At 72.3% G+C, this 55,555-nt stretch carries 51 protein-coding genes and 1 pseudogene; 17 read left to right on the plus strand and 35 right to left on the minus strand.

Features of this window, described 5'->3' with window-relative positions:
* Positions 1-217: 217 nt before the first annotated feature.
* Positions 218-1,222: pseudogene (locus AB0E07_RS22780) on the minus strand (DUF4139 domain-containing protein); the annotation flags it as partial.
* 286 nt (positions 1,223-1,508) lie between these two features.
* Between AB0E07_RS22780 and AB0E07_RS22785 the strand changes: the two are divergent.
* The gene (locus tag AB0E07_RS22785; RefSeq protein ID WP_362254998.1) at positions 1,509-2,846 is read left to right on the plus strand and encodes a ferredoxin reductase family protein; all 1,338 of its coding nucleotides are present in this window, start codon (positions 1,509-1,511) and stop codon (positions 2,844-2,846) included.
* Between the two features lie 40 nt (positions 2,847-2,886).
* Here AB0E07_RS22785 and AB0E07_RS22790 read toward each other — a convergent pair whose 3' ends face one another.
* Genes AB0E07_RS22790 through AB0E07_RS22825 form a run of 8 tightly spaced genes read right to left on the minus strand, consistent with a single transcriptional unit; the run spans position 2,887 to position 6,603 of the window.
* Positions 2,887-3,306, minus strand: a complete 420-nt coding sequence (locus tag AB0E07_RS22790; RefSeq protein WP_362255001.1) for a gas vesicle protein K — start codon at positions 3,304-3,306, stop codon at positions 2,887-2,889.
* The gene (gene gvpJ, locus AB0E07_RS22795) at positions 3,303-3,536 is read right to left on the minus strand and encodes a gas vesicle protein GvpJ (protein ID WP_362255003.1); all 234 of its coding nucleotides are present in this window, start codon (positions 3,534-3,536) and stop codon (positions 3,303-3,305) included. Before gvpJ ends, AB0E07_RS22790 begins: the two co-directional genes overlap by 4 nt.
* On the minus strand, positions 3,533-4,372 hold the full coding sequence (locus tag AB0E07_RS22800) for a GvpL/GvpF family gas vesicle protein (protein WP_362255006.1): 840 nt from the start codon (positions 4,370-4,372) through the stop codon (positions 3,533-3,535). The genes gvpJ and AB0E07_RS22800 overlap by 4 nt, the downstream gene beginning before the upstream one ends.
* A complete protein-coding gene (locus AB0E07_RS22805; protein ID WP_362255008.1) occupies positions 4,365-4,796 on the minus strand; it encodes a gas vesicle protein in 432 nt (143 codons plus the stop codon). Before AB0E07_RS22805 ends, AB0E07_RS22800 begins: the two co-directional genes overlap by 8 nt.
* Before the next feature lie 21 nt (positions 4,797-4,817).
* Entirely contained in the window at positions 4,818-5,072 is a 255-nt protein-coding gene (locus AB0E07_RS22810; RefSeq protein ID WP_362255011.1) for a gas vesicle protein GvpG, read from the minus strand.
* A gap of 12 nt (positions 5,073-5,084) precedes the next feature.
* A complete protein-coding gene (locus AB0E07_RS22815) occupies positions 5,085-5,798 on the minus strand; it encodes a GvpL/GvpF family gas vesicle protein (protein ID WP_362255014.1) in 714 nt (237 codons plus the stop codon).
* 2 nt (positions 5,799-5,800) lie between these two features.
* Entirely contained in the window at positions 5,801-6,271 is a 471-nt protein-coding gene (locus AB0E07_RS22820; protein WP_362255017.1) for a gas vesicle structural protein GvpA, read from the minus strand.
* 32 nt (positions 6,272-6,303) lie between these two features.
* A complete protein-coding gene (locus tag AB0E07_RS22825; RefSeq protein ID WP_362255019.1) occupies positions 6,304-6,603 on the minus strand; it encodes a gas vesicle protein in 300 nt (99 codons plus the stop codon).
* Between the two features lie 147 nt (positions 6,604-6,750).
* On the opposite strand from AB0E07_RS22825, the gene AB0E07_RS22830 reads away from it, so the two are divergent.
* Together AB0E07_RS22830 and AB0E07_RS22835 are read left to right on the plus strand one after the other, a co-directional pair.
* Positions 6,751-7,599 (plus strand): histone protein, encoded by an 849-nt coding sequence (locus AB0E07_RS22830; protein WP_362255022.1) that lies wholly within the window; start codon positions 6,751-6,753, stop codon positions 7,597-7,599.
* Between the two features lie 3 nt (positions 7,600-7,602).
* Positions 7,603-8,556: an SRPBCC family protein gene (locus AB0E07_RS22835; protein ID WP_362255025.1), complete on the plus strand. Its 954-nt coding sequence runs from the start codon at positions 7,603-7,605 to the stop codon at positions 8,554-8,556.
* A gap of 64 nt (positions 8,557-8,620) precedes the next feature.
* Here AB0E07_RS22835 and AB0E07_RS22840 read toward each other — a convergent pair whose 3' ends face one another.
* Positions 8,621-9,028 (minus strand): hypothetical protein, encoded by a 408-nt coding sequence (locus AB0E07_RS22840; RefSeq protein WP_362255028.1) that lies wholly within the window; start codon positions 9,026-9,028, stop codon positions 8,621-8,623.
* 145 nt (positions 9,029-9,173) lie between these two features.
* Positions 9,174-9,905 (minus strand): hypothetical protein, encoded by a 732-nt coding sequence (locus AB0E07_RS22845; RefSeq protein ID WP_362255031.1) that lies wholly within the window; start codon positions 9,903-9,905, stop codon positions 9,174-9,176.
* 179 nt (positions 9,906-10,084) lie between these two features.
* Here AB0E07_RS22845 and AB0E07_RS22850 point away from each other — a divergent pair, with 179 nt between their 5' ends.
* Positions 10,085-11,284 carry an RNA-guided endonuclease TnpB family protein gene (locus tag AB0E07_RS22850; protein ID WP_362255034.1) on the plus strand — a complete coding sequence of 400 codons (1,200 nt, stop codon included), beginning with the start codon at positions 10,085-10,087 and terminating at the stop codon, positions 11,282-11,284.
* A gap of 31 nt (positions 11,285-11,315) precedes the next feature.
* On the opposite strand, the gene AB0E07_RS22855 is transcribed toward AB0E07_RS22850, so the two are convergent.
* On the minus strand, positions 11,316-12,968 hold the full coding sequence (locus AB0E07_RS22855; protein WP_362255037.1) for a serine/threonine-protein kinase: 1,653 nt from the start codon (positions 12,966-12,968) through the stop codon (positions 11,316-11,318).
* A 252-nt stretch (positions 12,969-13,220) separates the two neighbouring features.
* Positions 13,221-13,889, minus strand: coding sequence for a DUF4232 domain-containing protein (locus AB0E07_RS22860; RefSeq protein ID WP_362255040.1), 669 nt, complete (start codon positions 13,887-13,889; stop codon positions 13,221-13,223).
* A 213-nt stretch (positions 13,890-14,102) separates the two neighbouring features.
* On the opposite strand from AB0E07_RS22860, the gene AB0E07_RS22865 reads away from it, so the two are divergent.
* The 3 genes from AB0E07_RS22865 (at position 14,103) to AB0E07_RS22875 (ending at position 16,246) form a co-directional block, all read left to right on the plus strand.
* On the plus strand, positions 14,103-14,522 hold the full coding sequence (locus tag AB0E07_RS22865) for a VOC family protein (protein WP_362255043.1): 420 nt from the start codon (positions 14,103-14,105) through the stop codon (positions 14,520-14,522).
* A 94-nt stretch (positions 14,523-14,616) separates the two neighbouring features.
* Complete coding sequence (locus tag AB0E07_RS22870) at positions 14,617-14,859, plus strand: hypothetical protein (RefSeq protein ID WP_362255046.1); 243 nt, start codon at positions 14,617-14,619, stop codon at positions 14,857-14,859.
* 91 nt (positions 14,860-14,950) lie between these two features.
* Entirely contained in the window at positions 14,951-16,246 is a 1,296-nt protein-coding gene (locus tag AB0E07_RS22875; protein WP_362255049.1) for a CehA/McbA family metallohydrolase, read from the plus strand.
* Positions 16,247-16,262: 16 nt separating this feature from the next.
* Here AB0E07_RS22875 and AB0E07_RS22880 read toward each other — a convergent pair whose 3' ends face one another.
* Positions 16,263-17,141 carry a GNAT family N-acetyltransferase gene (locus AB0E07_RS22880; RefSeq protein ID WP_362255051.1) on the minus strand — a complete coding sequence of 293 codons (879 nt, stop codon included), beginning with the start codon at positions 17,139-17,141 and terminating at the stop codon, positions 16,263-16,265.
* Positions 17,142-17,242: 101 nt separating this feature from the next.
* Between AB0E07_RS22880 and AB0E07_RS22885 the strand changes: the two genes are divergently transcribed.
* Together AB0E07_RS22885 and AB0E07_RS22890 are read left to right on the plus strand one after the other, a co-directional pair.
* Positions 17,243-17,959 carry a 2-phosphosulfolactate phosphatase gene (locus AB0E07_RS22885; RefSeq protein ID WP_362255054.1) on the plus strand — a complete coding sequence of 239 codons (717 nt, stop codon included), beginning with the start codon at positions 17,243-17,245 and terminating at the stop codon, positions 17,957-17,959.
* A gap of 58 nt (positions 17,960-18,017) precedes the next feature.
* Complete coding sequence (locus AB0E07_RS22890) at positions 18,018-19,244, plus strand: cytochrome P450 (RefSeq protein ID WP_362255057.1); 1,227 nt, start codon at positions 18,018-18,020, stop codon at positions 19,242-19,244.
* 61 nt (positions 19,245-19,305) lie between these two features.
* On the opposite strand, the gene AB0E07_RS22895 is transcribed toward AB0E07_RS22890, so the two are convergent.
* From AB0E07_RS22895 to AB0E07_RS22915, 5 genes are all read right to left on the minus strand, one after another.
* The gene (locus AB0E07_RS22895; protein ID WP_362255060.1) at positions 19,306-20,571 is read right to left on the minus strand and encodes a cytochrome P450; all 1,266 of its coding nucleotides are present in this window, start codon (positions 20,569-20,571) and stop codon (positions 19,306-19,308) included.
* On the minus strand, positions 20,568-21,185 hold the full coding sequence (locus AB0E07_RS22900) for an ATP/GTP-binding protein (protein WP_362255063.1): 618 nt from the start codon (positions 21,183-21,185) through the stop codon (positions 20,568-20,570). Before AB0E07_RS22900 ends, AB0E07_RS22895 begins: the two co-directional genes overlap by 4 nt.
* Positions 21,166-21,522 (minus strand): DUF742 domain-containing protein, encoded by a 357-nt coding sequence (locus AB0E07_RS22905; RefSeq protein ID WP_351928397.1) that lies wholly within the window; start codon positions 21,520-21,522, stop codon positions 21,166-21,168. Before AB0E07_RS22905 ends, AB0E07_RS22900 begins: the two co-directional genes overlap by 20 nt.
* Positions 21,519-21,938, minus strand: coding sequence for a roadblock/LC7 domain-containing protein (locus AB0E07_RS22910; RefSeq protein ID WP_362255066.1), 420 nt, complete (start codon positions 21,936-21,938; stop codon positions 21,519-21,521). The genes AB0E07_RS22905 and AB0E07_RS22910 overlap by 4 nt, the downstream gene beginning before the upstream one ends.
* A gap of 120 nt (positions 21,939-22,058) precedes the next feature.
* Positions 22,059-23,780 carry an ATP-binding protein gene (locus tag AB0E07_RS22915; protein WP_362255069.1) on the minus strand — a complete coding sequence of 574 codons (1,722 nt, stop codon included), beginning with the start codon at positions 23,778-23,780 and terminating at the stop codon, positions 22,059-22,061.
* 651 nt (positions 23,781-24,431) lie between these two features.
* Here AB0E07_RS22915 and AB0E07_RS22920 point away from each other — a divergent pair.
* Positions 24,432-25,547, plus strand: coding sequence for an ATP-binding protein (locus AB0E07_RS22920; protein ID WP_362255072.1), 1,116 nt, complete (start codon positions 24,432-24,434; stop codon positions 25,545-25,547).
* A 51-nt stretch (positions 25,548-25,598) separates the two neighbouring features.
* Here the strand turns inward: AB0E07_RS22920 and AB0E07_RS22925 are convergent, their stop codons facing one another.
* Entirely contained in the window at positions 25,599-26,000 is a 402-nt protein-coding gene (locus AB0E07_RS22925) for a RidA family protein (RefSeq protein ID WP_362255075.1), read from the minus strand.
* A 99-nt stretch (positions 26,001-26,099) separates the two neighbouring features.
* Here AB0E07_RS22925 and AB0E07_RS22930 point away from each other — a divergent pair, with 99 nt between their 5' ends.
* Positions 26,100-27,152: a WYL domain-containing protein gene (locus AB0E07_RS22930; protein ID WP_362255078.1), complete on the plus strand. Its 1,053-nt coding sequence runs from the start codon at positions 26,100-26,102 to the stop codon at positions 27,150-27,152.
* On the opposite strand, the gene atzF is transcribed toward AB0E07_RS22930, so the two are convergent.
* The 4 genes from atzF to AB0E07_RS22950 are packed head-to-tail and all read right to left on the minus strand — an operon-like array spanning position 27,082 to position 33,738.
* Positions 27,082-28,752 (minus strand): allophanate hydrolase, encoded by a 1,671-nt coding sequence (gene atzF, locus AB0E07_RS22935; RefSeq protein ID WP_362255081.1) that lies wholly within the window; start codon positions 28,750-28,752, stop codon positions 27,082-27,084. The two genes, AB0E07_RS22930 and atzF, sit on opposite strands and share 71 nt — an antisense overlap.
* Entirely contained in the window at positions 28,749-32,336 is a 3,588-nt protein-coding gene (uca, locus tag AB0E07_RS22940) for an urea carboxylase (protein ID WP_362255084.1), read from the minus strand. The genes atzF and uca overlap by 4 nt, the downstream gene beginning before the upstream one ends.
* Positions 32,333-32,980, minus strand: a complete 648-nt coding sequence (locus AB0E07_RS22945; RefSeq protein WP_362255088.1) for an urea amidolyase associated protein UAAP2 — start codon at positions 32,978-32,980, stop codon at positions 32,333-32,335. The genes uca and AB0E07_RS22945 overlap by 4 nt, the downstream gene beginning before the upstream one ends.
* Complete coding sequence (locus AB0E07_RS22950; protein WP_362255091.1) at positions 32,977-33,738, minus strand: urea amidolyase associated protein UAAP1; 762 nt, start codon at positions 33,736-33,738, stop codon at positions 32,977-32,979. The genes AB0E07_RS22945 and AB0E07_RS22950 overlap by 4 nt, the downstream gene beginning before the upstream one ends.
* Before the next feature lie 238 nt (positions 33,739-33,976).
* On the opposite strand from AB0E07_RS22950, the gene AB0E07_RS22955 reads away from it, so the two are divergent.
* Positions 33,977-34,681 (plus strand): helix-turn-helix domain-containing protein, encoded by a 705-nt coding sequence (locus tag AB0E07_RS22955; RefSeq protein WP_362255094.1) that lies wholly within the window; start codon positions 33,977-33,979, stop codon positions 34,679-34,681.
* A gap of 16 nt (positions 34,682-34,697) precedes the next feature.
* On the opposite strand, the gene AB0E07_RS22960 is transcribed toward AB0E07_RS22955, so the two are convergent.
* Entirely contained in the window at positions 34,698-36,260 is a 1,563-nt protein-coding gene (locus tag AB0E07_RS22960; protein WP_362255097.1) for an amino acid permease, read from the minus strand.
* 226 nt (positions 36,261-36,486) lie between these two features.
* On the opposite strand from AB0E07_RS22960, the gene AB0E07_RS22965 reads away from it, so the two are divergent.
* Genes AB0E07_RS22965 through AB0E07_RS22975 form a run of 3 tightly spaced genes read left to right on the plus strand, consistent with a single transcriptional unit; the run spans position 36,487 to position 41,902 of the window.
* Entirely contained in the window at positions 36,487-37,524 is a 1,038-nt protein-coding gene (locus tag AB0E07_RS22965) for a hypothetical protein (RefSeq protein ID WP_362255100.1), read from the plus strand.
* Positions 37,524-39,650, plus strand: coding sequence for a bifunctional serine/threonine-protein kinase/ABC transporter substrate-binding protein (locus tag AB0E07_RS22970; RefSeq protein WP_362255103.1), 2,127 nt, complete (start codon positions 37,524-37,526; stop codon positions 39,648-39,650). The genes AB0E07_RS22965 and AB0E07_RS22970 overlap by 1 nt, the downstream gene beginning before the upstream one ends.
* Positions 39,651-39,658: 8 nt before the next feature.
* Positions 39,659-41,902 (plus strand): bifunctional serine/threonine-protein kinase/ABC transporter substrate-binding protein, encoded by a 2,244-nt coding sequence (locus AB0E07_RS22975; RefSeq protein ID WP_362255106.1) that lies wholly within the window; start codon positions 39,659-39,661, stop codon positions 41,900-41,902.
* 5 nt (positions 41,903-41,907) lie between these two features.
* On the opposite strand, the gene AB0E07_RS22980 is transcribed toward AB0E07_RS22975, so the two are convergent.
* From AB0E07_RS22980 to AB0E07_RS22995, 4 genes are all read right to left on the minus strand, one after another.
* Positions 41,908-44,289, minus strand: coding sequence for an endonuclease/exonuclease/phosphatase family protein (locus tag AB0E07_RS22980; RefSeq protein WP_362255367.1), 2,382 nt, complete (start codon positions 44,287-44,289; stop codon positions 41,908-41,910).
* Between the two features lie 291 nt (positions 44,290-44,580).
* Positions 44,581-46,029 (minus strand): hypothetical protein, encoded by a 1,449-nt coding sequence (locus tag AB0E07_RS22985; protein ID WP_362255109.1) that lies wholly within the window; start codon positions 46,027-46,029, stop codon positions 44,581-44,583.
* A 289-nt stretch (positions 46,030-46,318) separates the two neighbouring features.
* A complete protein-coding gene (locus AB0E07_RS22990) occupies positions 46,319-47,278 on the minus strand; it encodes an SDR family oxidoreductase (RefSeq protein WP_362255111.1) in 960 nt (319 codons plus the stop codon).
* A complete protein-coding gene (locus AB0E07_RS22995) occupies positions 47,275-48,921 on the minus strand; it encodes a bifunctional 3-(3-hydroxy-phenyl)propionate/3-hydroxycinnamic acid hydroxylase (RefSeq protein ID WP_362255113.1) in 1,647 nt (548 codons plus the stop codon). The genes AB0E07_RS22990 and AB0E07_RS22995 overlap by 4 nt, the downstream gene beginning before the upstream one ends.
* A 187-nt stretch (positions 48,922-49,108) precedes the next feature.
* On the opposite strand from AB0E07_RS22995, the gene AB0E07_RS23000 reads away from it, so the two are divergent.
* A complete protein-coding gene (locus tag AB0E07_RS23000) occupies positions 49,109-50,215 on the plus strand; it encodes a right-handed parallel beta-helix repeat-containing protein (protein WP_362255116.1) in 1,107 nt (368 codons plus the stop codon).
* Between the two features lie 42 nt (positions 50,216-50,257).
* Positions 50,258-51,304 (plus strand): methyltransferase, encoded by a 1,047-nt coding sequence (locus AB0E07_RS23005; RefSeq protein ID WP_362255119.1) that lies wholly within the window; start codon positions 50,258-50,260, stop codon positions 51,302-51,304.
* A gap of 88 nt (positions 51,305-51,392) precedes the next feature.
* Here AB0E07_RS23005 and AB0E07_RS23010 read toward each other — a convergent pair whose 3' ends face one another.
* From AB0E07_RS23010 to AB0E07_RS23035, 6 genes are read right to left on the minus strand one after another with little or no spacing between them, the layout of a single operon-like run.
* Positions 51,393-51,725, minus strand: a complete 333-nt coding sequence (locus AB0E07_RS23010) for a TcmI family type II polyketide cyclase (protein WP_362255370.1) — start codon at positions 51,723-51,725, stop codon at positions 51,393-51,395.
* 20 nt (positions 51,726-51,745) lie between these two features.
* Complete coding sequence (locus tag AB0E07_RS23015; RefSeq protein WP_362255122.1) at positions 51,746-52,225, minus strand: SRPBCC family protein; 480 nt, start codon at positions 52,223-52,225, stop codon at positions 51,746-51,748.
* 1 nt (position 52,226) lies between these two features.
* Positions 52,227-52,484 (minus strand): acyl carrier protein, encoded by a 258-nt coding sequence (locus AB0E07_RS23020; RefSeq protein WP_362255125.1) that lies wholly within the window; start codon positions 52,482-52,484, stop codon positions 52,227-52,229.
* A 40-nt stretch (positions 52,485-52,524) separates the two neighbouring features.
* A complete protein-coding gene (locus tag AB0E07_RS23025) occupies positions 52,525-53,775 on the minus strand; it encodes a beta-ketoacyl synthase N-terminal-like domain-containing protein (protein ID WP_362255127.1) in 1,251 nt (416 codons plus the stop codon).
* Positions 53,772-55,040, minus strand: coding sequence for a beta-ketoacyl-[acyl-carrier-protein] synthase family protein (locus AB0E07_RS23030; protein WP_362255130.1), 1,269 nt, complete (start codon positions 55,038-55,040; stop codon positions 53,772-53,774). The genes AB0E07_RS23025 and AB0E07_RS23030 overlap by 4 nt, the downstream gene beginning before the upstream one ends.
* Positions 55,037-55,498, minus strand: coding sequence for a cupin domain-containing protein (locus AB0E07_RS23035; RefSeq protein ID WP_362255133.1), 462 nt, complete (start codon positions 55,496-55,498; stop codon positions 55,037-55,039). The genes AB0E07_RS23030 and AB0E07_RS23035 overlap by 4 nt, the downstream gene beginning before the upstream one ends.
* Positions 55,499-55,555: the final 57 nt, after the last annotated feature.

Below are 55,555 nucleotides of genomic sequence, written 5' to 3' on the forward strand. Positions count from 1 at the left end.
ACCCCCACCCCCCCCCCCCGCCCCGAGTTTTCAAGCTGTATAGTGCTTACTCGATTTCATGGATTGTGTCTGGAGTTCAGTCGTGTGCTTTTCCGATCTCACCCTCGTTCAGCGGCGCGCCGAAGGCGGGCATCGCGCGGTCCACGGACTCCGGGTGCGGCGGCAGACCGCCCGGTTCCGCGGGGCGTGGCGGCGCGCCGCTGTACGAGGGTGCCACCGGGGGCATCGGGACAGGCGGGGGAACCGGCGGCGCCGCGCCGACGGCCGCGGGAATCGGCGCCGCCCCGCCGGCGGACGTGCGGGGCCGCGGGCCGACCGAGTCGTACCCCGTGAACAGGTCGGCGAGGCCGGCCGGGGGCTCCCGCCACCCGGACGGCGCGGGGACGGGCTGGCGGCGGCCGATCCGCAGCGAGCGCAGCTTCGGCAGATCGGTGCGGCGCCGCAGATCGGCGGTGGCCAGCGCGATCCGCACCCCGGTCCAGTCCTCACCGGTGCGCTGGGCGACCGAGGCCCGCAGGACGAGACCGCCCGAGTCGGCGCTCTGCCGGTAGGCGAGCCGGTACGCCGGAACCCAGACGGCGCCGGGAACCCCGTACTCCAGCTCCAGTTCGACCTCACCCGAACCGTCGAGCGTCAGCACGGCGCACACCGTGGTCTCGACGTGCGCGGCGGGGGTGTCGGTCGAGCTGCGGGCCAACCGGTCCGCGGCGACGGTCAGTTCGTGCTCGGCCTGGCGCAGCTCCGCCTCCAGCACGGTGAGACGGCCGTGCAGCACCGTCAGCCGTTCGTCGACGAAATCCCCGAGCGTCAGCCACGCGTCGGCCGGAGTGCGGCGGTGCGGGTCGTCCCGCTTGCGCGGCGGGGGCACCGGACGCAGCTCCGCGACCTCCTTGATCCGGGCGAGCATCCGGTCGCGGCGGCCCTGTACCGCGTCGTGCGCGTCGCGCAGCCGCTCCACCTCCTCGCGCGTGGCGTCGGAGGAACCGGTGGCCGAGGGTTCGGCGTCCACCTCCACCCGCACCTCGGTGACGCGTACACCGGTCTCGCCGACCACGCGGGCCCGCAGGGAACCCGGGTCCATCGACCGGGGCAGTCCAGCGACCCGGACCCGTCCCCGCGCCGGTACGGTGCCGTGCGCCAGCCGGGTGCACATCGCGCCCTGCGCGTACACCACGACCCCGTCAAGAACCGAGGTCCAGCGTGGTGTCTCCTCGGAATTCATACGTTCAGCCCCCCGTCATGTCCGTACCGGGCGAAGCCTAGCGCCCACGGCGTTGGCCGAAAGCGTCCCCCGCGCAACCCGCGGGCGCGTGCCCGCGCGACCCGCTCCGGTGAACGCTCCGACCCGCGGTCAGATGGGGCGGTTCCGGGATGAACGAACGGGGCCCACCGGCCGTATCCTTACGCGATCGAGGTGTGTATTCGGACGAATTCCTCGATCTTCATGGGTTTTGTGCACAGGGTCCGTGCGCGCTGCGTGCGGCCGGGAGGATCGGGGGAGAGCCATTATGGCGGCGAGCGGCACGGTGCGGACGAGCACGGTGGTTCCGGTGGACGCGGCACGTTGGGTGATGTGGGCCTTCGTCCTCGCCAATGTGATCGTCGTGGAGTCGCTGTTCCTCAGCGCGGGCGAGGGCAAGAACAGTGTGCTCACCGTCGCCAAGTTCTTCGGACTCCAGGCGGCGCTGCTGATCATGTTCCAACTACTGCTGGTGGCCCGGCTGCCGTGGCTGGACCGGCGCATCGGGATGGACCGGCTCACGGTCTGGCACCGCTGGAACGGCTTCCTCCTGCTGTGGACGATCCTCACCCACGCCACCCTGGTGGTCCTCGGCTTCGCCACGCTCGACGACACCACCATGGCGAAGACGTTCGTCGCCCTGAGCGGTGTCACCGCCTCCCTGCTCGGCATGCTCGCCGCCGCGCTCATCGTGGTGATCGGCACGATTTCCACCCGCCCCCTGCGCCGTCGTCTGCGCTACGAGGTCTGGCACGGCCTGCACCTGCTGCTCTACGTGGCCCTGGGACTGGCGTTCGTCCACCAGTTGGAGGAGACGACGACCTTCGCCTCCTCGGGGTTCGCCACCGCCTACTGGTGGTTCCTCTGGCTGTTCGCGTTCGGCGCGCTGCTCGCGGGACGCGTCGTCCTGCCCGTCTGGCGCAACGCCTACCACGGCTTCCGTGTCACGGCCGTGGTGCCGGAGTCCCTCAACGTCGTCTCCGTGTACGTCACCGGCCGCCACCTCGACAAGTTCCCGGCCCGCGCGGGCCAGTTCTGCATCTGGCGCTTCCCCGGCCACAACAACTGGTGGACGGCGAACCCCTTCTCCCTCTCGGCGGCACCGGGCCCGCAGGGCCTGCGCCTGACGGCGAAGGCGGTCGGCGACACCAGCGCCGGACTCCGGAACGTCCCGATCGGCAGCCGCGCCTTCGTCGAGGGCCCCTACGGCGCCTTCACCGCGCTGCACCGCACCCGCCCCGGAGTCCTGCTGGTCGCCGGGGGCGTCGGCATCACCCCCGTGCGGGCCATGCTGGAGGAACAGACCGGCGGCGACGTCGTCGTGGTGTACCGGGTGCGCAGCGAGGCCGACGCCGTCCTGCTCCACGAGGTGCGCGACCTGGTCGCCCGGCGCGGCGGACGGCTGCACCTGCTCACCGGCCGGACCGGCGACGCCGCCGCCCCGCCGCTGGGTCCGGGCGCCCTGCACCACCTGGTCCCCGACATCGCCGACCGGGACGTGTACGTCTGCGGTCCGCCGGCCATGACGGAGACGGTGCTGGCCTCACTGCGCGAACTGCGGGTCCCCGCACGGCAGGTGCACTCGGAGCGGTTCGGCCTGGCCTGACCGCGTCACCGATCGGTGCGGGGCGCCAGGGGGATCGGCCTCAGTCGCCGCCCTCCGCCGGTGGGAGAAGCGTTCCGAGCGGGCCGAGGTCCAGGTTGAGGTCCTCCATGGTCAGGCCGTAGTCGTCGCACAGTTCGGCCATCCGGTCGTGCAGGATCATCAGGGTGGAGCCGAGCCGCTCCTCCTGTTCCTCGGTGAGGTCACCCTGGTCGACCCGGTGCAGCGCCTGACGCTCCATGAGCTGCCGCAGCAGTTCGACCAGGGTGAGGACCAGCCTGACCAGGTCACGCTCGACCGTGTCGGGGTCGGTCCGGATCCGGCGGGCGGGTTGCGGTGGCCCGGACGCGCGGGAGTCGCTCGGTACGGCGGGCAGCAGCCGGAAGGCCAGGTCGGCCGCGCCGGCGATCTCGGCCAGGCGGTCCGGCCGTCCGGGACGCCCGCCGTCGGCCGCCCCCGTCATGGTGGATCCCCAGGCGGCGCGGACGGCGTCCACGGCGAGGGGTTCTGGGCGCTGACGGACACGATCAGGGCTCGCAGGGAGACGCGGACCAGGTCGATGTCGGCGATCGACAGGACGACGTCTCCCGCGACCACGACACCTCCGCTGAGCAGACGGTCGAGCAGGTCCACGAGGGCCACCTGGCGCTGCGCGAGCGGCTCGTTCCCGGGCTGCGGTCGGATGTCGCTCATGACGTCGGGTCCGTCGCCGGGGACCGGGGGCCGGCCGGCGCCGCGGACGTCGCCGCGAACGAGTAGGGGGCCCAGGGGCCGGTGACGTCGATGCGGACGCCCGGCAGGCCCTCGACGGCTTCGAGGACGCGCGCACGGAATTCCGCCGCCGTGCCGTTCGGCAGCAGGTAGGCGTCATTGACGACGTTCTCGCCGGTCCCGACCGCGAGCTGCCCCTGCTGAGCCCGGTGCCGGGCGTGGCCGGCCGCCATCACGGCACCGATCGCCTCGACGCGTTCGGCGGCCTGTCGGGCGGCCCGGTAGAGCTCCTCGCGCGAGTGCCGTTGCGCGCGGCGGGCCCGCAGATACGCGCGGCCCGGACTCAGCCCGTCCGCCGTACCGGCCGCCGTCGGCGCCCCGTCGCCCTCCGCGTCCCGCTGAGGCTCCACGTAGATCTTCACGCCCCATTCGAGGTGCCCGGCCAGCCGGGCCAGGGCGGCCGACAGGTCGTCCGCCTCCTGGCGCAGCATCGCCTCCACCCGCCGGTCGTCCAGGTACACGGTGGCGAGTCGTAGCGGCAACACGGTCGTGTGCCGGGACAGGACCTCGATCACGGTGTGGTGGGCGCGGGCGACGGACTCCAGCCAGTCCAGGTCCTCCAGCCGGCGTCGCAGAGCGCTCTCCCGGAAATCCTCGGCGGGAACCGAACTGACCGTGGCCGCGGGCGAACCCGGGGAGCGGTCGTCGACCACCAGCCGGACGGCGGCCCCGGCCACCCCCTCGACACCCTCCAGCGCCGAGGTGAGACCCGGGCCGGTGCGGACCACGGCGTAGGCGTAGGAGACCTCGTCAGTCATCGGTGGTCCTGTTCCTGCTGCTGCCGGTGGACCGCGCGGCCCGCCCACGTCCGGCCGTCGGCCCCGGCGCGTCGGGAGAGTCCGAGCGCCCGTTCCGAAGCGCTTCGATCTCCGCTCTGAGTCGTCTGTTCTCCGCGGTCAGCGCGCGGTCGTCGGCACGCGATGACAGGGACGGATCGTGCTCCCACCAGTCGATGCCCATCTCCTTGGCCTTGTCGACGGAGGCGACGATGAGCCGCAGCTTCACGGTGAGCAACTCGATGTCGAGCAGGTTGATGCGGATGTCCCCGGCGATGACGATGCCCTTGTCCAGGACTCGCTCCAGGATGTCGGCCAAGTTCGCGGTGGAACCGTGTTCGTAGCCGTACGGGGACGCCGCCCGGGAGGGATACGCGCTCAGCCGGTTGGCCGGTGCATCCGACACCGCAAACACCTCGGTTCCAGCTCAGGGAGCGGGGTCGCCCCGCCGGTAGGCCGCGATCTCTTCCAGACGATCGAGGAGTTCGTCCTCCCGCTCGTCGAACTCCGCCTGGTCGAGGCGTCCTTCGAGCAACGCCTTCTCCAGTTCAGCCAGTTCGCGCTCGACCGGCGCGGGGTCGTAGTACTCCCGCTCGGCGGCGTCGAGGACCTGGTCGACGACCCAGTTCACACCCCGTACGGGCGCCAGCGGAAAGGTCAGGAGTTGCGTCAGCAGACCCATGAGCCGTACCCCTCACACGAAGCTGTACGGAGGGAGCGGCCCGCGCAGCCGGAGCTCGCACTCCTCGCCCAGCTGGTTGGCCAGACTGATCTCGGTGGCCAGGAACATCTCCTCCTGATCGGCGTGGACCAGGAAGGAGACGTTCAGGAAGTCGCTGCCGCCCGGCGGTGAGGGGCAACTGTCCCGCACGTGAGGGCGCATCGCCTCGACGATGCCGTTGGCCAACGCCTGTTGACGCATCTCGCTCTCCCGGGCGACCAGTTCGCCGAGAGCGAGCGACATGTCAGGGGTGCCGGCGCCGTCACGGATGGCGGTGTTGAGTTCGCGGGCCTCGTCGGACTCGAGAAGGATGCGGCGCAGCAGGGACTCCTCCTCCCACGAACACTTCAGGTTGTACTCGGTGGAGTTCTCCAGGCTCCGCAGCCGCTCCTGGTATTCCCCCGCTCTCTCCTCCAGCACCGCGCAGACGTCGTCCTCGCTCTCGGCCGTCATGCCGAAGCGGAGCGGCAGCACGGCACCGTCGGACATCAGTCGCTCCTGGACCTCCTGGTGGGCCAGGACATCCCGTCGTTTGGCGCGCAGGCCCTCGGGCGCGTCACTGATGACGGCGGACAGTACGCCGGCGGTCACCGTGCGCAGGGCGCCGGGAGGGTCACCGACACCGAGGACGCCGTCCAGCCCGAGCGGATGGTCCTTCAAGGTAATGGAGTACACGTAGACGGCCATGGTCACTCCCTGGCCCGCCGGGAAGCCCTGGCCGGCCGACGCCGCCGCTGTCGCGGCTCCTCCTCGTACTCGGGTTCCTCCTCGTCCTCCGTCTCCTCGTACTCCTCCTCTTCGTCGTCGTCACCGCCGGTCAGGGCGTCCTTGACGGTCTCGGCCGCGCCGGCCAGCGCCCCGCTGGTCTTCCCGGCGGCCCCGCTCTCGGTGATCTCGCCGACGAGATCCGTCAGCTGGCTGGGCTGCTTGCTGCCCGATTCCAGGTCGAGGCGGTTGCACGCCTCGGCGAAGCGGAGATACGTGTCCACGCTGGCCACGACGATACGAATGTCGATCTTGAGGATCTCGATACCGACCAGGGACACACGCACGAAGACGTCGATGACGAGGCCGCGGTCGAGAATCAGGTCGAGGACGTCGTACAGGCTGCTCGTGCCGGAGCGCGAGACACCGCCTCCGCCCTGTGGCACCACAGTCATGGCGCCTCCCTTCACGCACCCCTGGGTGCATGTCAATGGCGCCGGTCGATCTGGCCGCGCGTGTAGCGACGAGTCCGTTCGTACGCCAACAGTTCACCCCTCGCACTCAGCGTCACGTGATACGTACCGAGCACGCTGGTGGTCTCCGGGATGCGCTGGAGTTCGAGTACCTCGACATCCGCTTCCCACCCGTCATCAGTCGGTTTGATTGCCGAAACCGATTCGGGGGTGCGTCCGAGCAGTTCCTCCAGCTGCCCCGCCGCCGAGCGCATGGCCCAGGCCGCCGAGCGCTTCGCCGGCTTGTGGGAGCTGTTCTTGTCTGACGCGGGCATCTTCCCAACTCCGTCGCCGGGGCGGCGCCTCACTATCACTCGAATGTACTATTTCACCATATACATCTTGAAATTGTGCCGCGACGGGCCGTTGGTGGCCGCGCGCCGCCGAGCGGCCGCGGAACGGCTCGCCGGAGGGAATGATCGATGAACGATTCGACGAAGGTCGCTCTCGCCGCTGCGGTCGCCGGCGGCTACGTCCTCGGCCGGACCAAGAAGGGCAGACTCGCCTTCGGTCTGGCCACGTACCTCGCAGGCCGCCGTTTCGGTCTTGAGCCCCAGCAACTGCTTGCCGAGGGGTTGCGCAGGCTTCAGGACGTTCCGCAGGTCGCCGACCTCACCGAGCAGGTGCGCGGGGAGTTCAAGGACGCCGGCCGGAAGGCTCTGGTGGCCGCGGCCGACCGCAAGCTCGCCGACCTCGCCGACGTCCTGCACGAACGGACCGCTCGCGTCGGCAGCGAGAAGGAGGAGGGCGCCGAAGGGGAAGAGTACGAGCCGGACGAGGAAGACGAGTACGAGGACGAGGACGAGGAAGCGGAGGGCGGACAGGAGGAGCCGGAGGAGGAAGAGCCGGAGGAGGAACCGGAAGAAGCAGAGTTGGAGGAGGAGTTTGAAGAGGAGGAGCCGGAGGAAGAGGAGCCGGAGGAAGAGGAAGCGGCTGAACCGCCCCGCCGCCGGACCGCCAAGAAGGCGCGCCCCGCGAGGAAGACGGCGGCGAAGAAGTCCGCGCCTGCCAAGAGGGCCCCGGCGAAGAAGACGGCCGCGAAGAAGTCGGCGCCCGCCAAGCGGAGTCCGGCGAAAAAGACGGCGGCGAAGAAGTCCGCACCCGCCAAGAGGGCCCCGGCGAAGAAGACGGCCGCGAAGAAGACCGCGGCGAAGAAGTCGGCGCCCGCCAAACGGACCCCGGCAAAGAAGACCGCGGCGAAGAAGACCGCTCCCAAGAAGACCGCTCCGAGGAAGACGACGGCCAAGCGGGCGTCCACGCGGCGGAGGTAGGCCATGGCCAGGACGGCACAGCAGACTGGGCGGGATGAACCCTCCGGCCTTGACCGGTTGCGCGAGGAACTCGTCGACTACCTCGGCGCACAGGTGGAGCGCCTCGCTGACGCGGCGGGCGACAAAGTCGACGACCTCACTGACCAGTTGACGGACGTGGCGGACAACGGGGGAGTACTGCCGAAGGTCGGCGCCCGCGTGCTCCAGGGGGACTCTCCGCTGAAATCCCTGATCGGGGAGAAAGCGAAGAGCATCAAGGACAGTGCGACCGAGAAGGTGTCGAACCTGTTCGGCGGCGGCAAGGGCAAGAAGTCCGGCTCCTCGAAGGCGACGGTCATCATCGAGCACCTGGACGTCGGAGTCCCCGTCCGCGTCGCCTACGACCACTGGACCAGATTCGAGGAGTTCAGCTCCTTCACCAAGGGCGTGCGCAGTGTGTCCCAGGAGGACGAGACGAGCACCGACTGGAAGGTGAAGGTGGGACCGTCCACCCGTTCCTGGAAGGCCACGGTCCAGGAACAGGTTCCGGACGAGCGCATCGTGTGGACCTCGGAGGGTGCGAAGGGAAGCACCCGGGGATGCGTCAGCTTCCATGAACTGACTCCCAATCTCACGCGCATCGTCCTCGTCGTCGAGTACTACCCCTCGGGGTTCTTCGAGAAGACCGGAAATCTCTGGCGCGCCCAGGGACGCCGACTGCGGCTCGACGCCAAGCACTTCCAGCGCTACGCCACCCTCTCCGACGAGACTCCCGACGGTTGGCGCGGTGAGATTCGCGACGGCGAGGTGGTGCGCACCCATGAGGAGGCCATGGAGGAGGAAGAGGGGGAGTACGGGGACGAGGAGCCCGAGGAGCCCGAGGAGGACGAGGAAGAGGCCCCGGAGGGCGAGTACCCCGAAGACGACGAGGGCGAGTACGAGTACGAGGAAGAAGAGGGCGAGGAAGAAGAGGAGTGAAGGGCGCCGGCCGACGTCGCGTCGGCCGGGGCAGGTCGTGCCCCGGCCGACGCGAACGACGGGGTCAGATCTTGCAGAAGCCCGAGGACTTCAGCGCCTCGTTGATCTCCGCGGCCTGTTCCTCCGTCGTGATCACGTCCTTGTAGGTGAAGCGCTGCGCGGCGAGGTAGTCGAGCATCCCCGCCCCGCCGTTGATGGCGGAGCACTGGTTGCGTGCGGCGCTGATGGCCTCGTCCTCGTGCTCCACGACGTCCGGGTAGGCGGCGGCGAGGGCGTCGAGGAGTGCCTGGCGGTCCGCGCCGGTCGGCTCGGGCGGAATGCCGGCTTCGGCGAGGGCCTCGTCCTTCTCCTGCTGGGAGACCTCGCTCTTGGTGGCTTCGGGCTGGGAACTCGGCTGTTCGGTGCTGCTGGAGCAGGCGGTGAGCGCGCAGGCTAGCGCGGTGGTGGCTATGGCGGCGGTGCGGGTGCGCATGATCCCCCTCGGGAGACGGTTACGGAGGGGCATCATTGCGCTGCTCGCGGTGTTGATGTAGCGGAAGTGTCGATTCTGTGACTTCCGTCTTTCGGATTGTGTGCCAAGTGTGAGCACGCCTGCCGCCGCGGCTTCCTGCGAAGGCTCAGGAGCAGTCGTACGTGAACTGCGCCGATGCCGTCTGCCGCGCCGGCGTGAGGAGTTGCAGCTCGGCCCGTGCCATGCGCTGTCCCTCGCCCTGGAACGTCCACTTGAGGTGCAGGCGCGCCTCCTCCTGGCCTCGGACCAGCACTTCGCGCAGGACGCCGGAGGAGGTGCCGTCGCTTCTGGTCCAGCGGTAGGAGAGGGTGCCGGGACGGCCGTTCGTCGCGACCACCGCCACGACGTCCGCCGTGCCGTCGCAGCCCAGGGTGGTCGGCCGGGCCGTGACCGCGACCGTGCGCACCTCGACGGGCGGACCGAGCCGCTGCCAGGCGAGGAACGCGAGGACGCAGAGCAGGACCACGACGGGCAGGGCGTGTCTTCGCCACCGTCGAGGCGGGGGAGGCGCCGGGCGCGCGGTCATCGCGGGCAGCGTGGTGTGCGTGCGGTGTGCGACGGCGGCGGTGACGCCGGGTCCGAAGCGGAGAAGCGTGCCTTCGACGCGGTCGGGCTGCGGCGGGGTCCGGGCGTCGGGGGCGGGATCGTCGTCGACGATTGTCTCGTCCGGCTCGGGGCGCTGGATCCAGTGGCTGCCGAGGACGGTCGCACTGTATTCGGCGTCCGCTTCCGGCCGCGGGGGCTCCTGGTCCGCGGGGACGTCCGGGGAGACGCCGGCGGGTCCGAGGACCTTTGTCGGTTCCGGGGTGTCGCCCGAAGGGGGCGTGCGGTCGGTCATCGGGTCTCTCCTTCGTGGATACCCCAGGTTTCGGCTGGGGGTGGGGGTACCTCCCGCTTGCGGGGGAGAGACGTAGCTCCTGCGGAGCAGGGCGGGGAAAGCCGGTTCGCCGCCAGGGCGGATCGGCGTTCACCCCAACTGCCTGCGCTGCCACAAACAGTTGGGTTAACGTGTGAACCGTGACGACCAGCCACGTGAAGCGGGCGTTCAAGTACCGCTTCTATCCGTCCGATGCGCAGGCAGTTGAGCTGTCGCGCACGTTCGGATGTGTGCGGAAGGTCTACAACCTCGCCCTCGCGGCGCGCACGGAGGCGTGGGCGCGGCAGGAGCGGGTGAACTACAACCAGACGTCGGCGATGCTGACGGCCTGGAAGAAGACCGAGGAACTTGCCTACCTCAACGGCGTCTCTGCCGTCCCTCTCCAGCAAGCTCTGCGGCACCTTCAGGCGGCGTTCGCGAACTTCTTCGGTAAGCATGCGAAGTACCCGCGCTTCAAGTCGCGGAAGAGGTCGCGGAAGTCGGCGGAGTACACCACCAGCGCGTTCCGCTTCCGGGACGGCAGGCTGACCCTGGCGAAGATGGTGGAGCCGCTGGACATCGTGTGGTCCCGTCCGCTTCCGGAGGGCGCGTCGCCGTCCACGGTGACGGTGTCGCAGGATGCGGCCGGACGGTGGTTCGTGTCCCTGCTGTGCGAGGACCCCTCCGTCCAGCCACTTCCGGCTGCGGATGCTGCCGTCGGTATCGACGTCGGCCTCGACCACCTGCTGACCCTCTCGACCGGAGAGAAGGTCTCCAATCCCCGGCACGAGCGGCGTGACCGCGCCCGTCTCGCGAAGGCCCAGCGGCAGCTCGCCCGCAAAGCGCAGGGCGACGGAGCGAACCGGGCCAAGGCACGCCGGAAGGTGGCCAAGATCTACGCCCGTATCAGCGACCGTAGGCGTGACCGTCTGCACAAGCTCACCACTCGGCTCGTTCGTGAGAATCAAACGATCGTGATCGAGGACCTCACCGTCCGGAACATGGTGAAGAACAGAAGACTGGCCCGCGCCATCAGCGACGCGGCCTGGTCGGATTTCCGGTGCCTGCTGGAGTACAAGGCCGGCTGGTACGGGCGCGACGTGATCGCGGTCGACCGCTGGTTCCCCTCCTCCCGGCTGTGCTCCGGCTGCGGCGCCCTGCGGGACAAGCTGCCGCTGAACGTCCGCACGTGGACGTGTGACGGCTGCGGGACGACCCACGACCGGGACGTGAACGCGGCAAAGAACATTCTGGCCGTCGGGCTGACGGCGTCGGTCTGTGGAGCCGGTGTAAGACCTCAACGGAAAACTCCGGGCGGGCAGTCGGCGATGAAGCAGAAACACCTACAGCGCGAGCCGTAGGAATCCCCCTTCTTCAGGGAGGGGGAGGAAGTCAACGGATGTCGCACCTTCTGGTGAGGAGCTGCTGGGAGGCGCCTCCGTCGGCGGAGCCCGGGGAGGTGGTGGCCTGAACCGCCCAGTAGCAGCCGGAGTTCTGGAAGGTGTGGTCGACGCTGAGCGAGTACTGGGTGGCGCCGCTGCGGGTGAAGGTCTGCGACGCGCCGTCGGGAGAGCCGAGCTGTCCGCCGAGGTCGCTCGTGAACCACGAGACGGTGATGGTGATCGGCCCCGTGCCGTCCGTGACGACGGTGACGCCGGCGGAGGCGGTCGTGGGCCCGGTCTGGCTGAAGGCAGAGACGGCGACGTCCTTGACGGCGGGCGCGGCCGGTGACGGGGGAGGGGTGGTGGTCGGCGGGTCCACCGTGGGTGAACCGCCGGGCGGCGTCGTGGTCTCCCCACCCGTCGGCGGGGTGGCCGAGGCGGACGGGTCGGCGGAGTCCGTGGCCGCCGAGGCAGAGGGTGACTCGCTCGGGGAGGACGAGGGGCTCCCCGAGACGGCGGACGAGGCGGACGGCGAGCCCGAGGGGGCCGGTGAGCCCGTGCCGTCCGGCCCCGTGTCCGGCTGGGGGCCGGTCGTGGCCAGCGCCTGCGCCGACTCCTGCGCGGCGGCACCCGCGTCGAGCGGGACACCGTAGGTGAGGAGCGCGGCCAGGACCACGGCCGCGAGCGACACCAGTACCCCGGGCCGCCCCGGCCGCCACGACCGCGCCGGGACCGGACCCGGTCCCTGGGGCAGGACCGTGCGCGCGGCGTCCGTGGTGGTACGGGCCTCGGCGCGGGACGAGGGGAGCAGCAGCGGGAGCAGCGCCACGAACGCGGCGAGCCTGCCCCGGCCGCGCTCCTCCCAGCCCCGCCCGAAGGCGGCGTCCGCGACCGCCTCCAGTTCGAGCACGAACTCCGCCGCTTCGGCGGGCCGCTCCTCCGGGTCCTTGGCCAGACCGCGCCGCACGAGTTCACGCACCGCCTCGGGCGCCTCGGCGACGGGGATGGGCGCCTCCACGTGCTGCAACGCCAGCTCGGCGAAGTTGTCGCCCGTGTACGGCTTGTGCCCCGTCAGGCACTCGAAGAAGGTCGCGGTGGCCGCGTACACATCGGCGGCGGGCGAGGCGGGCGCCCCCGTCCACTGCTCGGGCGACATGTAGGACGGCGTGCCGGCGACACCGGCGGTGGTGCCGGAGTCGACCGCGATGCCGAAGTCGACGAGCTTGGACGAACCGTCCGGTACGACGAGGACGTTCTCCGGCTTGTAGTCGCGGTGGACGACACCGACGCGATGGGCGTCGGCCAGCCCGAGCAGGGAGCCCTTGAGGAGCACCAGCGCGGACTCGGGGTCCAGGGGGCCGCTGCGGCCCAGCAGCGTCCGCAGGGACACCCCGTCCACCAGCTCCATCACGATGGCGGCACCGTGCGGGCTCTCCACGTACTCGTAGAGATCGGTGACGTACGGGCTCTCCAGGCCGCCGAGCAGCCGGGCCTCGGCCCGGAAGTCGTACACGAAGCCGGGCCGGGTGAGCAGTGACTCGCTGAGGTACTTCACCGCGACCGGAACCCCGGTCTCCTCATGAACGGCGAGGACGACCCGCCCACTCGCTCCGGAGCCGAGTTCGAACGACTCGGTGTATCCGGGCACTTCCCATGTGCTCATCGCATCCCCCAAGCGCCGGAGCCCCCATGCGCTCCACGGCGACCGCGCCACGCGTTCAGAGACACATTTTCGGCCACCGCGGTTGCGGGACCAGAGCGATCGCCGAGGTGTACCCCGACCGTGACCCGACGCGCGACGCCCGTCCGGGTCGGGGCAGGCGCGGAACGCGTTCAAGGAGGGGCAGGCGGCGCGGTCGTCAGGATGCCGCCCTCCCGGTAGGGCGGACCGGTATCAGGACAGGGCGGACCGGTATCAGTAGGTGAGGGCGTCCTCGGCGGTGCCGAAGAAGCTGGTGACGGCGGTGTCGTTGACCGTGACGGGGCCGCCGGTGATGGTCACCGTCGAGGGGGACTCGGCCGCGCTCAGCGCGATCTCCGCCTGGGCGGCGCTCTTGCCGCCCGCCGTGTCGGCGCGGGAGGACAGGATCCCGGCGTAGGCCTTCTCCCCGGGGTTCAGCAGCCAGTCCTCGCCGGTGGGGCCCATGTGCTCGGCGGCGCCGTCGAGCCCGGGGAACGTGATCACCAGGTCGTTGGCGGGCAGCAGGCAGGGGTCGGTGCCGCTGTTCGCCGCGGTCAGCAGGGCGTGGTTGACGGGCTTGGAGGCGACGGTGACCGTGTAGCTCAGGTCGGTCGTCTCGCACATGCCCACGCCGCCGTCCTGGTCGTCGTCGGCTCCGGCCTGCGACGGGGACGCGGTGGCCGCGCCACCGTCCGAGGAGTCCTCGCCGCCGTCACCGGGGGCGGAGGCCGAGGGTCTCGCGGAGCCGCCCTCGCCGTCCGAGCCGGCGGAGGGGCTCGCCGTCGCGCTCGGAGCGGCCGTGTCCTGGCCGGTGTCGCCGTCGCACGCGGTCAGCGCCAGGATGCCGAGCGAGAGCGCGGCCAGGACGGCGGTGGTACGGCGGGTGGTGGTTGCGTAGGCCATGGGAGTCTCCCCCGAGGAGTCGGAACGTCCCGGTGATCGTGCCGCACGGGGCCGTGGATTTCGCCTGCTCGGACCGGGCGAGAGCCGTTTGCGGACAGGTCTGTGACACTGCGACAACGAGCGCCGGGGCGGCCTATGCTGCTCGGAAGATCGACAGGGCGTGGCGGAAGGCGGTTCGACGGTGGTCGCTGCGAGCGGTGAGGGCGGAGCCGTATGACCCGGCCGGCGCACGGCACCCTGCACCACGTCGAGCTGTGGGTGCCCGACCTGGGGCGGGCCGAGACCTCGATCGGCTGGCTGCTCCTGGCCCTGGGCCACACCCTCCACCAGAGCTGGGACGGCGGCCGCAGCTGGAAGCTCGGGCCGACCTATCTGGTCGTCGAGGAGTCCCCGGCGCTGACCGCCCGGCGGTACGACCGCCGCCGCCCGGGACTGAACCACCTCGCCTTCCATGTCGAGGACGCCGCGACGGTCGAGAAGCTGGCCGGGGAGGCCACCGGACACGGCTGGCGGCTCATGTTCCCCGAGACGCACCCGTACGCAGGCGGCCGGCAGCACTACGCCGCCTACCTGGAGAACGAGGACGGCTTCGAGGTGGAACTCGTCGCGACCGAGGCGCCGACATCGGACTGACGTCGGCCGGGCAGGTGCCCTTCCGGCTGACGGCGTCCGCCCTCCTCGATGCCCCTGGACGGGCCGCGGTGTCTACGAGGCGACCTTCGCCGAGGTGCCCGGCGGCGGGAGGAGGATCGTCTCCGCCGTGGTGGAGGGCGACGGGACCTATCGCCGGACGAGCGACGAGTACGACCGTCTGATGCTGGAACTCGTCATCAGCACGATCGTCCTCGGCGAGCCGGCCGATGATCTCCGGGCCGGGCTGCGGGACCTGACCGCCCGGGCCACCGGTCTGAGTGACGCTCCGGGGGGAGTGGTGGAGCACAGCGTCCTGGGACGGCGTTCGGAGTCGTAGCGGACCCGCCCGACACGACTGCACCGAACGTTCACCAGTCCGGAGCACCCACGTTGTGGCCATGTTCCTGCCAAGGCGGTCTGATGCCCGCATGGGAGACCACAGAGATCACCACCACAGTCATGACCCCCACCACGGACACCGTCACGACCGCCCGCGCGGCGGTGGCTACGCAGTGGGCGAGGGGGGTCCCAGCCGGCGGTCGCTGCTCGGCGCGGCGGCCGGCGGCATGCTGTTCATGGCCGCCGCGCCCGGTACCGCGCAGGCCGACACCACCGGCACCGCGGCCGCCCGTGGGGTCGCCGCCCTCGCCGCCGGAGGGGCCTCGCGCACCTCGCTGATCACCACCGGCACCACCCTCGTCCATGCCGACCTGCACAACCACACCAGCATGTCGGACGGCGACGGCGACCCCGCCCTTGCCTTCGCCTCGATGCGCAGCGCCGGGCTCGACGTCGCCGCGCTCACCGATCACAGCGGTGTGTTCACCATCGGCGGCCTCAGCTCCTCCGAGTGGAGGCGCACCGCCGAACTGGCCGACGCCGCCAACGTCCCCGGCGTCTACACCGCCATCCGCGGCTTCGAATGGACCCACGCGCTGCTCGGCCACTCCAATGTGTGGTTCTCCGACAGCTATGTCGACATGTCGCTGGCACCCAGTATGGGCGCGTACTTCAACTGGCTCGACGACAAGGACGCCATCGCCGGCTTCAACCACCCCGGCCGGGAGAGAGGCCGATTCAACGACTTCGCCCACAACTCCGCCGTCCACGACCGCATGGTGAGCCTGGAGATGTTCAACCGGGGGGACGACTACCTCTTCGAGGGCTGGTCCTCCGGGATGTCCTCGCCGCTGGTCGCCTGTCTGAACGCCGGCTGGCGCACCGGCCTCACCGGAGTCACCGACGAGCACGGCACCGACTGGGGCTACCCCGAGGGCAAGGGGCGCAGCGGACTGTGGGTCACCGAGAACACCCGGGCCGGTGTCCTGGCCGCCATGCGCGCCCGGCGGTTCTTCGCCACCCGTGTCTCCGGGCTACGCCTGGACGCCACCGCGAACGGCGTGCGGATGGGCGGCGAGCTGCCCCTCACGGCCGGTGACGTCAGGTTCGCCGTCGATCTCGACCGCGGTGCCGACTGGGTCGGCAGGACCCTGAACATCCAGGTGCTGCGCCCCGGCAGCAGCGCCCCGACGGTCGTCGACGTCATCCCCACCACCGCCGGCCGGGTCACCGAGTTCACCGTCCCGATGAACACCGCCGACGGCGACTGGGTGGTCCTGCGCGTCTCCGACCCCACCCAGGTCAACGCCTCGCCGGGCCCCGCCGGACATGCCTGCAACGACTGGGGTGTCGCCTACAGCAGCCCGTGGTGGCTCCGGGGCTGACCGGGCGGGGGCTCCGTCAGCCGGCCTCCTCCCGGGGATCGGGGAACCGGTACCCGGCGAAGTCGGCCAGGCGGACGAAGCCGAGGCGCTGGTACAGGGCGTTGCTCGTGGCGTTGGCCGGGTCCGCGTACAGGACCACGTCCGTCGCCCCCGCCGCGAGCGACGCCCGGCTCACCGCCGCCGTCACGGCACCCGCGTACCCCCGGCCGCGGAGGGAGGCCGGGGTGTAGACGGGGTCGATCCGGATCACCCCGCCGACGGGAGAGGTGCCGGCCGCCATCGAGACGGGGCTGCCGTCCGCGGCCCGCCAGAAGGTGAAGTGCCGGTCGCCGAAACGGGACTCGGACCAGGAGCCGGCGTCGATCAGGTCGATGGAGTGCTGCTCCCCGACCTCGACACAGAACTCTCGGCACCAGCGCACGACGTGCTCGCGGTCCGCGGGCTCCGTACCGCGCCCGCTCCCCTCCGGGCCGGGCAGGGGCGGGTTGAGGGCGCCGAGGCGGTAGAGGTGGGTCGCCCAGAACGGCACCGGCACGGTTCCGGTGCGCCGCTGCCAGGCTTCGGCGAACGCGGCGGCGGTGGCGTGCTCCGCGACGACACCCGCGGGGGAGAGGCCGACGGAGACCAGGCGATCGGCGAGTGCGCCCATGCGCGGGGCCGGAAGCGGGGTGACATGGATGTACCCGCGCGGGGTGCGGTAGAAGGCCGCGCGCACCTCACCCTCCGTCTCCAGCCGCCCGAACAGGGCGGCGGGCGCGTCCGTCCCGCTCACGCGCATCTTCTCCGTCTCCGTCAGCGGGGTGTTGTGCAGGGCGGGCCGCGAGCGCAGGAAATCACCCGCCCCGGCGAGGAATTCGTCGACGTCGTCGGTGAGGTGCCAGTCGTCGGAGCGCATGTCTCCCATGATCGCGGATGCCCGGGCTCGGTGGGGGCGAGTGGATGAGGCCGCCTCAATTCGGTGGTGTGCGGACGCGGTTGCGCGTGATCATGAGCGTCATGGACGCACGCTTCCTCGGTATCCGGGAACTGGACGAAGTCCCCTCCGTGGCCGTCGTGATCGACGTCATGCGGGCCTACACCGTGGCCGCCTGGGCCTTCGCCCGGGGAGCGGAGAGGATTGTTCTCGCCGGGTCGCTTGAGGAGGCCCTCGCACTGAAGGACCGTCACCCGGAGTGGGTGGCCCTCAAGGACGGCCCGCCCGCGCCCGGGTTCGACGCCGTCAACTCACCCGGCCTGATGCGCTCCGCCGAACTCGCCGGACGCACCGTCGTGCAGAAGACCACGGCGGGCACCGTCGGCGCCCTCGCGGTGCGGGACGCGTCGCTGGTGCTGTGCGCCGGATTCGTGGTGGCGGAGGCAACAGCCGCCGTGCTCCGCCAAGTGGGAGGCGACGGAGTCACCTTCGTGGTCACCGGGGAGGACGGGCGCGCCGAGGAGGACCTGGCGTGCGCCCAGTACATCGCCCAACGGGCCGCCGGGCACGAGGGGGACGCCGCGGAGTTCCTCAGGCGCGCCGACACCTCGCGCGCCGCCGCGGAACTGCGGGAAGGGCTGCGCGCGGGGGCGCACCCGGACGACGTGGCGCTCTGCCTCGAACTCGACCGCTTCCCCTTCGCCATGGTGGCCGCTCAGGAGGACTCCCGCACGGTCCTGCGGCCGCGTGCGGTCTCACGACCGGATCAGCTCAACTTCGGCCAGGACTGGCCTGTTTGAGCCAAGGAAAGATCATTAATCTGGTTGACGAGCGCAAGCACCTACCCCGAGGAGTGCCGTGTCCGCTGCTCAGCAGCTCCCCGACATCCTGTCGCCCCAGTTCGCCGCAGATCCCTACCCGATCTACGCGGCGATGCGGGAGAACGAGCCTCTGATCTGGCACGAGGCCATGCAGAGTTACATCCTCTCCCGCTACGAGGACGTCGAACGGGTCTTCAAGGACAAGAAGTCCGAATTCACCACCGACAACTACAACTGGCAGCTGGAGCCGGTGCACGGCAAGACCATCCTCCAGCTCAGCGGGCGTGAGCACGCTGTGCGCCGGGCCCTGGTCGCGCCCGCCTTCCGGGGCAGCGACCTCCAGGACCACTTCCTCCCGGTCATCGAGCGCAACTCGCGGGAACTGATCGACGCCTTCCGCGGCACCGGCGCCGCGGACATCGTCAGCGACTACGCAACCCGATTTCCGGTCAATGTCATCGCCGACATGCTCGGTCTGGACAAGGCCGACCACGCCCGCTTCCACGGCTGGTACACGGCCGTCATCGCCTTCCTCGGCAACCTCTCCGGCGACGCCGAGGTGACCGCGGCCGGCGAGCGGACCCGGGTGGAGTTCGCCGAGTACATGATCCCGATCATCCGGGAACGCCGCGAGAAACTCGGCGACGACCTGCTGTCGACGCTGTGCGCCGCCGAGGTCGACGGCGTGCGCATGAGCGACGAGGACATCAAGGCGTTCTGCAGCCTGCTGCTCGCCGCCGGCGGCGAGACCACCGACAAGGCCATCGCCAGCATCCTGGCCAACCTGCTGATGAACCCCGAGCAGTTGGAGGCGGTCCGGGCCGACCGGAGCCTGATACCGGCGGCGTTCGCCGAGACCCTGCGGTACACCCCGCCGGTCCACATGATCATGCGGCAGTCGGCGACCGAGGTGGAGGTCAGCGGCGGAGTCATCCCGGCCGGCGCGACGGTGACCTGCCTCATCGGTTCCGCGAACCGGGACGAGCGGCGCTACAGCGAGCCCGACCGCTTCGACATCTTCCGCGACGACCTCAGCACCACGTCGGCGTTCTCCGCCGCCGCCGACCACCTGGCCTTCGCCCTGGGCCGGCACTTCTGCGTCGGCGCGCTGCTCGCCAAGGCCGAGGTGGAGGTCGGGATCAACCAACTCCTGGACGCCATGCCCGACCTGCGTCTGGCCGACGGCTTCGACCCGGTCGAGCAGGGCGTGTTCACCCGCGGCCCGCAGTCCCTGCCGGTGCGCTTCACCCCGGCCGCCGTCTGACGGTCGGGTGCGCTTCCGTCGCGGGCCGGGGTCCCTCGTACCCGGCCCGCGACGGAAGCGATCAGCGCGAGCCCGGGGTGAACTGCACCGGCAGCGAGTTCAGTCCGCGCATCCAGATCGACGGACGCCAGGTCAGTTCCTCCGGCTCGACGCTCAGCACGAGGTCGGGCAGGTACTCCAGGAGCGTCTCCACCGCGGTGCGCGCCATCACGTCCGCGAGGAGCGGCGCCGGGTAGGGGCAGCGGTGCTCGCCGTTGCTGAAGGACAGATGCGCCGAGTTCTCCGCTCCGACATGGGACTCCGGCCAGATCTGCGGATCGGTGTTGGCGGCCGCCAGACCGAGCACCAGACAGTCGCCCTCACGGATGAGACGGCCGCCCAACTGGGTGTCCCGCACCGCCCACCGGCCGATGAAGTTCTGCGTCGGCGTGTCCAGCCACAGCACCTCGTTCAGCGCGTCCCCGACGCTGACCCGGCCGCCCGAGACATTGACCGCGAAGCGCTCGTCGGTCAGCAGCAGACGCAGCGTGTTGCAGATCCAGTTGGCGGTCGGCTGCTGCGCCGCGGCGATGACGGAGATCAGGTCCTGGACGATCTCCTCGTCGGTCAGCCCGGCCGGGTCCAGCAGCATCCGCGAGGTGACGTCGGGACCGGGCTGCTCCCGCTTCTCCTTCACCAGTTGCAGGATCCGCGCGCCCACCCGGCCGTACGCCGCCACCGGGTCGTCGCCCTTACCCGCGTCGAGCGAGATGCGCAGGTCGTCCACGAGCTGCTCGGTGTCGGCGCTGCCCTGGACCATCCCGCACATCCACAGCACCGCGCGGGCCGGCAGCGCGTGGGCGTAGGAACTCATCAGCTCCGCCTGGCCGCTGCCAGAGAAGGCGGCGATCAACTGCTCGGCGATCAGCTCGCACTCGCGGGCCAGCTCGAACTGGTCGACGCCCTCCAGCGCCTGCGTGATCACACCCGCCCGGCGCCGGTGTTCCTCGCCCTCGGTGAACAGCACCGACGGCTGGTACCCGACGAACGGCATCAGCGGCCAGTCGGCCGGGATGTTCGGCCACTGGTTCCAGCGCCGGGAGTCCCGCGCGAACAGCTCGTCATGGCTGGTCACGAAGGAGACCTCGGGGTAGCCGAGGACGAGCCAGGCGGGAATGTCGTTGTCCAGCAGCACCGGCGCCACCGCGCCGTGCTCCCGGCGCAGCGACCGGTACAGCTGCGAGGGCGACTGCTGGTACTCCAGACCGCCGAGCGGCACGGCGGAGGAGTGCGCGGGACAGCCCGGCGGCGGAGTGGCCGCGGACGGCGGGCCGGAGGTGTCGCTCACGGTGTCTGCTCCTTGGACAGTGCCAATGCGTACAGGTGGTCCACGAGCGCGATGAGGACCTCCTTGCCCGACGACCGCAGGCGTGCGTCGCAGTCGACCATGGGGATGTGCTCACCCAGGGCGAGCGCCTGCCGTATCTCTTCGAGCGAGAACTGGTTCTCGTCGCCGTCGAAGCGGTTGACGGCCACCACGAACGGCGTCCGGTGGTGCTCCAGACGGTCGATCGCGTACCAGGAGTCCTCCATCCGGCGGGTGTCGACGAGGACGACCGCGCCGAGCGTGCCGGAGAAGAGGCGGTCCCACAGGAACCAGAACCGCTCCTGGCCGGGCGCGCCGAACAGGTAGAGCACCATCCGCTGGTTGAGGCTGATCCGCCCGAAGTCGAAGGCGACGGTCGTGGTGGACTTCTGGTCCACGCCCTCCGTCTCGTCGACGCCCTGACCGGCCTGCGTCATCACCTCTTCGGTGTTGAGCGGCCGGATCTCGCTGACGGAGCGCACCAGCGTGGTCTTGCCGACCCCGAAACCGCCCACGACGACGATCTTCAGACCGGTCTCGGCGGCATCGGCCAGCGGCGTGCGCTGGGAGGGCAGCTCAGAGGTTACGGAGCCCACTTAGCACCTCCTGGAGCAGAGCGGTTTCGGGGAGGCCCGCGACGGACGCGGCCGCGCGGGGGTGACGGGCGCTGATCTTGCCCATGGCATGGAGGTCGCCGAGCAGGATCCGTACGACGGTGACGGGCATCTTCAGCTCGGCCGAGACCTCCACCAGCGCCGTGGGGTGCCGGCACAGTTCGAGGATCCGGACGTGCTCCGACTGCATCCCGGCGGAGGGCTCGCTCTCGCTGACGATCAGGGTCACGAGGTCGAAGGCGTCGTCGGCCTCGCTGCGCCCGCCCGTGACCATGTACAGGCGGTCCGGGTCGCCGATGTCCACGGGCCTGCGGATCATGTGGAGGCACCCCGGCCGAGGGGCGTGCGCGGCTCGGCCCGCAGGTGTTCGCCGATCTGCTCGACCAGCTCGGTCATCTGATGGCCGACGACGCCCGGGTCGGCGCTCTCCTGCGCGACGACGGCGAGATGCGCGCCCTCGCCCGCCTCCACGATGAACAGCAGCCCCCCGTGGAACTCGGTCATGGAGTGCCGTACACCGCCCGACCCGTCGCCGAACTCGACCGAGGCGCCCTGGGACAGGGCCTGGATGCCGGAGCAGATGGCGGCCAGCTGGTCGGCCTGGTCCAGGGTCATGTGTTCGGTCCAGCACAGTTTCAGCCCGTCCCGCGAGAGGACGAGGGCGTGGCGCGTGCCGGGGGTGCGCTCGAGGAGGTTCGTCAGGAGCCAGGTGAGGCTCGTGTCAGTGGTCTCCATGCTGGGTGGGGCCGGGCGACCGGTTGGGGGTCACCCGACCCGTACCTCCATTCAGGCGAGGTGTGGCGATCGGTGCGGTGAGGGGCGGACGGTGCGGACCGCCGCGCGGGATTACGGGTCTCAGTCCTCGGACGGGTCCTGCTGCGGGGCGTCACCGTCGGCGGCGCCGATGGCACCACCGCTCTGCCGGCCGCGGTGGAAGGCGCCGAAGCGGCTGCCTGCGTCCCGTGCGGGGCCGCCCTGCTCCGGTTCCGGTGCCTTGGCGGCCGGTCGCCGGTCGCGCTCGGCCTCCGCCATGGTGCGGCCGGGGGCCCGGACGGGGAGTCCGCCCGGAGTGGCGCCGCCACGGGCGGGAGCCGCGGCGGTGCGCGGGGCGGGAACCCCGTCCTGGGCGGCCGGCGGGCCGGTACGGGCCGGAGTCGAGTCCTTCGCGCGGTCGGCCGACACGGCGGCCACCTCCTCGGTGCGTCGGACCCGCTCGGGCACCACGGGCTCCCGCTGCTGCGCCACGAGCTGCGGAGGGAGCAGCACGACGACGCCGGTGCCGCCCCGGGACGAGGGCCGGTAGTTGACGCTCATGCCGTACTTGGCGGCGAGACCGCCCACGACAGCCAGGCCGAGCCGGGTGCCCTGGAGCGAGGCCAGGTCGGTGGCCTTGCCCGAGACCGCGTCCTCCGCCCGCCGCATGGCCGCGTCGGACATCTTCAGGCCGCTGTCCTCGATGGTCACGACGAGCCCGGCGCTGCGCTCCTCCACATACACGTGGACCTCGTCGATCGGCGGCGAGAAGTTCGCGGCGTTGTCCATGAGTTCGGCCAGCAGGTGCATCACGCCCTCGGCTGCGTACCCGGAGATCGCGGCCTTGCTGGAGTTGTGCAGCCGCACCCGCCGGTAGGCGGCGATACGGCCGACCGAGCCGCGCAGGATGCTCTCCATGACGATCGGCTTGTTCCAGACCCGGCTGGAGCGGCCGCCCATGAGCAGCGCCAGCCGGTCGGTCATCAGGCCGAGCTGCGAGGTGCTGTGGTCCAGACGCAGCAGGTCGCCGAAGACCGCGTCGCCGTGCCGGTCCTGCATGTCGCGCAGATCGGCGAGCATGCTGACGGTCTTGGCCTGGACCCGGCTGAGCGCCTTGGCCGAGGCGGCCTGGGCGGCCGCGGAACGGCGCTCGCTGTAGGCGAGTTCGCGGACGAACCACTCGGCCGGGTCGCGCAGGGACGGGCTCTTGGGCCACTCGAACTTGGTGAGGACGGTGTCGGCCGAACTGCCCTGGCGCAGCAGGGCCACGGCGGACGGGAGGATCTCGGCGGTCAGCCGCCGCAGTTCCGCGGTGCCCTGGGCGAGGCCGGCCCGCATTCCCTGGAGGTCGGACTCCGCCTGGGCGGCGCGCCGGGTCGCCTCGGCCAGTTCGCCCGCGAAGACCTCCAGCACCTGGCGCAGTTGCGGGTCGGCGGGCGGCGCGACCCGGGTCAGCGCCTCCTCGGCGCGGGCACCGCCCTTGACCTGCTGGACGATGCCCGGCAGGGCCACGTTGACGAGCTGGGAGGTCTCGGCGCTCTGCTGCCGCCAGCCGCTCCGGGTCGCCTCCAGTTCACCGCCCCGAGCCTCGCTCTCCTGGCGGGCGCCGCGCAGCAGGGACCGGGTGAGGACGACGAGTACGGCGACACAGACCCAGCCGGCCGCCGCCGTGCCGGCCACCCAGGTGCGGGCCCCGGACGGAGCGAGGCCGGTGACGACCCCGGCGCCGGCGGCGGTGACCAGAAGGGCGGCGGTGAGTACGGCCGGCGAGGACCGCGCCCCCGAAGCGCTTCGGCGCTGGCGGGGGCGAGCAGGCACTGACATTCCGTGGTCCCTCGGTCCTCGAGAACAGGGGCTGTGGTGACGCGCGGGCGTCGTCGGCGATCCGCAATGCCGGGGCGAACTCCACCCGTACGGATCAAGCACGCCGCTCATGCTAGTCACCGCGCCGCGCGCCGGAACCCGGCCAATGACTCCTGCACGCAAGCCAGTTCACTTCGTCGGGAAAGGGTCACCTCGGCGGGCGGGTGTGGTAGAGGCGCCCTGAGTGTCCAGCGCGTTCCTGGTGGGGGAGCGGCGGGTGTGACGGCGCGGAGACGGTCGCTTTGCCGTATTGGACGCTCCGGTTACCGCCGACGGAACGAACATTTTCAGCCAACTGTGGTCGCATATCGCCGGTCGGTGATGCGCGTGAATCGCACAGTTCTGGCGAATCGGCCCTGGGCGGAGCCGGGGAGGGCGAGGTCCGGCCGAGCGTCGAAGTCGTGCCCCGGGCGTCGGCGGCAGTCATGCCGTACGCGGCTTCCTCCCGCCCCTGGCCGCTCTCCGGCGGCGAGGGGCACCCTCCCGGCCGACCGGGTCCGGGCGGTCGCTCACGAGCCCGTCCACGCGCTCGGCGGAGCGTCCCCGACCTGCGGTTTTCCTTCATCTCCTCTAGCCTGGCACCCGGTGCGGGAAACGGTCGGAGGGGACATCGTGACCGAGGAATCGACCAGGTACGACGCCAGCCACATCGAGGTGCTGGACGGGGTGGAGGCCGTGCGGAAACGGCCGGGGATGTATGTGGGCTCGACCGGGGAACGGGGTGTGCGGCACCTGGTGTTCGAGGTCGCCGACCGGGCCGTGAACGAGGTTCTCGCGGGCCGGGCCCGCTCCGTCGACATCACACTCATGCCGGACGGCGGCGTCCGTGTCGCCGACGACGGTCCGGGCATCGGGGATGCCGGGCTCGACGACCTGTTGACCCGGTTCGGGGGCGGAGCGCCCTGGGTCGGGCGTCATGAAGTGCCCCTCGGCTTCTGCGGCTTGGGGCCCGCCGTGGTCAACGCGCTCTCGTGCCGTACGACGGTCGAGGTGCGGCGCGAGGGCGTCCGCCGGGTCCGGGGGTACGCCCGCGGAGTCGCCGTCACCCCGTTCGCCGAGACGGGTTCGGCGGACGGTAGCGGGACCGTCATCACCTTCTGGCCCGACCCCGACATCTTCGACACCACCGAGTGCTCGTTCGAGGCGCTGGTGGAGCGGTTCCGGGATCTTGCCTTCCTCAACCGCGGACTGGAGATCTCACTCACCGACGCACGCGGTCCCGACGAGGCGCGGTCGGAGCGGTTCAGGTTCCCGGGCGGTGTGCGGGACCTCGTCGACTTCCTCGACGCCGGCACCGCGGATCCCACCCTCACGGGCCTGATCGCATTGGAGTGCGAAGTCCCTTGCATGGCAGGTGAGTTGGAGATCGCCTACCAATGGTCCGGCTCCCTCTACGAGCGCATCCGGGGCTTCGCCAACAGTTGGCCCACCATCGGCGGCACCCACCTGGAGGGCTTCCGCGCGGGGGTGGCCGCCGCGCTGACGGCGTATGCGCGCGAACACCGGCTGCCGGGACTCGGCGAGTCCGGCGTGGAACGGATCGGCGTCGGCCTGACGGCGGTGGTGTCGGTGAAGCTGGACGGTCCGGTGTTCGAAGGCGCGACCCGTGGCGTACTGGGCGACCCGAACGTGCGCGACCGCGTCGAACAGGCCGTCCGGGAACACCTCGTGCGATGGCTGACGGACCATCCGGAGCGGGCGGCGGACCTCATCGACCGACTGCTGTGAGGGCCTGTTCGTGGGCGGGCCCCAAGGCCCGCCCACGAACACCGTCCGCCGTCACGGCCGCGCGGCGACCGCCTCGACCTCGAACAGCACCTCCGGCGTGGCGAGGCTCGCGACCCCGATGAGCGTCTGCGTCGGCGGCTTCTCCCCCCAGAGCTCCCGCACCGCCCCCGCGATCGGCCCGAGCTTGCTGACGTCGTGGTCCACCACGTACGTCCTGAGCTGGACGACGTGACCGAGATCGAGCCCGTGGGCGGCGAGCGCGACACCGACGTTGTGGAACGCCCGCCTCACCTGCTCGGCGAAGTCCGCGGACACCACGGCGCCGTCCGGACCCGATCCGTACTGCCCCGAGACCAGCACCAGTTCCCTGTCCACGGGGACGGAGACGGTGTGGCTGTAGCCGAACGGGACCGGGTCGTGCAGACCGTCCGGATTGACAAGGGCGTGTGCCATGCGAGGTCACCTCTCGTGTGCGACGGGCCTGTTCAGTGGTGTGAAGCCTCGCAGCGCATACATGACACCCTCTGTCAGGTATCTGGTTAGAGTTCCCGCATGCGCGCCGATCGGCTGGTCTCGCTGGTCCTCCTGCTGCGGCAGCACGGTCGGCTCTCGGCGACCGCGCTCGCCCGCGAGCTGGAGGTGTCCACCCGCACGGTGCTGCGTGACATCGAGGCCCTGTCCGCGGCAGGCGTCCCCGTCTACGCCGAACGCGGCCGCAACGGCGGCTTCGCCCTGCTCCCCGGCTTCGGAACCGAACTCACCGGACTCAACCACGACGAGGCACTCGCCCTGCTGGTCGCCGGATCACGGCGCGGCGCGCAGGTCTTCGGACTCGGCTCGGCGCTCGCCTCGGCCATGCGCAAGGTGGTCGACGCCCTGCCCGACAGCTACCGGGCCACCGCCGCCGGCGCGGCCCGGCGGCTGCTCGTCGACCCGGAGACCGACCTCCTCGCGCGCCGGCTCGATGCCGACGAGATACCCGACTCCGCGGTGGCGGAGGTGCGGCGCGCGGTCTTCGCGGGCCACAGGCTGCGCATCCACTACGCGGCGGTGGACCAGCCCCCGAAGTGGCGGACGGTGGACCCGATCGGGCTGGTCACGGTACGCGGCCAGGGGTATCTGCTGGCCACCCGGTCCGGCGCGGACCGTACCTACCGGCTGTCCCGGATCCGGGCCGCCGAGGAACTCGACGAACCGGCCCGGCGACCGGAGCGGGTCGACCTGGAGCGTGCCTGGCGCCGGCGCAGCACGCAGTTCCGGAGCAGCGGCGACCAAGTCACCGTGCTGGTACGGATCGACGCGTCCCGTCGAGCGGAGCTGGCGGGCACCGCGCTGACCGTACGCGCAGAGGAGACCGAACCGGACGGCCGCCTGCGGCTGCGAGTGACCTTTCAGGACGCGAGACACGCCGACTGGGCCCTGTGGAACCTCGGCGCGGACGCGGTGGTACTGGCCCCGGGGTGGCTGCGGGACCAACTCCTTCACAGGGCAGCGGAGTTGGTTGCCCGCTACGCGCCCCCGCCGGGGACCTGGGTCACGCCGGGTCCCGGGACGGCTCCTCGCCCACCGAGTCCAGATACGCCCGCCATCCCCCGTACGACGTGATCTCGCGCGCCCCGCGCACCGCCTCGGGCTCGCACAGGAAGCCCGTCACGAGGGTGCCGTCGGCGAGTTCGACCGTGCCCAGGGTCATCGGGCGGGGCAGGCCCGCCAGGAGCGTGCCCAGGCCCTCGGCGGGCAGGCGCCACACCTCGGCCTCGATCGCGGCGCCGCCCTCGGTGGCGCGGACCAGGCCGGGCTTGGGCGGGACGGTTTCCAGGGCGTACAGCCGGTACTCGGACGCCGTGGTGGTGGAGGACTCCAGACGGGCGCCCAGGGCCAGGAGCTGGTGGTTGAGCGGCCGGCCGGTGAGGTGCGCGCCGACGACCGCCAGTGGGAGCTGCGGAGTGGTGAGCAGCCCGGCGATACGGGCCAGGCGGTCGTCGGTGTGGGCGGCGCCGATGAGCATCACGCCGAACGGCAGGCCGTCCACCGGGCCGGCCGGTACGGCGACCGCCGCGAGGTCGAAGAGGTTGGTTGAGTTGGTGAAGCGGCCCAGCCGGGCGTTGGCGCCCAGTGGGTCGGCGGCGACCTCGGCGAGGGTCGGGTGTCCCGGAGTCGTCGGCAGGAGCAGGGCGTCCGCGTCGCCGAGCGAGGCCAGGGCGCGGGCGCGCAGGGCGGCGAGGTGCCGTTGGTCGGTGAAGAGACGGTGGGCCGGGATGTCGCGGGCCCGGGAGATGATCCCGGCGACGGTCGGGTCCAGGCCGGGTGAGCCGGCGTGCGCGTCGACGAAGGCGCCGACGGCCGCGTAGCGCTCGGCGACGAACGCGCCGTCATAGAGCATGGCGGCCGCCTCCGTGAAGGGGGCGAGGTCGACGGGGAGCAACTCCGCGCCCGCGTCGGCGAGCCGCCGGGCCGCCGCGTCGAACGCCTGCGCCCAGCCCGGGTCGAGCGGGCCGAGCGCGTCCGCGTCGGGCACGGCGATCCGCCAGGGGCCCGGACGGCGAGCGGGCGTCGCCGAGTGCACCGGATCCGCGATGAGGCCCAGCGCCCGTTCCGCCTCCGGCAGGGTCCGGGCGAACACCGTGACACAGTCGAGGGAGGCGCAGGCGGGGACCACGCCCTCGGTCGGCACCAGCCCGATGGTCGGTTTGATGCCGACGATGCCGTTGAACGCGGCCGGGACCCGGCCCGAGCCCGCCGTGTCCGTTCCGAGCGCGAGGTCGGCGATGCCGAGCGCCACGGCGACCGCCGAGCCGGACGAGGAGCCGCCGGAGATCCGGTCGGGGTCGACGGCGTTGCGGACGGCCCCGTAGGGGCTGCGGGTGCCGACCAGGCCGGTGGCGAACTGGTCGAGGTTGGTGGAGCCGAGGACGACCGCGCCGGCCGCCCGCAGCCGGGCCACGGCGGGCGCGTCGGCCTCCGGCGGGTAGGCGTACCCGGGACAGCCCGCGGTGGTCGCCAGCCCGGCCACGTCGATGTTGCCCTTGACCGCGACGACCGTGCCGGCCAGCGGCAGCCGGGCGCCGGCCGCCACCTTCGCGTCGACCTCGGCGGCCTCCGCCTCCGCCTCGGCCCGCGGACGCAGCGAGATCCACACCTCGGGCCGGTCCACCTGTTCGATGCGGTCGTGGGCGGCACGCACCCGTGCCACGGCGCTGCTCATACCGTCGCCTCCAAGGGCTCGGCGGGCGCGAGGACGACGAGCGCGGTACCCGCCTCGACCTGGCTGCCCGGCTGGGTGAGGACCGCCGCGACGACGCCGTCGGCGGGGGCCGGAACCCGGGACTCCATCTTCATCGCCTCCAGGGCGAGCAACTGCTGACCCGCCGACACCCGGTCACCCTTCTCGACGTTGACCTGCCAGACGGAGGCCGTGAACTCGGCCTCCACCAGCTGCCCGCCCTCGGGAACCTCGACGTCCACGACCGGCGGGGCGACCACCTCGACGGCCTCGGCGCGGGCGAACTCCCCGGCCGCCTCCCAGGCGTCGCGCTCCGCGCCGAACGCGGTCCCCTGCCGGGCCCGGAACTCCGCGATCGCCCCGGCGTTGTCGTCGAGGAAGCGCCGGTACTCGGCGAGCGAGAAGGTGCCCTCCTCGATCCTCGGCACGAACCGCCCGGAGACGATGTCCGCGCGCAGCCGCAGGAGTTCGTCCGCCTCGACCGGGTACCAGCGGATCCGGTCGAAGAAGCGCAGCAGCCACGGCCTGCCGGGCTCGAACGCGCCCCGCTGCTGCCAGCCCGACCACACCTGGGTGGTGCGGCCCACGAACTGGTAGCCGCCGGGCCCCTCCATGCCGTAGACGCACAGGTAGGCGCCGCCGATGCCGACGGAGTTCTCCGCGGTCCAGGTGCGGGCCGGGTTGTACTTGGTGGTGACCAGCCGGTGCCGGGGATCCAGCGGGGTGGCCACCGGGGCGCCGAGGTACACGTCGCCCAGGCCCAGGACGAGGTACTCGGCGTCGAACACGGTCCGGTACACCTCGTCCACCGTGTCCAGGCCGTTGACCCGGCGGATGAACTCGATGTTCCACGGGCACCAGGGCGCGTCGTCCCGCACGCCCGCCATGTAGCGGGCGATGGCCTCCCGGGTCGCCGGGTCGTCCCAGGAGAGCGGCAGGTGCACGGTCCGGCTCGGCACCACCAGCTCGTCGGTGGCGGGCAGTTGCTCCTCCACCCGGCGGGCGACGGCCAGCAGCCGCTCCTGCGGCAGGACATCGGGGTCCGTCTGCACCTGGAGGGAGCGGATGCCCGGCGTCAGGTCGGTGATGCCGTCGAGGCCCAGTGCCGCCAGCGCCTCCGCGAGCGCGTGGATCCGCATCCGCAGGGCCAGGTCGAGCTGCATGGGCCCGTACTCGATCAGCAGGTTGTCGTCACCGCTGCGCCGGTACGTGACCGAGGGGCGTCCCGCACTCTCGTCGAGCCGGGCGAGGACCCCGCCGTCGACGATCCCCTCCCGGTCGGCGCGGGGCGCGCCGGCCGGGTCCCGCCGGAGTGCGGCGGCGGTCGTGGCGGTCACGGGCACGAAGCGGACGGTGTCGCCGGGGCGGAGCTGGCCGAGCTTCCAGCGCTGTCCCTTGACCACGGTCGCCGGGCAGACGAAGCCGCCGAGCGAGGGCCCGTCCGGTCCGAGCAGGACGGGCATGTCGCCGGTGTAGTCGACGGCGCCGACCGAGTACGGGGTGTCGTGGATGTTCGACGGGTGCAGGCCCGCCTCGCCGCCGTCGGAGCGCGCCCAGCGCGGGCGGGGGCCGACCAGGCGGACGCCGGTGCGCGCCGAGTTGAAGTGCACCTTCCAGGCGGCGGCGTAGAAGTCGTGGATGTCGTCCTCGGTGAAGAACTCCGGTGCGGCGTGCGGGCCTTCGACGGCGCCGAGGTGCCACTCCGCGCCGAAGGCAGGCCGGCGGCCGATCGGTACGACCGACGTGCCGGTGCGCCGCTCGCCGCCGTGCAGGACGTCCCCGGCGCGCAGGGCGCGACCTCCGTGCCCGCCGAACCGGCCGAGCGTGAAGGTGGCCGCGCTGCCGAGGAAGCCGGGGACGTCGAGGCCGCCGGCGACGAGCACGTACGTCCGCAGGCCGTGCCGCTCCGGCGCCGCGACGGCCAGGACCTGACCGGCGGCGACGGTGAACGGCTCCCACTGCGTGACGGTCGCACCGTCGACCGTCACGGTGGCGGGCGCGCCGGTGACACAGACCGTCGTCGGGTGCGTGAAGCGCAGGGACGGTCCCTGGAGGGTGCATTCGAGCCCCGGCGCGCCCTCGGGGTTGCCGAGCGCGGTGTTGCCCAGCCGGAACGACAGGTCGTCCATCGGCCCGCAGGGCGGGACGCCGACCTGCCAGTGGCCGGTGCGGCCCGGCCAGTCCTGCACGGTGGTCAGGGTGCCGGGCGCGACGACCTCGATGCGCGGGGTCGGGTCGGTGAGGGTGGCGAGGGAGGCGGTGCAGTGGGCGGCGCGGCGCACGGCCGGGTCGCGGAGCGCGGCGCGCACCAGGCCGAGGTTGGTCTCGATGCCGTCCAGCCGGGTCTCGGCGAGTGCCGCGTCCAGCCGGTCCAGGGCGTCGGCGCGGTCCCTGCCGTGGGCGACGACCTTGGCGAGCATCGGGTCGTAGGAGGTGGTGACCTCGGTGCCGGTCTCGACCCAGGTGTCGACGCGGACGTCCTCGGGGAAGGCGACGCGGGTCAGCAGTCCCGAGCTGGGGCGGTGGTCGCGTGAGGGGTCCTCGGCGTAGACGCGGGCCTCCACGGCGTGGCCGCTCGGGACGGGCGGCTCGGTGACGATCTCGGTCTCGCCCTGGGCGAGGCGCAGCATCCACTCGACCAGGTCGACGCCGTAGATCGCCTCGGTGACCGGGTGTTCGACCTGGAGGCGGGTGTTGACCTCCAGGAAGTACGCCTCCTCGCGGGCGGCGTCGTACACGAACTCGACCGTGCCGGCGGAGCGGTAGGCGACCGAGGCACACAAGTCCCGCGCCGCGCAGGCGAGTCGGTGGCGTATCGCGTCGGGGAGGCCGGGTGCGGGCGCCTCCTCCAGCACCTTCTGGTTGCGGCGCTGGAGCGAGCAGTCGCGGTCGCCGAAGGTGACCACCCGGCCCTCGCCGTCGCCGAAGACCTGGACCTCGACATGGCGGGCCGACTCCACCAGCCGCTCCAGGAAGACGCCGGCCGAGGAGAACGACGCGGCGGCCACGCGCTGCACCCGCTCCCAGGCGTCGGCGAGGCCGGCGGCGTCGTGACAGGCCTGCATGCCGATGCCGCCGCCCCCGCCGGTCGCCTTGAGCATCACCGGATAGCCGACCTCCTCGGCCGCCGCCAGCGCCGCGGTCACGTCGGGCAGCAGTCCGGTGCCCGGGGCGAGGGGCACCCCGGCGGCCAGCGCGGCGGCGCGCGCGGTGTGCTTGGCGCCGAACAGGTCCAGCTGCTCGGGCGTGGGGCCGACGAAGACCAGGCCCGCGTCGGCGCAGCGGCGGGCGAAACCGGCGTCCTCGGAGAGGAATCCGTAGCCGGGGTGGACGGCGCCCGCCCCGGTGTCCTTCGCGGCCCTCAGGACCAGGTCGGCGTCGAGGTAGGACTCCTTGGCGGGCGCCGGGCCGAGCCGGACGGCCTCGTCGGTGAGGCGTACGTGGTCGGCACCCCGGTCGGCGTCGGAGTACACCGCGACGGTGCGCAGGCCGAGCCGGCGGGCGGTGCGGATGATCCGCGAGGCGATCTCGCCGCGGTTGGCGATCAGCAGCGTGTCGAACGTCATCGGGTTCGGCTCCCGTCCGGCTCGGTGATCGTCATGCGCAGGGCGGTCGGGTCGAACCCGTTGCAGGGGTTGTTGATCTGGGGGCAGTTGGAGAGCAGGCAGAGCACGTCGGTCTCGGCGCGCAGGACGACCTTCAGGCCGGGGGCGGAGATGCCGTCGACGATGCCGAGGGTGCCGTCCGCCTCGACTGGCACGTTCATGTACCAGTTGATGTTGGAGACCAGATCGCGTTTGCCGAGCCGGTGCCGGGCGCCCTCGGCGAGGAAGTTCTCCACGCAGGCGTGCTGCGACCAGGTGTGGTGCCCGTAGCGCAGGGTGTTGGACTCCTTGGAGCAGGCGCCGCCGAGGGTGTCGTGGCGGCCGCAGGTGTCCTCGACGACCGTCATCAGCGGGGTGTGCTCGCAGGACATCAGGACCGAGCCGGTGGTCAGGAAGACGTTCCCCTGCGCCTGGAGGGTGTCGGGGGCGCTGTAGCGCACGGAGGTGTCGTGGGCGTCGTAGACGAGGAAGTCCGCGGCCTGGTTGCCGTGCAGGTCGGTGACGGTGAGCAGCTGGCCCCGGCGGACCACGGCGGACCAGGCGGCGCGGGCGGGGACGATGTCGTCCGAGACGACCCGCGCGGTGGTGGCGGTGACGGCGGTCATGCGGTCCCCCTGGCGGTGAGGTGCTCGGCGGTGTTGAGGAAGGCGCGGCGGCCTTCGGGGGTGGCGTCCCAGAGCGGGTCGCCGGGAGCGGTGGGGCGGGCCCGGTGGGCGAGGACTTCCAGCGGGCCGCACACGTACTCGGGGCGTGGGTCCAGCGGGTGCGGCACGTTGGCGATCAGGACGGTCAGCGTCTGTTCGGCGCGCAGGGTGACGGAGGCGCCGGCGCCCGCGGAGCCGGTGAACTCGGTGGTGCCGTCGGCGGTGACCCGTACGCCCTGGAAGAAGGAGACCGAGGGCGGCAGGTCCCGGGGGCCGAGGCCGTTCTTCAGCGCGGCCAGCTTCAGCAGTTCGCGGCCGGCCGGGGAGGCCGACTGCGGGGTGCCGTCGCCGTAGCGGGCGGTGTTGCGGACGAGGGTGGAGGTGCCGGTGAGGGCGTCGTGGCGCCCGGAGTCGTCGCGGACGAGCGAGGCGAGGACCCGGCCCTGGTCGGACAGGAGGAGGTGCCCCTCGCCGAGGTAGGCGTTCCACAGGACCTTGACGGTGTCGGCGGTGTTGAGCCGTTCCCACGGGCGGTCCGCGCAGTACAGCAGGACATGGGCGCAGGCGTCGCCGGTCGGGTCGGTCAGGCGGAGTTCGGTGCCGCGGGCGAGGACGCAGTGGGTGTAGCCGCCGCCCGCCACGGTCTCGGCCCACACCAGGAGTCGGGCGTCCACGCCCTCGGGAGGTGTGGGCCAGGCGCTCGCCGGGACCACGGGCATGGTGTCGGACGTTGTGCCGTCCTGGGCGCGGGCGTGGTCGCGCGCACCCTGGGCCGACGCTGTAGCTGACGCAGCCGCCACGGATCAACCTCCGGCTCGGAGTAGTTTCTGTCGTTCGACAGAAATTAGGCGCGGGGCAAGTCGCGGCCATTGCCCGGACGTTTCACGGGAGTAACCGCGGCCTCACCGCGGCGGAGCGGCCGGAGGCTGCGGGGCGGGACCGTGCGAGGATCAAGGGATGAGCCAGCGCACCAGCAGAAGAGTCGGCCGCCCCCGCGCGCAGGACCGCCCCGCCAGCGGTCTCGAACCGCGCGACGAGGTGCTGGCCGCCGCTGCCGAGCTGTTCACCACGCACGGCTACACCGCGACCTCCACCCGGGCGGTCGCCGAACGGGCGGGGCTGCGGCAGGCGTCGCTCTACCACTACTTCGACGGCAAGGAGGCGATCCTGGCGGCCCTGCTGGAAGGGACGGTGCGCCCCTCGCTGGAGGTCGCCCGCACCCTGGTCGCGCGCACCGGGGCCGGCCCGGAGGCCCGCCTGTGGGCGCTGTGCCACTCCGACGTCCTGCTGCTGTGCAGCGGCCCCCACAACCTGGGCGCCCTCTACCTCCTGCCCGAGGTGCAGGCGGAGTCCTTCGCGGACTTCCACCGCATCCGCGCGGAACTGAAAGCGTGCTACGGGGAGTTGATCGCGGAGATCGGACCGGACGCGAGCCCGCCGGTGGACGGCACCGCGGACGGCGACGCGCTCGCACTCGTCACGGACCTCGTCTTCGGTCTCACCGAGAGCGTGATCCTCATCCGCCGCTCCGACCCCGACCGCGACCCCCGTACCCTCGCCGCAGCGACCGCCGACGCTGCCCTGCGGGTCGCGGGCGTGCCCCGGCGCTCCCAGGCACGGCTGCGCCGCGAGGCGGAGGAACTCCTCGCGGCGCGGGCGTGACGGACGGCCGGGGCGGTCAGGTCCCCACGGCCGCTCCGGCCGACGCGCCGGACCCGGCGCCCATGGCCCTGGTGCGCCGCCGGAGGAACACCGCACCGCCCAGCAGCGCGGTGCCCACGAAGAGCACCGTGAACCACTGGAAGTACCAGTGACCCCCCGCCGGGTCGTACACCGCGGCACGCGGCCAGGACAGGTTGACCACCATGAACAGCCCGTAGAGGACCGCCAGTACGTTCACGGGCAGGCCCCAGCGGCCGAGGGAGAACAGCGGGCGGCCCAGCTCGTCGCGGCCCTCCCCGTCCGCCGTCGGCCACTCCCCGCGCAGCCTGCGGACCAGCATCGGACCGGTGACTCCCGCGTAGGCCAGGTACAGCATGGCGATACAGGTGGTGCCGATGGCCAGGAACGCCTCCGGCGAGGCCAGGTTGAGCAGGGTCAGGGCGGCCGCCAGGACACCGACGACCAGCGAGGAGGCGACGGGCATCCCGGTGCGCGGTGAGACCTTCGCCAGCCGCGCCGAGCACGGCATCATGCCGTCCCGGGCCATCGAGAACAGCATCCGGGAGCCCGCCGTCTGGATGGCCAGCGTGGCCACCACGATGGCCAGCGCCACGTCGGCGAGCAGTGCCTTGCCGACCCCGTCGCCCAGGCTGCTGGTCAGGACGTAGCTGAGGCCCTCCGTCGCGAGCCGCCCGTCCGTCAGGCTGGGCGCGGCGAGGACTCCGCCGAGCACCAGCAGTCCGCCCAGCACACCGGCCGCGGCCAGCGCGCCGAGGATGGTCCGCGGGGCGGTACGGCGCGGGTGGTGCGTCTCCTCGCTCATCTCACCGGCGCTGTCGAAGCCGATCAGGACGTACGCCGCGGTGAAGGAACCGATGAGCAGGGCGGCCATGCCGTCGTGGCCGCCGGTGGTGAGGGTGACCCCGCCGCCGTGCTCGGTGTGCGTGAACAGCAGCACCACGATCAGGGCCGCGCCGATGATCTCGGCGGTGACGCCCACCCGGTTCACCACGGACATGACCCGGTTGTCCAGGGCGTTCACCAGCGTGGTCACCGCCAGCAGCGCGATGCCGAGGACCGCCGCGTTGGCGGCGCCGGTCGCGGTGGTGGGCGTAGGGTCGCCGCCGACCAGCTGGAACCCGGACCAGATCGGGGGCAGTACGACCTGGAGCGCCAGGGCCGCCGCCGCGGTCACCACGACCTGGCCGATCACCATGATCCAGCCCGTGAACCAGCCGAACACCGGGCCGCTCAGCCGGGTCGACCACTGGTAGATCGCCCCCGAGATCGGGTAGCGGGCGGCGAGTTCGGCGAAGCACGCGGCGACCAGCAGCTGGCCGGCGAGGACGACCGGCCAGGCCCAGACGAAGAGCGGCCCGCCGAACGCGTAACCGAGGGCGAAGAACTGGAAGACGGTGGTGAGGACGGAGATGAACGAGAACCCGGCGGCGAAGGACGCGTAGCGCCCCATCTGCCGCCGCAGTTCCTGGCGGTAGCCGAAGGCGGCGAGCGAGGCGTCGTCGGGGGAGCCCGGCGAGCCGGTGGCGGGAGGCGGGATGGAATCGGTGGTCGCGGTCATGGGAGGTCCTCTGTCGCGGAGGGAGACGCCGTGTCCGTGCGTAATTCCTGTCGAGCGACAGAAATTAGGGATGTGCGGTTTCCGACGCATGTCACAGCGGTGTCCCCGCCGTTAGTGACTGCTCTCGCGTCACGACAGTGCATGCTGGGGGCGGAGTTGCGTGCCGTCGGCGGTGAGGCCGGCCAGGCGCGGGGAACCGACCACGGGGGTGGAACGGATGAAGCACGTGCCGAGGAGACTCCGGCGCGCGGCCGGAGCGGCGGTGTCGGCGGTACTGCTGGCCACGGCCTGCACCGCGGAGAAGGCCGAAGACGGTGCCGAGGGCAAGGGCGGGACCACGGAGCGACCCGCCGCCGGACAGGGCGGCACCGAGGACGATCCCGAGCCGGCGCCCGCGCCGACCGTGGAGGCCGACCCGGCCAAGGTGCCGCGCACCGACGACGCGGCCCGGAAACTGATCCGCCAGGTGATCGCGGGTCCCGAACTCTTCGCCGCCGGGACGCGGCGCGCCGACCCCTACGAGAGCGACCCGGAGACCTGGTCGGTCCTCGACGACAGCTGCGTCTGGCGCCGCGAACCCCTTCCCGAGGCCGTACTCGCCACCCTCACCCGGCACTTCGTGCTCCCGGCGGCCGGGGACAAGGGGCCGGTACGGATGACCGTCACCGTCACCGTGCACCCGGAGACCGCCGACGCGGCCTGGGAACAGGCCGGAATGCTTGAGGAGGCGCTCAGCTGCACCGAACAGACCCTCAGCGAGGGCAGGAAGCTGACGGGCCTGTTCTCCAACGCCTCCGTCTGGGGGGAGGCGGGCAACAACTACGCGGAGGACTCCCTGTTCGAGATGGGCAGTTGCACCGGCCCCACCGAGGGCGGGCCCTACCCGTACCAGTACCAGCAGGCCACCTTCGGGCCCGTGGTGGTCTCGATGTCGGCCTGCGCGGGTGAGGGCTGGGAGGCGAGGGAACTCCTCCAGGAGGTGAACGGGCCCGTGCCGCGGATGCTGCTGCGGGCCGAGACGAGGATAGGCCGCCCCGTCGACGGCACGGGCTCGAAGGCCGACCCCGCCGACGGCACGGGCTCGAATGCCGACCCCGCCGCGCTCTCCGCACCGGCGACGTTCCGTGGCCCGGCCCCGCTGTCCGCACCGGCGACGCTCCGTGGCCCGGCCCCGCTGTCCGCACCGGCGACGCCCAGTAACCCCGCCGCGCTCTCCGCACCGGCGACGCCCCGCCACCCCGCCGCCGCGACGGAGGGCCTGTGATGGAGCGCCTGCTGCCCTCGGACCCCTCCCACCTCGGTGGAAACCGCCTGCTCGGACGGCTCGGCGCGGGCGGGATGGGCGTCGTGTACCTGGCCCGCACCCCGGCCGGAGAGCTGGCCGCCGTCAAGGTCATCCAGCCCGAGTACGCCCAACAGCCCGAGTTCCGCGCCCGGTTCGCCCGCGAGGTGGCCGCCGCGAGCGGTGTGCACGGACCCTGGGTGGCCCGCGTCCTCGCCGCCGACCCGGACGCCCCCGCACCCTGGCTGGCCTCGGCCTTCGTCCCCGGACCCTCGCTCGCCGAGGCCGTGGCCACCTACGGCGCGCTGCCACCCGGCGCCGTGCGGAACCTGGGCGCGGTCCTCGCGCGGGCCCTGCACGCCGTGCACGGCGCGGGCCTCGTGCACCGGGACGTCAAGCCCGGCAACGTCCTCCTCGCCCTGGACGGACCGCGCCTGATCGACTTCGGCATCGCGCGCGCCACCGACGACCGGACCGCCCTGACCGCGACCGGCCTGGTCGTCGGCTCCCCGGGCTTCCTCTCGCCCGAACAGGCGCGCGGGCAGCAGGTCACCCCCGCGAGCGACCTCTTCTCCCTGGGCTGCGTCCTCGCCTACGCGGCCACCGGACGCCCGCCGTTCGGCCTCGGCGACAGCGGCGCCCTGCTCTACCGCACCGTCCACTACGCGCCCGACCTGCACGGCATCGACGACGCCCCGCTGCGCGCGTTCCTGGAGAGCTGCCTGGCCAAGGACCCCGTGGCCCGCCCGTCCGCCGCCCAGGCCGACGCGGTCCTCGCACCCGGCGGCGCGGCCTCCGACATCCACTGGCTGCCGGACTCCGTGGTCCGGATGATCGCCGACCGCGCCGCCGCCCTGCTGGCCCTGCCGGGAGTCGAGGCCACCCTCTCCGCCCCCGCCCTCCGCACGCCCGGCCGCCGACGCGCGCTGACCCTGGCGGCCGGCGCCGCACTCCTCGCGGCGGGCGGCGGCGCGGGCGCCTGGGCACTCCTGCGCGACGACACGGACGCCACCGGACGGGTGAGCGCCGAACGGCAATGGCTGCTCGGCGTCCAGGCCGACCTGTCGGGCCCGGCGAAAGCGGCGGGACGGGAGCAGGAACGGGCCGCCCGGCTGGCCGTGGCCGAGCACAACGCCCGCGCGGACAGGCCCTTCGAACTGGCCCTGCGGGTGGAGGACGACGGCGGCAACCTCAAGCGGGCCCGCGCCGCGGCGCGACGGCTCACCGGGGACCGGGACATGTTCGCCGTGATCGGCCCGACCGCCGCGCCCACGGCACCCGTCGTCGACCTGTACGAGAACGCCGGGCTCCCCCTGATGGCCGTCTCCGAACTGTCCATCGGCGCCATGTCGACGGCGCTGACACGCAGCCCCCAGCACTACTTCCGGGCCGCGCCCCTGAACAGCTACACCGCGTTCGGCGTGGTCCTGGCCCTCACCCGGCAGCGGGCGGGGCACCTGGGCATGGTCATCGACCGGGCCGGAAGGATCAGCGGCTGGGAACCCGCCCAGATGATGCACGGACCCGCCGGCATCGCCGAACTGCGGGTCACCCACCGAGTCGTGCCCGCCTCCGTCAGCGACGGCACACCGGTCCTGCGCGACCTGCTCGCCCGGGGCGCCGACAGCGTCTACTACTCGGGCACCCCCGAACGCGCCGCCGAAGTCGCCCGGTACCTGCACGCCAAGCGCTTCGACGGGCCGCGCTTCCTCGACCCCTGCTCGGCCGGGGAGGCGTTCCTCGCGGCGGCGGGCGAGGCGGCGGAAGGCTGGCAGGCCGTGCTCTGCTGCTCCGACCCGGCCGCCGACCGCGCCTTCGCCACCGCGTACCGGCGCAGCCACGGCAGCGAGCCGGGCCTGTGGGCGGTGGAGACGTACGACGCGGTCCGGCTCGTCATCGACCGGCTCACCGCGCTCGCCGGAACCGGCGCCCGCCGCCCCTCCCGGGACGCGCTCACCGAGGCCCTCGGCGAGGCGGACTACCGGGGCATCGCGGGCACGTACTCCTTCGACGAACGCCGCTGGCTCAACGCCGAGAACGTGTACCTCTACCGTGTGCGCGACGGCCGCTTCCGGTACACCGAGCCGCTCACGGTCGAGGGAGTCTGAGCCGAGGCATGCAGGCGCTACGAGGGGAAGACCCCGCGGAGATCGGCGGGCACACACTGCTGGCCCGCCTCGGCGCGGGCGGCATGGGCGTCGTGTACCTGGCCCGCACCGGAGCCGGCGAACTGGTCGCCCTGAAGGTCATCCGCGCGGAACACGCCGCCGACCCGGCCTTCCGAGCCCGGTTCCGCCGGGAGGCCGCCCTCGCCGGACGGCTCACCGGACGCTGGACGGTGGCGGTGCGCGCGGCCGACGCCGAGGCCCGGGAACCCTGGCTCACCACCGAGTTCGTGGCGGGCCCGGCACTCTCGGAGGCGGTGACCGTGTGCGGCCCGCTGCCCCCCGCCTCGGTACTCACCCTCGGCGCACGGCTCGCCGAGGCCCTCACCGAGGTCCACGCGACGGGCCTGGTGCACCGGGACGTGAAGCCGGGCAACCTGCTGCTCACCCGGGACGGCCCGCGCCTGATCGACTTCGGCATCGCCCGGGGCGCCGGAGCGACCGCGCTCACCTCGGCGGACACCGTCGTCGGCACCCCCGGCTACCTCTCCCCGGAACAGACCCGGCAGTACGGAGACGAGGTGGGCCCGCCGAGCGACATGTTCTCCCTTGGCTGCGTGCTGGCCTACGCCGTCTCCGGGCGCCCGCCCTTCGGCGGCGGCGACGCGCTCGCCGTGCTGTACCGCACGGTCCACGAGGACCCCGACCTCGACGGAATCCGCCAACTCCCGCCGCCCGCACGGGACATCGTCACGCGCTGCCTGTCCCGCGACGCCGCAGTCCGGCCCACGGCCGACGAGGTCGCGGCGGTCCTGGCGGCGGCCCGGCCCACCCCCGACCCGCGTCGACTGCACGGCTGGGGCACACCTGAGGACACCTCCGGGGAGGGCGCCACCGACTGGCTCCCGCCCGGGGTGCTGCGCCTGATAGCCGACCGCGCGGCCCGCGCCCTCGACCCACCACCGCGCGCTGCGCAGGCCCCGGGACCTGAGGCTGCTCCGGCCGCCCCCACCCTCCCGGCCCCGGACGCCGGCCGTCCCGCCACCACACGCCGACGGCTGCTGCTGGCCGGCGGGGCTGGTGCGGCGCTGCTCGCAGTGTCGGGCACGGCCGCGGCGGTGTACCTCAACCGCCGTCCCGCCACGGCCCCGGACACCCGCCCCCTGTACACCCTCGGCCTCCACGCCGACGCCACGGGCACCGGCAGGGCGACCGGGGAGGCGACCCGCCGGGGCGCGCTGCTCGCGGTGGAGGCCCACAACTCCCGTACGGACACACCGTTCAGGCTCGCCCTGCGCACCGCCGACGACGGCGGCCGGGCGAACCGGGCAGGCGCGGCGGCGCGCGCACTGCTGTCCGGCACTGCCCCCGTGACCGCGGTGATCGGCCCCATGTCCGAGGCGACCCTGACCGCCGCCGAACCGCTCTACACGGCGGCCGGGACGGCGATGGTGCTGGTGTCCTGCGACGGCGGGGCCCTCTCCCCGCTGGTGAAGCCCACCCTGTGCGTCACCCGGGCGACCGTGGCGATGCAGACCTTGCCGGTGCTCCACTATCTGACGGCTGTGCGCTCGGTGGACCGGGTGGCCGTGGTGCGGGACCTCGCGGGCGGCGCGGTCGCCGAGGGCCTGGCCCGGGATCTCCTGGAATCACCGCCCTCGGAGGGCACGACGACGGTCCACGACCTCGAAGCCGACGACGCCGACGAGAAGGCCGTCGCGACCGCAGTGGCCGCCGCACTGGCCGAGACCCCCGGCGCGGTGGTGTACGCCGGCACCTCGCCCCGGCGCGCGGCGCGGGTCGCCCGGCACCTGGCCGAGGCGCGTTTCGAGGGAGCGAGGGCGACGGTCGAGCAGGTCATGGACCCGGTGTTCCTGAGCGAGGCGAGGGAGGGCGCCGAGGGCTGGGTGCTCGGCGCCTCCCGGACCACCGCGACCACGGAGGACTCGGGACCCGCCGCCCGGTTCGCCGCCGCCCACCGCAAGCGGTTCGGCGCCCAGCCGGCCCCCTGGGCGGCCGAGGCGTACGACGCCGTGGGCCTGACCGCCCAGACCCTGGCCGGACTGGTCGGCCAGGGCACGGTCGGCCGGGGCGCCCTCGCCGAGGCGCTGTTCCGCCAGCGCTACGAGGGCATCGCCAAGACGATCAGCTTCGATCCGAGAACCCGCCTGCTGGAGATGGACGACACGAGCTTCCTCTACGAAGTCCGCGACGGGTCCTTCGCGTTCCTCGGGCGGTACGGCCAGGTGACCTGAGACCGTCAGGGCTTGATGCGCACCACCTGGGGGTCGTGGTCGGACGCCTGGTCGGCGAACTCGCTGTTGATGTGCACCACGTCGTACCGGACGTGCTGCCGCTTCAGCCCCGGGCCGACCAGGATGTGGTCCAGCACCTGGGAGTTGCCCTGGTAGACGTACGAATAGCGCTCGGACGCGGGCAGTTCGTTCACCAGGGAGCGCAACACCCCGCCCTGGGTGAGGGTGTTGAGCGCGGGGGAGAACTGGTAGTCGTTGAAGTCGCCGAGCGCGACCACCCGGGCGCCCGGGTCCGCGGCGAGCAGTTCGGCGACGAAGGCCCGCTCCGCCTCGGCCTGCTTGCCTCGCTGCGTCTCCGAGCTGCGCGTCGGCGCCTGGAAGCGGCTGTCGAGGCCCTGGTCGCCGCCCTTGCTGTTGAAGTGGTTGGCGATCACGAAGACCGGCTTGTTCCGGAAGCTGAACTGCCCCACCAGCGGCTTGCGGCTCGAGTTCCACGCCTCGTTGCCGGGGTCGATGCGCGCCGGCGAGGCCGTCAGCTTCGTACGCTTGCCGGTGCCGGTGACGCCCACCGCGGTGGTGGCGTCGCCGCCGGGTATGTCGGTGAAGGAGACCCGGCACGGGTTGAACAGGAACACCTGGCGGATGTTGCCGCCGGGCTCGCCGCCGTCCTTGCCGTTCTCCGGGTCGACGGAGCGCCAGTCGTAGACCGGGCCGCCGGCCGCCTCGATGGCCTCGATGAATTTGGTGACGGTGGCGTCGGCGGCGACCGTGCCGTCGTTGACGGCGCCGTTGTTGTCCTGGATCTCCTCCAGGGCCAGGATGTCGGGCGAGCGCAGGTTGGTGACCACACCGGCCGCGAGCGCGGCGAACTTCTCGTCCGCGTCACCCGGGTCGAGGTTCTCCACGTTGTACGTGGCGATGCTCAGTTCGCCGGGCAGGGCCCGCCCGGTGACCTCCCGGCGCAGGCCGCCCGCTTCGTGGGCGCCGAGCCGCGTCGCCGCCAGGGTGTAGCCGCCGAACTGGTTGTAGTCCAGCGGGCCCGTGGTGGCGCCGGTGAGCCGGTCACCGACGTCGGCGACCGGGAAGTCGGCGGACGCGCCCAGGGACTGGATCATGATGCGGCCGGGGTTGGGCCGGTCGTAGCCGAGGTAGACGACACCGCCGCGGGCCGAACGGGCGTCCTGCTCACGGGCGTTCACCCACAGCTCGTGGTACTGGTCGGTGGCCTGCACCACCGGCACCTCCGCGACCTCGACGTTCATGCCCTCCAGCGACTCGTACAGGTCGAGGGCGTAGGTGCCGGGCTGCAAGGTCAGGGCCTCGATCGAGGCGCCGCCCGCGTCCGGGGCGTACCCGGCCGGGATGTTCGAGCCGTCCAGGACGACCGGCGCGGGCACCGGGTTGTCCGAGGAGACCACGGTGACCTGGGGGTTGGTCAGTTCGGTGAGGGACTGCGAGCCGCCCGAGGAGTTCGGGTAGTACTCGGTCACCTTGCCCGTGACCAGCACCGAGTCGCCGACCTTCACGGTGGGTTCGGAGCTTCCGGTGTACACGAAGACGCCCTCGCTGGTGGCCGGGTCGGCGTCCGGGTTCGGGTCCTGGATCCAGAAGCCCCTGGAGCCGTACGTGCGCACACCGGTGACGATGCCGGGGATGCCCGCGACGGTCTTCCCCGCCGAGGGCGAGAGCCGGGTGGTGCCCTGGAGGTCGTGGACGCGCAGGGTGCCGGGCTCGGTGGGGCCGCCGCCGGAGCCGCCCTCGGGGGCCTCGCCGGCCGCGTTGACCGGGCTGGGCTCGCCCGCCCGGAGGTCGGCGGCGTTGTCGTCGGTGTCGGCGAGGGACGCGGCGCGCGCGACGGAGGCCGTGTTGGAGGCACCGGTGACCGGTCCCGTGCCCTCGCGGACCACGGCGGTGCCGAAGCCCACCAGGTCAACGATGCGCGGGTCGGCGGCGCAGTCCGCCGCGGTCTTGCACGTCAGCGCTTCGGTGCCGTCGACCAGGGCGACGGTGCCGGTGGTCGCCGAGAGCGCGAGGCTGCCGGAGGCGTCGGCGGTGGGCAGGTCCAGGGTGCCGCCCGCGCCGGCCGCCTCGGCGATCAGGTAGCGGCCGCCGGCGGCGACCGCGCCGCTCAGCGCGGTGACCCCCCACCGGCTGGAGGCGCTGGGACTGCCCGGCAGGTACTGCACGCTGTAGCCGCTCAGCCCGAAGGCCGCCCCGGACGGGTTGCCCAGCTCGATGAAGTCGTTCTTCAGCGTGGCACCGGAGTTGCCGCCACCGCCGTACACCTCGGCGATGACCGCGCCGGTGGACGGTACCGCCACCGCGCCGGGCAGGGGAACGAGCACCAGCGAGGCGGTGACCGCCGCGGGCAGGCAGGCGCGCAGCAGCGTACGGCGGGCGAGGCGGGTGGAGTGGGGTCTTGGCACCGTTGCGGCGCTCCTTCACGGCAGGACAGAGCCCGGCCACCGCACCGGCGCCGGGACATGAGGGGTCGTCAGTTCGAGGTCTTCGGCAGACGACGCCGACGGGCGCCCTGCGCGGATCCGGATGTGAAGATACGCGCGTAGAAGATGGCGGGACAAGAGTCCGGGCGTGAACTCCTGGTAACCGCTCTGGTCTTGCCGGTGACGGTCGCCCGCGATGTGTTCCCCCGGGCCCTCGTACCGCACAACGCCCCCTCACTGGGCGGCGATCCGCACCACTCCGGTGATCGTGCCCTGGTAGACGACACCTCCCGGCGCGAGCGAACCGACCATCTGGAGCGTGTCGTAGAGGGAGGAGAGCCCGAGGTACTGGGACCGGGTGACGGCTCCGGTGCCGGGGTCGATCTGCGTGTAGTAGTAGGGGTCGAGGAGCGAGGTGGAGTCGCTGCCGGGCAGGACCGAGCCGCGTACGACGGTGTGGATCCGGCCGTCCGCGGTGGACAGCCGGGGCACGGCGGAGGAGCGCACCTCGGTCTCCCACTTCAGGTCGCATCCGTCGCCGTCGGCGCGGACGTCGACGCGGGTGAGCCCGCCGGTGAAGTCCGCGGCGGCGGGGACGCTGGCTCCGGCGCTCTCCGGCACGGCGGGGTAGGGGTAGCCGTAGGTGCTCGCCACGAACACCGAACGCCCGGCGCCGATCGGGGAGTTCTCGCTCCCGCTGCCGCCGGAGGCGAGCACCGGGACCGAGCAGACCTGGGCCCCGGTGTCGGACCGGTACACGAGGAGGTTCACGGTGGGGGAGGCGTTGTCCACGACGGTGACGTAGTCGCCGCCGTCACCGGGGCCGAAGAACGTCGGGGTCGATCCGGTGCCGTGGCTGAGCTGTCCGGGCTTGCGGGCGGCGCCCCGGTCGTAGGTCCGGCGCCAGGAGACCGCGGGGGTGCCGTCCGTACGGGCGGTGAGGAGATAGGTCGCGTGGGTGGTGGCGACGGCGGTTCCGGCGGGCGAGGTGGAGATGGAGTTCTCGACCCGCTCACCCGAGGGAAGGGCGAGGGTGCGCACGGCGCCGGTCGTCTCGTCGGCCGTGCCGACCACCCCGCCGCCGGTGGCGAACCACACCCGGCCCTCCCAGTCGGGGGAGAGCCCGGTGACCGCGTCGCCCTCGGGGACGGCCGCGGCGAGGGACAGGGACCGGTCGACGTACAGCTCCCACGCCCCGTCCGCCTTCCTGCGGTGGGCGATGCGCAGCAGTTGGTTGTCGCCGTCGACCACGACGAGCCGGTCCCGGTGGTCGAGGTAGGCGTACACGCCGCCGAGCAACGACCCCTTGGCGATGGACAGTTGGGTCAGGGATTCGCCGGTCGCCGGGTCCAGGAGGTGCGCGGTGGGGACGCGGGTGAAGATCGGCGTGCACAGCGCCACCGGGATGCCGTCGGAGCCCACCAGGATCGTCGGGCACGCCGACTGAAGGGCGATCCGCCGGGAGGTCAGGGGCCCGGCACCCGGTCCGGGCAGGGGAGTGACGTCGGAGGAGCCGGTGTCGCCGTGCAGGGTCGCCGTTCCGTCGGGCCCGGCGTACGGATTGTGCGGCGGCAAAGGGCCGTACGGGTCCGCCGTGGCGTGCGCCGGGGCGAGCGGGGCGGCGAGCAGCAGCGAACCGGCGGCGGCGAGTACGGCGGCACGGGACAGCCGGAAGGAGGGCATGCGAACGGGTCCTCTCGGGAGGAAGGAGGGCGTGCGGGAGGGCACGGAGGTGCGCGGGAGGCACTACGGCACGTGCGTCGGGTCACGGATGTACGCACCGTGCGGCGGCCGTGCCGGATCGGGCGCTGTCAGACAGTGGTGCGGCGACAGAGCGCCGAGCACGCGTAGGCCAGGTCGACATGGAGTCGACGGCTCAGATACGCATGATCACCCATGGCGGACAGTGTGCAGTCCCGTCAGGTACTCGACAAGTCCCGTCTCGCCCGCCGGACACTCCTCGGCGGACCCCTCAGCGCCCGGCCCTGCCCCGCGCCACGACGGCGGCCCCTACCGCCGCGGCGAGGCCGAACCCCGCGGCGGTGCGCAGGAGTCGGCCGCCCCCGGTCCCGGTGAACGCCCCGGCGTGCTCCGCGGCGAAGTCCTCGACGGTCCGCGCGGGCCGGCCGGTCAGGTCACGGACCGTGGTGCTGACCGTCGCCCCCGCGCCGGAGCGGAACAGCTCGGCCATGTCGAGCAGGTGTGCCACCTCCCAGTCTGGCCGTCCCTGGCGCCGCAGCACCCTCGCGGCCAGTCCGGCAGGCGTGCTGACGTAACGGACCCGCCGCCCGGTCGCCCGGCTGAGGACCGCGGCCAGCTCCGGGTAGTCGAACGCGCGGGGTCCGGTGATGTCGTACACGCGGTCCTGGTGGCCCTCGCCCGTCAGCACCTCGGCGGCGACGGCGGCGATGTCCCGCGCGTCGACCATGGCGATCGGCGCGCGGTCCATCGGCGCCGCGAGCAGACCGAGCCGTGCGACCGTCGGCGCGGCGGTCTCCAGCAGGTTCTGCATGAAGAACCCGGGGCGCAGGAAGGTGAAGGGCACCCCCGACTCCTCGATGCGGTGCTCGGTCAGCCAGTGCTGACGGCCGGTCTCCGCCGGGCCGCCGGGGGAGACCGAGGGCGCGATGCCGGACACCTTCACCAGGTGCCCGACGCCGGCCCGGAGCGCGGCGTCGACGGCGTTGCCCTGGAGTTCCGCCTGCCGCGGGTCCTGGGCGGACAGGAGGAACACCCGGTCGACGCCCCGCATCGCCCGGTCGAGAGAGGCGCCGTCGGCGAGGTCGCCGCCCACCGGCTCGGCGCCCAGCTCCCGGAACGCGGTCGCTTTCGCCGGGTCCCGTACGAGCGCCCGGACCGGCGCGCCCATCGCGAGGAGCCTGCGGACGACCTCGCCGCCGATCCTTCCGGTGGCCCCGATGACGAGGATCATGAGCGTCCCGCCTTCCTGATGGTTCGTGCGGGTGACGGACCGGACGGGCCGTGCACCAGTGATCTGTACAGTTCGGTCGCGCTGTCGAGGCCGCGGAGGTCCGGCAGCGCGAACACGACGCGGTCGGGGCGCACGACGGCGACATCGCCGCCGTGCCGGGCGAAGAAGGCGACCGCGTGTCCGTCGAGATCCTCGACGGCTGCGGTGCCCGGTTCGCAGGCGCTCCACCGGTGTCCCGGGCGGACGACGGAGACGAACCCGGCGCCGAGCGACGCCCACAGCTCGCGGTCCGCCCGGCTCAGATGGACCTGCGGGTCGACTCCGTTGCCGATGAGGGCCCAGCCGCCCCCGATCACGTCGTCGAGAGGCCGCAGACGTCCCTCGGGGGTGCGGACCGTCGGCTGGGGGAAGGCGTGTCCCGTGCCGGAGCGGCGCCGGGAGGTGTCGAACGCGCCCCGGGAGTAACGGAGTTCGGGCTTGAAGCGCCCCTCCGTGAAGTAGGGCAGGTGCGCGGCCCGACTCAGAGCGGTGTCCCGCACCGCGGCGAGGCGGCGGTGCCGGGTCTGGACCAGGGCGCCGGAGAGACGTGTCAGCCGGGTCATCCGGGCGACGTGCGGGCGTCTCTCCCGTTCGTAGGTGTCGAGCAGCGAGGGGTCGGCCCGGTCGGTGATCACGGCGGCCAGCTTCCAGGCCAGGTTGTGGGCGTCGCGCAGACCCGAGCTGAGGCCCTGCCCCGCGAACGGCGGCATGAGGTGGGCGGCGTCCCCCGCCAGCAGCACCCGCCCCGATCGCCAGCGCTCCGCGGCGCGGGCGTGGAAGGTGTAGACGACATGCCGCAGGAGCGTGACCCGGTCGGGGTCGACCCACGGCGAGATCAGCCGCCGGGCGCTCTCCGCCGTGGCGAGTTCCGCGTGGTCCTCGCCCGGCAGGACCATGAACTCCCAGCGGTGGTGCGCCCCGGGCAGCGGCAGCGTCACCCCGGGCCGGTCCGGGTCGCCGAGGAACTGGAACGAGGGGATCTCCTTCAGGGGTGTCTCCAGCGCGGCGTCGACAACGAGCCAGGGCTGGTCGTAAGTGGACCCGGTGAAGGCGATGGAGCACAGGCCGCGCACGGTGCTGCGGCCCCCGTCGCAGGCCACGAGCCAGCGTGCCCGGACCGAGGTCTGCCGGCCGCGGTCGCCCTCGCGCGCCCACACGGTCACCCGGTCGCCCTCCTCGTGGACCCCCTCGACCCGGGCGCCCCGGACGACCGTGACGTGGGGGTACCGCGCGACCCCCTCGTGGAGCACGCGTTCGAGGTCGGGCTGGTAGAAGAACGCGAGCCGTTCGAAACCGTTCCGCCCGCCGGCGAACCGCACGGTCGCCAGCGGGGCGCCGCGGACGGAGCGGAACTGTGCGCTCTGGCCCAGGTCGAGGTGGGGGAGGAGGGCGTCGGCCAGTCCCGCCGCCTGGAAGACGCGCAGCACCTCGTCGTCGGTGGAGCCCGCGCGCGGGACGGTGTGCGGCCGGAGGTCGCGCTCCAGCACGGTCGTCCGGATCCCGGCCCGGCCCAGGAGGTTCGCGAGCATCGCGCCCACCGGCCCGTAGCCGACGATCACCACATCCGTGTCCCGCGGGGCCTCGGGGCCAGCTGTGAGCAGCATGAAATTCCTTCGAGCGCCGTTCGTCATACGAATGATGCACTTCTCAAGATTGAGGATATCCTCAGTTAACTTGCCGTCAAGGGGTTCCGGATCACCGCGGCGGCGCCCGCTCCGGCCGCGCGCGGGACACGCCGTCGGATGGTCTATCCGGCTCGTTCAAGGATGATCAGGTCATAGCGTGACGAATATGAAGAAATTTCGTTTCGCCTCCTTGGCGTGCACCGCAGCGGTCTTCGGCGCGGGGATCGGGGCGGCCCCGCCGACCGCCGCCGACCACATGACGCACGTGGTCCGCCCGGGGGAGTCGATCCAGGCGGCGGTGGACGCCGCCAAGTCGGGCGACACCGTTCTGCTGACCGCCGGCACGTTCTACGAGAGCGTGAAGGTGAGCACCCCGGGGCTGACGCTGCGCGGCATGGGACGCCTCACCGTGATCAAGCCCGTGCCCGGCACGGCCCCCGCGGCCACCCCGTCCTCCGCGGAGTCCACGGCCTCGACGGCCCCCGCCACCTGCGCCGAGGGCGGCAACGGCGTCTGCGTGATCGGGACCAGGAACCGTTACGTCGAGAACGTCACCGTCGCCTCCCTGACCGTCACCGGGTTCACCCGCGCGGGCGTCTTCTCCATGGGCACGGACCGGCTCACCGTGCGCAACGTCAGAGCCGTGCAGAACGGCCTGTGGGGCATCGCCCAGGAGCGCTCGGTCCGCGGGGTGATCCGCGACAACGTGGCCCGCGACAACGGCGACGCCGGAGTGTTCCTCGCCAACAGCATCAAGACCGAGCAGGGCGCGTCGGACACCCAGGGCACCCTGGTCGCCCGCAACCACCTGGCCGGCAACCGGATCGGGGTCACCGTCCGGCGGCTGCGCAACCTCACCGTCCAGGGCAACCACGTCACCGGCAACTGCGCCGGCGTGTTCGTCGTCGGCGACGAGAACAAGCCGAAGACCGGCGCCCTGACGGTCAGCGACAACCGCGTCGTCAGCAACAACAAGTCCTGCCCGGCCAACTCCCGTCTTGAGGCCCTCCAGGGCTCCGGCATCGTGGTCACCGGCGCCGAGGACACCCTGGTCACCCGGAACGTGGTCCGCGACAACGCGGGCGCGTCCTCCCTGTCCGGCGGCATCGTGCTGTTCAAGAGCTTCGTGGGCACCGCCAACGAGCGGAACCGCGTCAGCGGCAACACGCTCTCCGGCAACTCCCCGGCCGACCTCGTCAACACCGAGGCGGGCGGCGGCAACACGTTCGAAGGCAACTCCTGCCGGGCGTCGAAGCCCGCGGGCCTGTGCTGACCGACAGCGGTCACCGGTGAACCCGACGATGGAAGGTGACGCATGACCACCACCCAGACCGCTCCGGCGGAACGCACCACCCCGCCGCCGTCCATGCGGATGCGCGAACTCGTCTTCGGGGCGGCGTGCGCCGCGGCCGTCCGCGCGGCCGCACGGCTGGGCGTCGCCGACGCCCTCGGCGAGCGCCCGACGGCCGTGGAGGACCTCGCCGCGGCCGTGAAGACCGAGCCCAAGCCGCTGCGCCGGCTGCTGCGCGCCCTGTCCTGCTACGGCGTCTTCGCCGAGCAGCAGGACGGCACGTTCGCCCACACCGACATGTCCCGGCTGCTGCGCGAGGACGACCCGAACAGCCTGCGCGCCATCGCCCTGTGGTGCACCGAGCCGTGGACCTGGGACGCCTGGCCGAAGCTCGACGAGGCGGTCCGTACCGGCCGCAACGTCGTCGAGGACCTGTACGGCAAGGAGTTCTTCCCGTACCTCAACGAGGACGCCCCGGAATCGGCCGACGTATTCAACCGGGCCATGACGACCTCCAGCGTCCAGTCCGCGCGGGACGTCGCCGACTTCCTCGACCTGTCGGGCGCGAAGTCGGTCGCCGACATCGGCGGCGGCCAGGGGCACGTCGTGGCGAGCCTGCTGGAGAAGTACCCCTCGCTCCACGGCACCCTGCTCGACCTCCCGCGGGTCGTCGAGAACGCCGACCCGCGGCTGCGTCCGGGCGGCGCGCTCGCGGACCGGACGCGTCTGGTGCCCGGCGACTGCCGCGAGGCCGTTCCGTTCCGGGCCGACGTGTACATCATCAAGAACATCCTGGAGTGGGACGACGACAGCACGACCCGACTCCTGCGCAACGTCATCGAGGCGGGCGGCCGGGGAACCCGGATCGTGGTCATCGAGAACCTCGTCGACGACTCGCCGTCGATGCGCTTCAGCACAGCCATGGACCTGCTGCTGCTCCTCAACGTCGGCGGGGCCAAGCACACCACCGAGAGCATGGTCCGCCGGCTGACCGAAGCGGGCCTCGCCATCGACGACATCCGCCCCGTCAACCCCTACCTGCACGCCTTCGACTGCACCGTCACCGCGTGACCCGGTCCTCCCGGACCGCTCCCGCAGAACGCCGCCCGCCGGGCACGCTGACCTCGCGTGCCCGGCGGGCGGCGGTGCGACGGCTCGTTCAGGACGTGGCGTCCCGCTCCCAGAGGTAGAAGCGCTGAGCCATCGCGTCCTTCGGCGAACGCCAGGTCTCCGGGTCGTACGCGGTGACGTACGCCGACAGCCGGTCGCTGATGTCGCGGAACTCGGGATGCCCGGCCGCCTTCGCGATGGCGGCGCCGGGGTCCCGCTCGGACTCGATCAGGTGCAGGTACACGTCGCCGAACTGGAAGAGGCTGCGGCGGGCCACCCCGATGAGGTGGGGCAGCTCCCCCTGGTCCGACTCCCCGAACACCTTGGCGATGTCCGGAGCCGAACCCGGGGCCATCCGGGCGACGATCAGGGAGTGGTGCATCGTCCTGTCCTCCGTCCCGGTCACTCGGACAGCATCGGCGCGGGCCGGCGCTCCCGCGCGGCCTGTTCGATGCGGTCCCGGATCAGCGCCAGCTGAATCTTGGAGTTGCGGTTGATGTTGCCCGTCATCCAGTCGTCGTCGACCGGCGCGTCGGGCTTCATCGCGAAGTCCTGCGTCCACTCCATGCGCGTGCCTTCGAGGACCTTCTCGTAGCGCCACACGATGTTCATGTAGGCGAAGGGGCCGGTCTCGATACGGCGGGCCCGCACGGTGAGGGTGTCTCGGACCGGCTCCCGCTCCGAGACCCAGCTCCACACCTTGCCGTTGTCGTCGGGGTGCATGGTCAGCCGGAACGTGGTCCGGTTGCCCTCCTGGGAGAGGATCTCGGCGGAGGCGTACTCGCTGAACAGCCGCGGCCAGTTCGCGACGTCGTTGGTCATGTCCCAGACCAGGTCGACGGGCGCGGCGATGGTGATCTCGTTCTGCGTGTGTCCGGGCATCTCAGGCTCCCATCAGAAGCGCGCTGTTGGCCAGTTCGAGGAACTGCCGGGGCGTCTTGCTCTTCTCCGCGTCGGGCGGCATCGGCGTGCCGTAGCGGTTCTCCAGCTCGCCCACGATGCCCAGCAGGGCGAGGGAGTCGATGCCGAAGGCGTCGAAGCCGACGTCGTACTGACGCTGGAGGTCCTCCGGGGCGATGGTGACCCCGGCGGCCTTCTTGATGAGTTCCGAGAGCTCTTCCACGGTGATGCGGTCGCTCATGTCGTTCTCCTTGGTCGAGGGTGGGTGCTCGCGGCGCCCGCTAGGCGCCGTCGCCGGCGCCGAGCCGGAGCACCAGCGCCGAGTTGGACCCCATGAGGCCCCGGCTGAGGACCAGCGCCGTGCGCAACTGGGCGGCACGGGCGCGGCCGGTGACGAGGTCGAGGTCGTGGCAGATGTCGAAGACGTTGGGGGTGGGCGGAATCAGCCCGTGCTCCATCGCGAGCACCGCCGCCGCGGCGTCCAGCACGGGCGCCGCACTGTAGGCGCGTCCGAAGCCGGTCTTCGGTGCCGTGACGGGCACGCGGCTCGCGTGCCCGCCCAGGGCGTCGTGGAGGGCCAGCGCCTCGGCACGGTCGGCCGCGGGGACACCGAACGCGTCGGCGAAGACCACGTCGATCTCCTCGGGGGCGCAGTCGGCCTCGGCCAGGGCGACCCGTACCGCCTGGGCCAGGCCCTCCCGGGACTGCTCCCAGCGGGAGGCACCGGTGAACGTCGCCGCGTGTCCGGCCAGGGTGGCCCGTACGGGCGCGCCCCGTTCGCGGGCGGCGCGCTCCGCCTCCACGACGAGCATGGCGCCGCCCTCGGCGGGCACGAACCCGCCCGCCGAGGAGGCGAACGGACGGTAGGCGCGGTCCGGGTCCTCGCAGGTGCTCAGCTCCTCGTACCCGAGCTGGCAGACCATCGAGTACGGGGCCAGCGGGGCCTCGGTCGCGCCGGTCACCATCACGTCGGTGCCGCGCCGTACCGCCCGCGTCGCGTGCGCCAGGGCGTCCAGGCCGCCCGCCTCGTCGGAGGCGACCACACCGCAGGGGCCCTTGAAGCCGCGGCGGATGGAGATCTGGCCGGTGCTCGCGGCGTAGAACCAGGCGATCGACTGGTACGGCCCGACGTAGCGGCTGCCCTTGTCCCACAGTTGCTGGAGTTCGCGCTGGCCGAACTCGCCGCCACCGGAGCCGGCCGCGGTGACCACACCCACGGAGAAGGGCCGTTCGTCGGTGTCGGGCCGGTCGAGGCCCGCGTCCTGGAGCGCCTGGTCCGCCGCCGCCATCGCGAAGTGGGTGAACCGGTCGGTCTGGACGAGGTAGCGCTCCTCGACCGCGGACGGCGGGTCGAAGTCGCGCACCTCGCCGGCCACCTTCAGCGGCAGGTGCCCGCAGCCCTCACGGCTGATCCGGTCCAGGACGTTGATGCCTTCCCGGGCGGACTTCCAGAAGGTCTCGGTGCTGGTTCCGTTGGGCGCGACCACGCCGATACCGGTGACGGCCGCGCGCCGGGGCTTCGGTTCGCTCATCGTGACGTCTCCCTCGGCAGAGTGAGGATCACCGCGGATTGGAAGCCGCCGAACCCGCTGCCCACGGAGAGAACGTTGTCGAGCTTGCGCTCGCGGGCCACGCGCGGGACGTAGTCCAGGTCGCACTCGGGGTCCGGGGTCTCGTAGTTCGCGGTGGGCGGGACCACCTGCTTGGCCAGGGCCAGCACACAGGCGACGACCTCGATCGCGCCGATCGCTCCCAGCGAGTGGCCCACCATGGACTTGATGGAACTCATGGGCGTGTCGTAGGCGTGCGCGCCCAGGACCCGTTTGACCGCGGCGGTCTCGTGCCGGTCGTTCTGCTGGGTGCCCGACCCGTGCGCGTTGACGTAGTCGATGGCCGTCCCGTCGAGCCGGGCCTGGGCCAGGGCGTCCTCGATGGCGCGGGCCATCTCCAGGCCCTCACTGGTCAGCCCGGTCATGTGGTACGCGTTGCCGAAGGTGGCGTAGCCGCTCAGCTCGCAGTACACATGGGCGCCGCGCGCCCGGGCGTGTTCCAGTTCCTCCAGGACGAGGACCGCTCCGCCCTCGCCCATGACGAACCCGTTGCGGTCGGCGTCGAAGGGACGCGAGGCGTGCGCGGGGTCGTCGTTGTTGGGGGAGGTCGCCTTGATCGCGTCGAAGCACGCCATCGTGATCGGGGAGATCGGCGAGTCCGAGGCGCCGGTGATGCAGACGTCGGCGCGGCCCTCCTCGATCATGTGGAAGGCGTATCCGACCGCGTCGAGTCCGGAGGTGCAGCCGGTGGAGACGGTCTGCACCGGCCCGCGCGCCTCGAACCGCTCGGCGACCGTCGCGGCCAGCGTGGCCGGTGTGAACGCCCGTTGCAGGTGCGGGCCGGCCTGCCGGTGGTCCACGTCCCAGCGCTGCCCGCTGTTGCTGACCAGCACGTAGTCGTGCTCCAGGCGGGTGGTGCCGCCGACTGCGGTGCCCAGGGAGACCCCGACGCGCCACGGGTTCTGAGCGGCGATGTCGAGCCCGGAGTCCCGGACCGCCTCCTCGCCGGCGACGAGGGCGAACTGGATGTACCGGTCGCACCGGGCGACCTGATCCTCGTTCAGCCCGTGCTCCGCCGGGTCGAAGTCGCACTCGGCGGCGATCTGGGACCGCAGCCCGGACGGGTCGAAGAACGAGATCCGCCGCGTCGCCGTGCGCCCGCTGGACAGCAGGTCCCAGAAGCGGGGTATGCCGATGCCGTCGGGGGCGACGACGCCTATGCCGGTGACCGCCACACGCCTCGTCATGAAAGTGCCTGACGGTGCTGGTCGGACGGTCCGCCGCCCACCCGCGCCGGCTCCACGCCGACCGGCACGGGGGCGGTCTCCTCGGTGTCGACGTGGCCGAGCGGCGGGCTCGGCGCGAGCGGACCGAGGTGGAAGACGATGCGCGCCTCCACGTCCCCGACGTTGCGGAAGCGGTGCCGCACGTGCAGCGGGATCAGCAGCCCCTGCTCCGGCCGCAGCGGGTGCGGCTCGCCGTCCAGGTCGACCTCCAGCTCGCCGCACACCACGTAGATGAACTCCTCGGAGTACGGGTGGTAGTGCTCGGCGATGCGGTCACCGGGCTGCACGATGGCCACGCCCATGAAACCGCTGGTGGAGCCGACGGTGGCGGGGGTGAGCAGGGCGCGCAGGTCGCCTCCGCGCCGGGTGTTGGGCTCGACCTCGCTGAGGTTCACGATTCCGGGACTGCTTTTGATCACGACGTACCTCCGAACATGCGCTGCAAGGACAGGGTGGGTGGCCGGCACGGCCGCGGG

The sequence above is a fragment of the Streptomyces sp. NPDC048002 genome (assembly GCF_040653275.1).
Lineage (GTDB): Bacteria > Actinomycetota > Actinomycetes > Streptomycetales > Streptomycetaceae > Streptomyces.

Excerpts from the sequence above, each read along its gene's own strand:
- AB0E07_RS22785 (WP_362254998.1), top strand. The coding sequence starts at position 1,509 with ATGGCGGCGAGCGGCACGGTGCGGACGAGCACGGTGGTTCCGGTGGAC.
- AB0E07_RS22790 (WP_362255001.1), bottom strand. The coding sequence starts at position 3,306 with ATGACGGGGGCGGCCGACGGCGGGCGTCCCGGACGGCCGGACCGCCTG.
- gvpJ (WP_362255003.1), bottom strand. The coding sequence starts at position 3,536 with ATGAGCGACATCCGACCGCAGCCCGGGAACGAGCCGCTCGCGCAGCGC.
- AB0E07_RS22800 (WP_362255006.1), bottom strand. The coding sequence starts at position 4,372 with ATGACTGACGAGGTCTCCTACGCCTACGCCGTGGTCCGCACCGGCCCG.
- AB0E07_RS22810 (WP_362255011.1), bottom strand. The coding sequence starts at position 5,072 with ATGGGTCTGCTGACGCAACTCCTGACCTTTCCGCTGGCGCCCGTACGG.
- AB0E07_RS22815 (WP_362255014.1), bottom strand. The coding sequence starts at position 5,798 with ATGGCCGTCTACGTGTACTCCATTACCTTGAAGGACCATCCGCTCGGG.
- AB0E07_RS22820 (WP_362255017.1), bottom strand. The coding sequence starts at position 6,271 with ATGACTGTGGTGCCACAGGGCGGAGGCGGTGTCTCGCGCTCCGGCACG.
- AB0E07_RS22825 (WP_362255019.1), bottom strand. The coding sequence starts at position 6,603 with ATGCCCGCGTCAGACAAGAACAGCTCCCACAAGCCGGCGAAGCGCTCG.
- AB0E07_RS22830 (WP_362255022.1), top strand. The coding sequence starts at position 6,751 with ATGAACGATTCGACGAAGGTCGCTCTCGCCGCTGCGGTCGCCGGCGGC.
- AB0E07_RS22835 (WP_362255025.1), top strand. The coding sequence starts at position 7,603 with ATGGCCAGGACGGCACAGCAGACTGGGCGGGATGAACCCTCCGGCCTT.
- AB0E07_RS22840 (WP_362255028.1), bottom strand. The coding sequence starts at position 9,028 with ATGCGCACCCGCACCGCCGCCATAGCCACCACCGCGCTAGCCTGCGCG.
- AB0E07_RS22845 (WP_362255031.1), bottom strand. The coding sequence starts at position 9,905 with ATGACCGACCGCACGCCCCCTTCGGGCGACACCCCGGAACCGACAAAG.
- AB0E07_RS22855 (WP_362255037.1), bottom strand. The coding sequence starts at position 12,968 with ATGAGCACATGGGAAGTGCCCGGATACACCGAGTCGTTCGAACTCGGC.
- AB0E07_RS22860 (WP_362255040.1), bottom strand. The coding sequence starts at position 13,889 with ATGGCCTACGCAACCACCACCCGCCGTACCACCGCCGTCCTGGCCGCG.
- AB0E07_RS22865 (WP_362255043.1), top strand. The coding sequence starts at position 14,103 with ATGACCCGGCCGGCGCACGGCACCCTGCACCACGTCGAGCTGTGGGTG.
- AB0E07_RS22875 (WP_362255049.1), top strand. The coding sequence starts at position 14,951 with ATGGGAGACCACAGAGATCACCACCACAGTCATGACCCCCACCACGGA.
- AB0E07_RS22880 (WP_362255051.1), bottom strand. The coding sequence starts at position 17,141 with ATGCGCTCCGACGACTGGCACCTCACCGACGACGTCGACGAATTCCTC.
- AB0E07_RS22885 (WP_362255054.1), top strand. The coding sequence starts at position 17,243 with ATGGACGCACGCTTCCTCGGTATCCGGGAACTGGACGAAGTCCCCTCC.
- AB0E07_RS22905 (WP_351928397.1), bottom strand. The coding sequence starts at position 21,522 with ATGATCCGCAGGCCCGTGGACATCGGCGACCCGGACCGCCTGTACATG.
- AB0E07_RS22910 (WP_362255066.1), bottom strand. The coding sequence starts at position 21,938 with ATGGAGACCACTGACACGAGCCTCACCTGGCTCCTGACGAACCTCCTC.
- AB0E07_RS22915 (WP_362255069.1), bottom strand. The coding sequence starts at position 23,780 with ATGTCAGTGCCTGCTCGCCCCCGCCAGCGCCGAAGCGCTTCGGGGGCG.
- AB0E07_RS22925 (WP_362255075.1), bottom strand. The coding sequence starts at position 26,000 with ATGGCACACGCCCTTGTCAATCCGGACGGTCTGCACGACCCGGTCCCG.
- AB0E07_RS22930 (WP_362255078.1), top strand. The coding sequence starts at position 26,100 with ATGCGCGCCGATCGGCTGGTCTCGCTGGTCCTCCTGCTGCGGCAGCAC.
- atzF (WP_362255081.1), bottom strand. The coding sequence starts at position 28,752 with ATGAGCAGCGCCGTGGCACGGGTGCGTGCCGCCCACGACCGCATCGAA.
- uca (WP_362255084.1), bottom strand. The coding sequence starts at position 32,336 with ATGACGTTCGACACGCTGCTGATCGCCAACCGCGGCGAGATCGCCTCG.
- AB0E07_RS22945 (WP_362255088.1), bottom strand. The coding sequence starts at position 32,980 with ATGACCGCCGTCACCGCCACCACCGCGCGGGTCGTCTCGGACGACATC.
- AB0E07_RS22950 (WP_362255091.1), bottom strand. The coding sequence starts at position 33,738 with ATGCCCGTGGTCCCGGCGAGCGCCTGGCCCACACCTCCCGAGGGCGTG.
- AB0E07_RS22955 (WP_362255094.1), top strand. The coding sequence starts at position 33,977 with ATGAGCCAGCGCACCAGCAGAAGAGTCGGCCGCCCCCGCGCGCAGGAC.
- AB0E07_RS22960 (WP_362255097.1), bottom strand. The coding sequence starts at position 36,260 with ATGACCGCGACCACCGATTCCATCCCGCCTCCCGCCACCGGCTCGCCG.
- AB0E07_RS22970 (WP_362255103.1), top strand. The coding sequence starts at position 37,524 with ATGGAGCGCCTGCTGCCCTCGGACCCCTCCCACCTCGGTGGAAACCGC.
- AB0E07_RS22975 (WP_362255106.1), top strand. The coding sequence starts at position 39,659 with ATGCAGGCGCTACGAGGGGAAGACCCCGCGGAGATCGGCGGGCACACA.
- AB0E07_RS22985 (WP_362255109.1), bottom strand. The coding sequence starts at position 46,029 with ATGCCCTCCTTCCGGCTGTCCCGTGCCGCCGTACTCGCCGCCGCCGGT.
- AB0E07_RS22990 (WP_362255111.1), bottom strand. The coding sequence starts at position 47,278 with ATGATCCTCGTCATCGGGGCCACCGGAAGGATCGGCGGCGAGGTCGTC.
- AB0E07_RS22995 (WP_362255113.1), bottom strand. The coding sequence starts at position 48,921 with ATGCTGCTCACAGCTGGCCCCGAGGCCCCGCGGGACACGGATGTGGTG.
- AB0E07_RS23000 (WP_362255116.1), top strand. The coding sequence starts at position 49,109 with ATGAAGAAATTTCGTTTCGCCTCCTTGGCGTGCACCGCAGCGGTCTTC.
- AB0E07_RS23005 (WP_362255119.1), top strand. The coding sequence starts at position 50,258 with ATGACCACCACCCAGACCGCTCCGGCGGAACGCACCACCCCGCCGCCG.
- AB0E07_RS23010 (WP_362255370.1), bottom strand. The coding sequence starts at position 51,725 with ATGCACCACTCCCTGATCGTCGCCCGGATGGCCCCGGGTTCGGCTCCG.
- AB0E07_RS23015 (WP_362255122.1), bottom strand. The coding sequence starts at position 52,225 with ATGCCCGGACACACGCAGAACGAGATCACCATCGCCGCGCCCGTCGAC.
- AB0E07_RS23020 (WP_362255125.1), bottom strand. The coding sequence starts at position 52,484 with ATGAGCGACCGCATCACCGTGGAAGAGCTCTCGGAACTCATCAAGAAG.
- AB0E07_RS23025 (WP_362255127.1), bottom strand. The coding sequence starts at position 53,775 with ATGAGCGAACCGAAGCCCCGGCGCGCGGCCGTCACCGGTATCGGCGTG.
- AB0E07_RS23030 (WP_362255130.1), bottom strand. The coding sequence starts at position 55,040 with ATGACGAGGCGTGTGGCGGTCACCGGCATAGGCGTCGTCGCCCCCGAC.